Raw genomic sequence first — 57,671 nt, 5'->3', positions numbered from 1 at the left:
TCAATTCTAAATATAAGACTCATGAATTACCTGCTGAGGAACGTTTGAAATGTAAAGATTTCCACTTTGGGAAATATAAATATGAGAGTCCGGCTTATAGCGAAACTATAATAAATAGAAGAAAGCATCGGCAAATAGAAAAAGGTGGTTCAGGCGGTAGACAAGTCTATAAAATAAAATGGACCGAAAATCATAAATATGAACTAGAAACTATTAAAATGCCTTTAGAAAAAGATAAACACAAAGAAGGTAATCTTATTTCTGTTGAAATTATAGAAATTCTAAATGATAAAACATATTTATATAAAGCTCAAATCACAAAAGAAGATACAAATATTGTATTTGGGTTGATTACAAAATTGTAAGGCGTAATTCTATTTTATATAATAAAAGCACTTAGATAAATCATTGACACAATTAACTTGACATAATTACTATCGATATAAGTCTGCTGCAATTATGTCAAATATCACGAAAAGCGCTATTTCGTTAATTGTTATAAATGTTCTATAATGTTCTCGCGTTATGTAACTTTGCTTTGGTAAAAAGCTTTTATCAGAACTAATCTTCTTTAATTTTTTTCTTCCTAAAAGTTTCTTTTAAAATGTAATGGAATACTCTTTGCCCGAAGCGACGATAGGAGTGAAGTGGTAATGTGTATGGAATGGGATTATATGCCTATTTGTCAGAAGCTTGCAGTTTATTCTGATATATTCTGTCAGATTTCTTAAAATAATTATTTGGTACAGCTATTGACATGGTTATGTACAATATAATCATAAGAACATATGAGCAAATATTACAAAATCACTTTTCTATTTACAGGATTATTAATACTGTTTTATAAGCCTATAAAAGAACTATATGATGATATAATAATTAACCCTATTTTAAGTAAAATAGAATCCAATATAGCAATAGATTTAATTTTTATTATTACTGTATTTTTTATTATTAGAAAGATTTATTTGAATTTTATAAATAGAAGTTACATCTCTAAACATCAATGGTTATTTAGTATTATAGTTATTTCTTTCTATTGTTACATTCGTTTTTATCAAAATTACGATTTCTTCGGATTTACTTTTTTTAATTCTTTTAAATACTTTGATGTATTATTATTCTATTTTTTAATTTCTCCATTAAATTCAATTTTATCTGCTTTTTATAAAAAGAAAATAATAATAGAAAATACAGACCATCTTTTCGATGATTCCCCTATAAAGTCAGAAAACGAAGATGCCCTTGATAGAAATTATAAAGCTCAACGTATATCGGATGAAATTTTTCAATCGAAAACAAATGAAGCGATTGGATTCGGAATAACAGGAGAGTGGGGAAGTGGAAAAACATCATTCCTAAATCTACTTAAAAGAGAAATCGACAATAAAAATTCAGAAAAAGACTTTATTATCATAGACTTTAATCCTTGGCTTAATTTAGGTGTTGAATCTATTATTCAAGATTTCTTTGACACTATTCAACAATCTTTAAGACCATATAGTGAGGATGTATATCGCGAAATTAAGGAGTATTCAAACTCGTTATTGAATATTAGTAAATCTAATGTAGCAGATAGTTTAAAAGATATTTTAGGCTTTAGTCTAAAAAAGAATATTTCATCTGATTTTAAATCTCTAAACTCCCTTTTAAAAAGTCTTAATAAGAGGATAATAATATTTATTGATGATTTTGACAGGCTTCAAAGTAATGAAATCTTTGAAATTTTAAAACTCATTAGAAATACTGCTGGTTTTGATAACTTTGTTTATGTTGTTGCCTTTGATAAGACGTATCTTAATGAGTCTTTAAAGAATTTAAATATCCCAAATCCTAAAAGCTTTTCAGAGAAAATATTCTTAAAAGAGGAGCATTTAATTCCTGTTACTCAATCCCAAATCAAAGAGTTTATTAAGGCTACATTAATTTCAAAAATAGAGAGTAAAAAAGAAGAAATTGAATCTTATTTCGGGGATAATTATTCAATTTTTAGAACAGAAAGCAATGATATTCCACTGAATCATTTACGAGACGCTAAAAGGTTTTTGAATTCTTTTGTTAATGATTATTTACAGATAAAAGATGAAGTTATTTTCGAAGATTTCTTTTTACTTAAGCTATTAAAATTCAAGTTCTATGATATTTATATTTTATTGTTTTTACATAAAGACAAGTTTTTAAATAATAGAGGACAATATTATGGCAATGGAGGTTCTCGTTATCACTTGAAAAATAGATATGAAAACGATAATAATTCAAATTTTAGGATAAGATTTAGGGAATATAAAAACTCTACACTTGGCAAATTTATGCTTGACCAACTAAATTATAATGAGGAAAATGTCTTAAAGGTTGGAAAAATAATGAATACGTTGTTTGAAATAAATGATTATCAAAGAAGAAATCATTTATCAATAGTTTTCGAAAAAAATTATCATAAATACTTCAAGGATAATTTGAAAATTGAGGACTTATCGGAAGTTGAATTTAATACGGCTTTAAGCTCTGATTTTGAAACCATCAAAAGTAAATTAGAAGAATGGAAAAATAAGAAAGTACTTGATTTAGTAAAATATCGTTTTTATGAATTAAATCTAGATGAGATAGACTCAAAAGAAGAATATGAGAAAATTGTAAAAGCTATATTTTATTTTTCGAATATAGAAGTTACAAGTTCTTTCTATGGATTTCATTTCATAGGTTATGATAATACTACTTTACAAAACTTTCTATCTAACAGAGATAATAAAGTAAGTGACAAGTTTTATAATAATACTCAAGAATTTAAAAATTTTATTTTATCAATTTTAAATAATTCTAAATCTCCATACTTGTTTGAGTCGGATTTTCTAAATCATGTTATTGATGGTAATTTTAATGCAGAAGATTTTATTTTATCAGAGGACGAAATAAAAGAATTATTAACTAAGTATTTAAGAGATTATCTAAATAGCTCAGATGAATTGTCAAATAAAGTTTGGGTATTATTCCATAATTGTAAAACAATTACAAGAGAATTAAACGCGCAACATCAAAGAGTTGACATATATAATTATTTTGATGGTGTTCAGGAATTGTTAATTGATTTCATGAAGAAAGATTTAGATAATTTCTTGCTAACTTTTATTGAAGGTATGCCATTTAGAGGAAGTAGTCAATATGATAATTTAGTTGGTGTTTCACACGGAATTAAAAATAATATTTTCGGAAGTTTTGACGCTTTTGAAGATTGGTTAAATGATATAAATGAAAATGATTTAGCAAAACCAACTTTATTTAAAGAAGAATTTTTAGAATTTTTTGTAAAGTGTAAGGGAGTAAATTTCAATAAAGTTGATTTTGAATTCAAATTCCAACCTGCAATTGATAAGTTAAAGTTACTTGAACGATAAAACTTTAAACAATGTTAATATCTAAAGAAATTGATAAGTTAAGATTGTCATTTATAGATTACCTCTAATCAAGATGTTTAATGACCCCAGTACTGCAGTTTATTGTGCTTTCAAGACTTTCTGGGATATTTTACATAATATGGAATTATAGCTTACAAATGGCATAACAACAAGGTATAATCGAAATATGATATTTGCACTATAATTTATATTATGTAAAATAGAATATTTTACAACTTTTATATATCCTCCCCATAACGGCTTAATTATGTTAAAAATATAATAAACGCCACGTATTTCTTTTACAGAATTAAAAAAGCAAGTATTTTAGCACGCCTTAAATTAAAGTCACCCATGAAACCCAAAGCAAAACCTAAAACAGAGAAAAAATCTCGTTTAAGTTTACTTCATCAGTATTACAGTTATACTGGTTTTTACAGTTTTGTTGGTAAAAGTGTTCTAAAAGCTTTACCATACATAATTGCTGTTGTGGTGGCTATTTTTGTGGTAAATCGTTTCTTTAATCTTAATGAAGCTTTAACCAGAGTTACTGAAACTCTTCCGGTTTACGGTGTTTTAATTTTCTTTTTTGTTTCAGAAACCTTACTTGGTTTAGTACCGCCAGAACTATTTATAGCTTGGGCTGGTAAATTAAATCAACCCTGGGTATACTTGGGTATTTTGGCGTTCTTGTCTTATTTCGGCGGTTTATTAACCTATTATATTGGTGTTTTTATTACTAAAATACCGCGTGTACACCGCTATTTAGAAGAAAAAATGCAAAAACAGCTAAAGAATTCTAAAAAATGGGGTGGTTTTTTAATTGTAGTTGGGGCACTGTTACCACTACCCTTTTCAATTTCCTGTTTAGCTGCGGGTATTATTAATTTTCCATTTAAAGGCGTAGTTGCTTACGGAAGTTTACGCTTGTTACGCTTTGTTATTTACGGCTTAGTCATTTTTAATGTGGTTTAACTGGTTTTAAAAACCTTAGTAATCCACTAGAACATCAATTTTAAGGGGTATGTAATACTTTACCAGTATAAGAAATAAAAGTTCTTTGGTTACTCGTAATTGAAATCGTTGTCTTTAAACTAGGAAATATATTTAATCTGATCTGAAACGCTTCAGAGTCTTTACTTATTTCAAAATAATAGTCGTGCGTTCCTTTTTTCGAATTAAAGGAATGTTCAAAAACACTTGGATCTCCATTAAAGGCTATACCTACGTTTTCCGTATTATACCCGCCTCCCATTTGCCGTTCTCCGTAGTAAGGTAAGTCTGCAGACAAGGTTTTTCCAATAATCTTAAAATAATTAGTATTACCCATTAAACTTATATTTCCGGAGTTATTACCTAATGGCAGCAACCCCGTATTAGCAATTAAGGTGGCGTTTTGCGGGTTGGCAAAATTAGACTCTATAGTGATAGTATCCATTTTCACAACAGCATTTACCTCCTCTAAATCCTCTGGATTAATAACGCGCGCTCCAGTTTTACAGTTTAAAAACGTAAGACCAAGCACCAATACAATTACAACTTTTATTTTCATGATTTCTATTGTTTTTCATTAAAACAATTAACATTGAAAGCTTACCAATACACAAAGAAGTCGTGGTGTTATTTACTTCAAATACACGCTTTTAACTCCTTTTTGTTCTTACATAAATTTAAGAAAAAAAGCTGTTATTACATAATAACAGCTTTTCAAACCAAAATTACTCTAATTTAAAGCGGTCTGTTACAACCATTCTCTAAAAAAGTCCATCATCTCTTCCTTAAGCTCATAATGCATTCTAATATAAGTTCGCATATCGTCTTTGAGCGTGTTTTGTTCATTTTGCAGTCTACCATCTATATTTTCATTATAGTCTGCATTATTTATGTTAGCCATTTTGTTTCTACAACGGTGCATTAACTTAGAAATGGCATCTTTTTCTATCATTATCCTGTTCTGAAAGTTTTCTAAAGGAATTGTTGCTTTTTTTCCAAATTCCCTACCTGCAATTTCTTCTAGTTTTTCTTCAAACGTATCCATTTCGTTAAAATGAAAACGTAACTCTCTTTTCCAGGTTTCTAGATTAAACCTTAAATCACTTAAATAATTAGCTTTTACTATCATGATGTTATCTTTTTAATTAGACTTCTGCTTTAATTAGTTCCTTTTGAATGTTGTTGGGCACAGGTTGGTAAGATGAGAACCTAGAACTAAAGGTGGCCTTACCTTGGGTAATGCTTCTTAAATCTGTAGAATACCCAAACAATTCGGCCGATGGTATTGTACATTTTAGTATCTGGTAATGGTCCAGGTTATCGAAGCCCTGAATAATGGAGCGTCTGGACTGTAAATCGGTCATAACGCCTCCAATCATCTCTTCGGGCACTTTTACCGTAAGTTCGTTAATAGGCTCTAAAAGCTTAGGATTTGCGTTTAAGAAGGCCTCTTTAAAGGCATGTGCCCCAGCAATTTTAAAAGAAATATCATTAGAGTCTACAGGATGCATTTTTCCGTCGTACAACAGCACTCTTACATCTCTAATAAAGGAACCTGTTAACGGACCTTCCTCCATAACTTCTAAAACCCCTTTCATAACAGACGGAATATATCGGGCATCTATAACACCACCAACAATACAATTATAGAATACCAATTTACCGCCCCAAGGCAACGCTACGTCTTCTTTACCTCTAATGTTAAACCCTTCAGGTTCTGGCATACCAGCTTGTAATGGCTCTATTTTAAGGTGCACTTGCGCAAATTGTCCGGAACCACCAGATTGTTTTTTATGCCTGTAATTGGCCGTAGACGACCTTTGTATGGTCTCTCTATACTTAATTTTAGGTTTGCTATATATGGGTTGCAGTTTGTAATCGTGTTTTAGCATCCAGTCTATAATTGCCAAATGAAGTTCTCCCTGACAGCTTAAAATTTGCTCCTTAGATTCTTTAGAATACCTTAACACTACAGTTGGGTCTTGCGAATGAATGCGTTTGAGAGCCTCACTTAGCTTTTCCTCGTCGGCTTTATTACCAACAGTTATGGCTCTATTAATTCTTGGCTCTGGATATATAATGGGCTTTATGGTTATTGGGGAATTTCCACTATACAGAGAATCATTAGTTTCGGTATGCTTTAACTTTAAGGTAGCGCCAATATCGCCAACCGTTAGCTTTTGAACCGCTTGCCTGATTCTACCATCCATTATAAACAGCTGATTTATGACCTCCTGCTCCCCTGTTCTGGCATTGGTTAGCTTATCATTTACGGTAACTTCTCCCGATTTTACTTTAAAAAAGTTAACCTGTCCCAAATTAGGCTGATACAAGGTTTTAAAAACAAATAAAGATGTTGGCGCCTCTACCTTTGGTACAATGGTGTCGCCTTCTACGCTTTGTTCAGGCTTTAAATCGGCCGCAGCCGGAGCTACATTATCTATAAAGCCCATTATACGTCCGCTACCCATATCATGTAAAGCAGAGACACAGAATACAGGGAATAAATCATGATTTAACATACCTGCTTTTATACCTTGGCGCATTTCATTTTCGTTTAAAGTGCCCTTCTCAAAATAAAGTTCCATAAGCGCTTCATCATTTTCGGCAGCTTTTTCTACGAGTTCATTATGCAATGCATCGGCTTTGATCTTTTCTTCTTTTGGAATGGATAATTTCTCGGGCTTCCCTCCTTCTGTACCAAACTTGTAGCATTTCATCTTTAAGACATCAATAATGCATTGTGCGCCGTCTATTTGTATTGGATATTGTACTTGTACCGTATTGTTACCCACAAGGTTTTTAATGCTCTTGTAGGCATCATCAAAACTACAATCCGGATGGTCTATTTGATTTACAATAAATAAGGTTGGCTTATTGTACTTATCTATATAATTCCAGATAATTTCTGTGCCAACCTCTACGCCATGTCTGCCGTTAATAACTGTAGCTATGGTGTCTCCAACTCTTATGGACGAAATTATTTCTCCAATAAAATCATCTAAACCAGGGGTATCTATAATGTTTATTTTGTAATTGCGCCATTCTGTATGAATTGGGGTTGCAAATACAGATGCTTGCCTTTCGTGTTCAATATCATGAAAATCGGAAACCGTGTTTTTATCCTCAATAGTGCCACGTCTGTTTAAAAGTCCAGCCTCAAACAACATGGTTTCTGCCAATGTAGTTTTACCGCTGTTATGAGCGCCTACAAAAACCACATTTTTTATGTGTTTATCATCAAATACTTTCATATGCTTATTGGTTTAATGTTGGTAGAATGTTAAGCCCAAGCGACTTAAATTTCCTTAAACTTAATTTCTTTATTGGTTAAAAAACATGATTTAAGTCAGGTAGGTATTTTTTGATAGCGTTTATGCACTAAAAATCTTCGTGCTTTTCTGTCTTAATTTATCTTTGTGCCTTATTTTTGTTTAAAACTTTTTTATGCTTTCCTTATTAAATATCTTTAGAGCTGTAGCCTTTTTAGAAGGTGTTTCGTATATCCTTTTACTGTTTATTGCAACCCCTATTAAATACTTTGCTGAAAATGACCAATACGTAAAAATGTTAGGAATGCCACATGGTATTTTGTTTATGTTATATGTAGTTTTAGCTTTTATGATGAGATCAGAATTAAAATGGAGCAATACCATATTTAGAAACGTTTTATTAGCGTCTATCATTCCATTTGGAACTTTTTATGTTGAAAAGAACTATTTAAAACCAACATCATGATTCAAGACCAGGTAAATACAGTGACTGAAAACGTTTCTGAAGTGGCAACAGAGGCTTTTGAGTTAAAATCCTTCCTATATGACAAGCTTATTGCTAATGGTTTTAGTGAGGATCCTGCACGATACTTAAACATGATTGCTTTGCTCATAAGTCTGGTAATCCTAGTGTTTATGGTAGATTTCATAGTGCGCAAAATTTTGCTCAACATGTTCACAAAATTTGCACAGGTCTCTAAATCTAATTTTGACGACTTATTGGTTAAAAATAAAGTCCCTAAAAATATTGCTCACATTTTACCTCTATTATTGGCGCTACATTTTATTCCAGATGTCTTTTTTCACTTTGATAGTTTTGAAATTATAGTAGAAAAAGGGCTTCAGGTTTTTGCTATTGTTTTAGCACTTTGGATTGTTAGAAGTTTGTTGCATACCGTAAAAGACTTTTTAAAAACCTTACCTAGGTTAAAAGATAAACCTATTGAAAGTTACATTCAGGTGTTTATGATTTTTGCTTGGGTGGCTGGAATTATGTCTGCCATTGCTGTAATAACCAACACACCTTTTCTACAGTTTTTAACAGGACTAGGAGCCATATCTGCCATTATTATTTTGGTATTTAAAGACACCATTTTAGGTTTTGTTGCCAGTATTCAAGTCTCTATAAATGATATGGTACGTATTGGCGATTGGGTAACTTTTGAAAAGTTTGGTGCCGACGGTGATGTTATTGAAATTACATTGGCCACAGTTAAGGTGCAGAATTTTGATAAAACCATTACCACCATACCTACCTATGCCTTAATTTCTGAATCTTTTAAGAACTGGCGAGGTATGTCTAGCTCCGAAGGACGTAGAATTAAGCGTTCTGTGAACATTAAAACAGAAAGCGTTAAGTATTTGTCTCCAGATGATGTTACGCGCTTAAAAGGCATTCAAATCATTTCTGATTACTTAACGAACAGACAAACCAAAATTGATGATTACAATACTTCTAACAATATTGATAAGTCTTTGGCTCTAAACGGACGTAACCTTACCAATATTGGGGTTTTTAGAAAGTATGTACAGACGTATATTGAAAATCATTCTGCTATAAATAAAGACATGACCATTATGGTGCGCCAATTAGCACCAACAACTCAAGGTTTACCGCTAGAGATATATGCCTTTAGTAGTGATAAGCGTTGGGAAAACTATGAGTCTATTATGGGTGATATTTTTGACCATGTTATTGCAGCAATTCCGTATTTTGATTTGGAGGTGTTTGAACTACCGAGTAACTCTAGTTTTTCTAATTTAAATTAAAAAGTTAACTTTGTATTAATCAAAAAGATAGATTTATACTTTTTGTAAACCCAAATCAAACCAAAAGTATCTAATTTAACTTATCCCTCTTCAGCTTATTAGATACCATAATTGTTGCTATTATTTATAATACCTGCTTATGAGATTATTATACGTTATAATTATCGTTACAGCCCTCTCTTTCAATGCTGAAGCCCAAGACAATCAATTTGTTTTTAGTAAAGACTTTAATGCCTTAATGGTTCAAAAAGAAGGCAGTTCTCCTTATGTTTATGAGATTTTACATGAAAATGCTACCACAACCATAAGAAAACCCAGAGAAAAGCGTTTAACCAGCTATTATAAAAAAGCCTTATACCTTTCTAAAAAAGCCAAAACGGATAGTTCTAAAATAGCTACTCTAAAGCAACAAGGTAAATCGCTTGAGGATATTAATAAGGTTATTAACGTTAAGGATGTATACGATAGATTAAAAATGACTAAAAGGGTTCTTAAATCTGCTAAAAAGTATGAAATAGTGCCAAGTAAAGTCATTGTAGAGAAGAAAGATAAGTTCAAAATGAGAAGAACAATCTTTAAACCTCAAAATGTTATTATTGGTACGTTTGAAGGTGTGGGCGCTTATTATGTTGTTAAAAAGACCGACGTCTACAATCAAGGTGAATTGATTTCTATTGCCGAAGCCAAGCAAAATAACCTATCTGAAGACAGCTTTTTGTTTGCTAATGTTTTTGAACTGATTAAAAATGTTGATACAGGAGACGTTTATATGGTGTATCCTAATTTCTTGAAAAACTACCCTATTAACAAGGCTAAATCCAAGAGTACATTTGGTAGTACTATTGATAAAAAAATTAATGCTTCGATATTGGCTTATCATAAAAAAAGGATTGTTCATTAAGGCTTCATACATTTCACGACTTTAATTTTAAACTTTAACGCCTTCTCTAACAGTTTTTAACACCCTCCTACTTTTATTTAAAACTATTTAAGTTTTGTTTACATATACTTTAACAGTTATACGGTAGTTATTAAAATAGTTTAGCTACCTCATTTATAACTAAAGTATTATGAAAGGAAAACTACTCCTATTTATTCCTAGTGTTTTATTAGGGCAAATTCTTATGAGTCAAAATGCTCGTGGCTCCGATGACACATTATCAAAGTCATTTCTTGAAAGAACCGAATTTAAAATAGCCTATTCAGGTTCTGTATTCTGGAATAACGGCTTAAACTTAGGCGCAGAGTACCTGCTTAAAGAACATTCTAAAATTAAATTTAGAAGAGGTAAAGAACGAACCAATACACATGAATTTCTTTTAAATGGGAATTTAGGTTTTACTACAAACTTCGCTACATCTACAGACACCGGTATTTTTACCAACTACGGAATTACCTGGAGACGCACCAATAAAAAGGGCAAACAGTTTATGATAGAACTAAACCCACTGGGGTATTACAGATCCTTTTTACCAGAAACCTATAAAGTTGACGATAATGGCGTAAACAAAGTGTCTCTCCCAGGAAGAGGTTATTATGCACCTTCAATTTCTGTAGGTATTGGTAAACAACGAAAAGATAAAAAAATAACAGGACGGTATTTCAATGTGAATTTTATGCTAAGAACACCATACAATGCAGGTGCTCTCCCCTCATTTAGTTTACAATATGGTTATCGTTTTAATTTTAAAAAGAAAAATAAACATGCAAAAAGCAATTAAACATAACTCTTTAAGGCTTGTACTAATCGTATTTCTAAGTACATTATTTTCTTGCTCCAATGATGATAGCCTTAGTAATTTAAACGAGACCATTTTTGTGCGACATAAAAATGCAGATATGCCTGCCTATATTCATGGTAATGCTTCAGAAAAGGTATTTCTTATTATTCTTCATGGTGGTCCTGGAGGTTTTGGATTGGCTTATAGAAATGCTACCATTAAAAGCGACATAGAAAAAGAAGTAGCCGTAGTTTACTTTGATCAACGTGGGTCTGGAATGGCACAAGGTAATTACTCCAAAGACGGTATTACCATTGATATTATGGCCGAAGACGTTTTGGCGCTTGCTAAAGTAATTAAGCATAAATACGGTGATGACTCTAAGCTTTTTTTAATGGGACACAGTTGGGGAGGTACTTTAGGGCCGGCAACATTGTTAAAGGATCAAAGTCCGTTTTTAGGGTGGATTAATGTAGATGGTTCTGGCAATACTAAAGGTTTGTATGAGGCTTATATTGCCAATTTTAGAAGGGTAGCTAACGAACAAATTGCAGCTGAAAACAATGTTAATTACTGGGAATCTGTTATTGATTTTGTAGATGGTTTAAGTCCTGTTTATACAAATATTGACGATATGTACGATTTAAATATAGAGGCTTTTAACGCTGAAAGAAAGCTTGAAGATTTAGGACTTATTAATAAAGAAAAAAATCAGAATAGTGAAGTACTTTACAAATACACGCCATTAACGCTTATTTGGAACCAATTAAACACCCAATCTATATTAGACGAAGATTTATTTGAGAATATTGATTTTACGGATAGATTTCCCGAGATTACCATTCCTTCTTTGGTATTATGGGGAAGACATGACATGGTAGTGCCTATAACATTTGCAGATGAAGCCTATGATAACTTAGGGTCTAGCCAAAAGGAAGTTTTTATTTTTGAAAGATCTGGTCATTCGCCAATGTTTTCAGAACCCGATTTATTTGCTGAAAAGGTCATGGCCTTTATCAATGCACATAAGTAAAATAAAAAGACCTATCAGTTTTTGATAGGTCTTTTAGTTTTAGTTAGTTATGTATAGAAAGTTAAATGTTTTCTGCTAACCAGTCACCTACTTCATTTGTGCCATAAGCTTTATCGCCATCGGCTAAATCTTCAGTAACTACACCTTCAGCTAAAGCTTTGTTAACTGCTTCTCTAATAACCTTTCCTTCTTCAGCTAAGCCAAAGTTTTCAAACATCATTGCAGCAGATAATACTGTAGCCATAGGGTTTGCTATATTCTTTCCAGCAGCTTGTGGGTAAGAACCATGAATTGGCTCAAATAAACCAATATCAGATCCTAAAGATGCAGAAGGCATTAATCCCATAGAACCAGAAATTACAGAAGCTTCATCAGTTAAGATATCACCAAATAAATTTTCAGTAATTAACACATCATAATCAGATGGCCATTGTACCAAACGCATAGCAACAGCATCAACAAACTCATAAGATACAGTTACTTCTGGGTATTCAGCTTCTAAACCTTGAACAGTTTCTCTCCATAAACGAGACGTTTCAAGAACGTTTGCTTTATCTACACAACATAAACGTTTTGAACGTGTCATTGCTAATTCAAAACCTTTACGTGCTAAACGTGTAACTTCTTCTTTAGTATAAACACAGTTATCAAAAGCTGTATCTCTACCATCTCTTCTACCTTTTTCTCCAAAGTAAATACCACCTGTTAATTCACGTAAGAACACTAAATCGGTTCCTTCTATACGCTCTTTCTTTAAAGGTGATTTATCTAACAATGAAGGAAATACAAATGTTGGTCTAACATTAGCAAATAATCCAAGTGCTTTACGCATTTTTAATAATCCTTGCTCTGGACGTACAGTTGCAGTTGGATCATTATCAAATTTTGGATCACCAATAGCTCCAAATAATACAGCATCTGAAGATTTACAGATGTCATGAGTTTCATCTGGATAAGGTTCTCCTACAGCATCAATAGCTGCAGCACCAGTTAAAGCTGGTTTCCAATTAATCTCGTGTCCAAATTTCTTAGCAACGGCATCACTTACTTTCACTGCTTGGTCAATTACCTCAGGTCCTATTCCGTCACCTGCTAAAAGGGCTATGTTTAATTTCATTTGTATATATTAAAATTTTATAATCTTCTTAATTCGTAACTATATTGAGCATTTTCTCTGTAGCTTTTATGGCTGAAACCGTTTGGTCTGAGTCTAATCCTCTTGTTTTAAACTCGTTATCCTTGTTTTTCCAGGTTATTACGGTTTCACATAAGGCGTCTGAACGACTTCCTGGTGGTATTCTTACAACATAATCTGTTAAGTCTGGAAGCGTTAAGTTTTTCTTCTTGAAAATCTTTCTAATCGCATTCATAAAGGCATCAAACTGCCCATCTCCTTGCGCATTCTCTTCAAACTTTTCATCAATTATAGTAAGCGCCACTGTAGTAGACGGTTTTAAACCTTTGGAGTGTGTTAACACATAGGAGTCTACCTTTACCTTTTCCTCATAAGAACCACTATCTAATACATCTGAAATGATATAAGGTAAATCTTCTCTAGTAACCACTTGTTTCTTATCACCTAATTCAATGATACGTTGGGTTACTTTTTTAATTTCTTCATCATTTAACTGAAGTCCAAGTTCCTGTAAATTCTTTTGAATATTAGCCTTTCCTGAAGCTTTACCCAAAGCATATTGTCTTGTTCTTCCAAAACGTTCTGGAGACAACTCACTAAAGTAGAGGTTGTTCTTGTTATCTCCATCTGCATGAATACCAGCGGTTTGCGTAAAAACATTAGCACCAATTACTGGTTTGTTAGCAGGTATCATGACTCCAGAAAAGTTTTCAACCAGTTTACTTACCGTATACAGCACTTTTTCATTTACATCAATAGTAACCTCTGGCATAAAATCATTAATAACAGCAATTGTACTTGCCATTGGTGCATTACCTGCACGTTCTCCCATACCATTAACAGTAAGATGCAAAGCATCTGCTCCTGCTTTTAGAGCTTCCATTGCATTAGAAACACCTAAATCATAATCGTTATGCGAATGAAAATCAAAATGTAAGTTTGGATACTTTTGTTTGATCTCATAAATGAAATCATAGGATTCTTTAGGCGTTAAAATACCTAAAGTATCAGGCAACATTATACGTTTAACTGGCTGTGTAGAAAGGAATTCTAAAAACTGCATGACATAGTCCTTAGAATTACGCATACCGTTACTCCAATCTTCAAGATAAACATTGGTAGCAACACCATGTTCAGCCGCTAGTTTTATAACTCCAGCTATTTCTTCAAAATGTTGTTCTGGTGTTTTTTTAAGCTGATGTGTTAGATGGTTTAATGACCCTTTAGTCAATAAGTTCTGAACTCTTGCCCCAGCCTTAACAATCCAATCTATAGACGTTCCATTATCTACAAAGGATAATACCTCTACAGCATTTAAATAGCCATTTTCTCTAGCCCATTCCGTAATTTCTTTAACAGCTTGAAATTCACCATCTGATACACGAGCAGAAGCTACTTCAATTCTATTTACTTTGAGTTCTTCTAGTAAAAGTTTGGCTATGGTTAGTTTTTCGGAAGCAGAAAACGATACGCTTGAGGTTTGTTCCCCATCACGTAGCGTTGTATCCATAATTTCTATGTGCCTCTTACTCATTGGAATATAGAGAAATTATGATTTATTGTCATTCTGAACTTGTCTCGGAACCTATTTCAATGAAAAAAGAGAACCTGAACCAAGTTCAGGTTGACAAATAAATCGTATTTATATTATTTAAAATGGTCTTGTTTCTGCAAATGATTTTACCTCTTCCTTCATGTTTTGAAGGTAGTCAATATCATCAAAACCATTAAGCATATTACCTTTTTTGTAACCATTAATATCGAAAGATTCAGATGCTCCAGTAGCTACCAAAGTAACTGTTTGGTTAGGTAAATCTACTTTTATCTCCGTTTTAGGATCGGCATCAATTGCATCAAACAACTTTTGAGCAAATTCTGCAGATACTTGTACTGGTAGTACACCAATATTTAAACAGTTATTTCTGAAAATGTCTGCAAAGAAAGATGATATTACACAACGCAAACCAAAATCGTACACAGACCAAGCGGCGTGCTCTCTTGAAGACCCAGAACCAAAGTTCTTTCCTCCAACTAATATTTTAGAACCTGCATATTTTGCATCGTTTAAAGGGAAATCTGCAATAGGATTTCCTTCTGAATCATATCTCCAATCTCTAAAGAAATTATCACCAAATCCTTTACGCTCTGTTGCTTTTAAGAAACGAGCAGGAATAATTTGGTCTGTATCTACATTTTCTATTGGTAACGGATACGCTGTACTTGTTAATACTTCAAATTTATCGTAAGCCATAATATTTTAGTATTCAGTCTGCCAGTATTAAGTAGGCAGTATTATTGTTATTACATGTAATTTTATAAAGCTATTGTACCGCAAACTACTTACTGTACGCTGCTTACTTCTAATAATGTTCTTGGATCTGTAACCACACCTTCAACAGCTGTAGCAGCTGCTACTAATGGCGAAGCTAATAAGGTTCTTGATCCTGGTCCTTGTCTTCCTTCAAAGTTTCTATTAGATGTAGATACCGCCAATTTACCAGCAGGTACTTTATCATCATTCATTGCTAAACAAGCAGAACAACCTGGTTCTCTCAATACAAAACCAGCAGCTTCTAATATCTTGTCTAATCCTTCTTCCTTTATTTGATCTACTACTTTATGAGACCCTGGTACTAACCAAGCCGTAATATTATCTGCTTTTTGTCTACCTTCAATAATAGAACAGAAGGCTCTAAAATCTTCTATACGTCCGTTTGTACATGATCCTAAGAATACATAATCAACTGTTTTACCAATCATATCTTCTCCCTCAGCAAATTGCATATAGCCAAGAGACTTTTTATATGTTGCTTCTCCTCCCTCAACTTCATTGGCATTAGGAATAGACTGCGTTACACCAATACCCATACCTGGATTAGTTCCATAAGTAATCATTGGTTCTATATCTGCAGCATCATAAGTAAATTCTGCATCAAACTCAGCACCTTCTTCTGTGTAAAGTGTTTGCCAGTATTCCATAGCTTTATCCCAATCTGCACCAGCAGGTGTGTGCTTTCTTCCTTTTATATATTCAAAAGTCTTTTCATCTGGAGCAATCATACCACCACGTGCACCCATTTCAATAGAAAGGTTACAAACAGTCATACGACCTTCCATAGTCATGTCTTCAAAAACATCACCTGCATACTCTACAAAGTATCCTGTAGCACCAGAAGTAGTTTGCTTAGAAATGATATAAAGCGCAACATCCTTAGGGGTTACACCAAAACCTAATTTACCATTAACGTTAATACGCATTTTTTTAGGCTTAGGCTGCATGATACATTGTGTAGATAATACCATTTCTACCTCAGAAGTACCAATACCAAAGGCTATAGCACCAAAAGCACCATGAGTAGATGTATGAGAGTCACCACATACAATAGTAGAACCTGGAAGGGTAATACCATTTTCTGGACCTACAATATGTACAATACCATTGTTTCTGTGTCCTAACCCCCAGTGAGAAATACCGTGCTCAGCAGCATTGTTAGCTAAAGCTTCTAATTGATTAGCAGATAAAGGATCTGCAACAGGCAAATGCTGATTCCATGTTGGTGTATTGTGATCTGCAGTTGCAAACGTCTTTTCTGGATACATAACACCAATTCCACGACTTTTCAAACCAACAAAGGCAACAGGACTTGTAACTTCGTGAATAAAATGACGGTCTATAAAAAATACATCTGGACCATCTTCTATTTTCCTAACAACATGTGAGTCCCACACTTTGTCAAATAATGTCTTACTCATAAAAATTTATAATAAATAGGTTTACTTTTAAACTCAAAAAGCATTGAATGCTCTATATCTTGACAAAGTTAGTCTTAATTGCAAATTTTTAAAAGTTTATCCTTATTTGTTATTTCATTTTTATAAAATATCTAAATGACATGGCTTTCTTTGTTTTTTTTGTAATGAAAAGGAAGGATTGCTTAAAAATTCAAACTAAAATAGGTTAGGTTCTAATTCTAGATTTTAGTATTTGCCTTATATTTTGAAAATTTGGACGGTTTAAGCATTCTCTTATATTTTGTTTTTAGCTACAGTTTCATAAATACCTGTAATTTTATTGAACCTAGAGGTTAAGTCATTCGTTGTTTTAAAGACGTCAACTAGATTAAATTTGGTGTTTAAGAAATCATGTTTATTATTAACATAATTCTCCCAAATATTCATTATTTCTCCAATCTCTTCCTCAGATTCTGTTGTATTATAACTGTTAATTAACAAATATCCTATAGCATCATTAAACTCTGTGTACGTTTCCTGTAGTACTTGCTTATATTCAGATGTATTTTTAGGAAAGAGTGTACAGGCCGTATAGTACAAGCATAAACGTTGCGACAACATACGTTGTTTACCAGACTTGTTAATGATGGTTACTAATTCCTGATCGTAGTTGTTAAAAAACTTACTACTGTAACCAGACATAGATTCAATTTGCTGAACAATAGCGTGACAAGACTTTAATAAATCTGTATTTAAATTCAATACCCTTTTTGCATTTTGTAAATTAGGTTCTGCTTCAATTAAATATTTAAATTCTTGCCAGATTTTTTCAGTTTTCTTGACTAGGAGTTTAATAACAGAAGCGTTTTTTCCATTTTCCTTGATAATTTCTAGTTGTTTTTGAAAAATGAATTTACTAGACGTAAGTTCCCGCTTAATATCTCCATTATTTGCCCCGTAAGCAAGAAGTAAAAATGATTTGGACATCTTTTGGGATAACATTCTTTGTTTGCCCGATATGTTTACTGCTTTATTATATGATATTGAACCATAATTTTGCGACTGCGCAAATAGACTAAATGTAACAAGATATAAGCCAATGCCAATTATATAGCTTCTTTTTAAATAGCTCATAAGTAATTTTGGTTAAGGTTAATAAATTTAGGTTGGATAAAGCTATCCAATTCACAAACCTTATGAAAATACTACCTTAAGTTGCGTTTTACGGCATTATTAAAAATACCGTCCTAAAACCTAGGCTTTTTCTCAAATCAACAATATCCATATATGAAGTTTACCAAATTAAGAATTAGAAGCCTCAAAGATTTTTTTTTGGTAAAAATGACTTAACTACATTTTTGTGAATACCATAAAATTAGAATTCATATTTTATTTGAAATTCAAAATAACCACATGATTTTTAGATAATTGCCACCTAATATTCAACGAATAGACATGTGAAAAAGTGGGTGTTTTGTCTTATAAGAGCGTTTGTTGTGCTTCCTCATTGGGTATCTTTAAAGAACAACCCAGAGTAGTATTAAGCTTTTTAACAAAGTAAGCTGATAAAAGTGGTGATTCCTTTTCTATGTTTTGGTGTATAAAAAAGTCAATTTCTTTAATGCCTTGATCTTGCCATACTTGCAGGCGTTCAACCCAATCATCTAACCGTGTATAATCGGTCTCATGATTGGCACCAACATAACGCACAAATGCTGTTGAATTTGTTAAACGCATGTGCATTAAGTCTCTTCTTCCTGCGGTATCAACAATAACGTTAGAAATGTTATTTTCCTCTAATAAACTATACAATTCGTTTGCCACAGCGGGATCATTATACCAATCTGTATGTCTAAACTCTACAGCTAAAGGGATCTCTTTGGGCCACGATTCTACGAATGCCACTACTCTATCAAAATCTTTCGGTGCAAAATTATTATGCATCTGTAAAAAGATAGTTCCTAATTTTTCTTTTAAGTTAGATGCATTATAAAGATAGTCTTCTACAACAGCTTTAGTCTCGTTTAAACGTTTCCAGTGACTAATTTCTTGGTTTAACTTTGGAAAGAACTTGAAATTTGAAGGCGTTTTGTCATACCATTTGGCAAATTGTTCCGCTGGAAATATACGGTAAAAGGTTGCATTTAACTCTATAGCATTAAACTGCTTTGAGTAATAAGCAAGTTCGTCTTTAGTACCTCTTGGATAAAACCCTTTTAAATCTGCCCTATTCCATTTGGCACATCCTACAAATATATCGGGCACATTATCGTCCTTTACCTTATTAAGAACTTCCTTGGTTTTCGGGTGATCTGCGGGTAAGGTAAAATCAATATCTTGAGGATTATCTACACTTCCAAATTTCATAGCTTAAAACAGTTTTTTCAAAAATAACTAAATTTTAACATTAGGGTTTCAAATTAATTTTTAATTTTGAAACGAACATTTCAAATAAAATGCCAAAAGTAGAAACATTCGACAAAGAATTGGTCATTAGTCAAGTTACTAATGTCTTTCATGACAAAGGGTTTAATGCCACGTCAATGCAAGACATTGTTGATGCTACAGGTTTAAACAGATCTAGTATCTACAATTCATTTGGTAGTAAGCACGCCCTTTTCTTGCAATGTTTGCAGGCGTATCAAAATAAATACAACTCTTTATTTTCTGTGGAGTTGTTAAAGGCAGCTAATCCTCTTGAAGCTATAAATTTTATATTCGATTTGTATTTAAAAGAGATACTGAAAAGCAATAAAGACAAGGGCTGTATGATTGTTAATTGTACTTCGGAAATGGCCTATCATGATAATGCTATCACAACATTTTTAGAAAACAATAAGAACAAAATGGTTGGTATGCTTGAAGATTTGGTGAATAAAGGACAAGAAGACGGCTATATTAATACAGAAAAAACCTTTGAAGACTATGCCCTTTACTTATTTAGTGCCATACAGGGATTTAGAATGACAGGTATTTTAGTTTCTGATAGAGATAAATTGAAAAACATAATACATACAACATTACAAACATTAACTTAATTTTTTTTTAAATCAATTTGAAACGATTGTTTCAAATAAAATCTAAAACACATGAATAAATTAGAAAACAAAGTTGCAGTAATTACAGGCGCAAACAGCGGTATTGGTCTTGCCACTGCAAAATTATACTTAGAAGAAGGTGCTAAAGTAGTAGTCTCTGGTCGCAGACAGGAAGCTTTAGATGAAGTGGCGAAAGACCTTAAAGGTGATTTTATAACGGTACTTGCAGATGTAAGTAAACCTGAGGATAATTTAAGATTAATACAGGAAGCCACTAATCATTATGGCAAAATTGATATTCTATTCCTAAACGCAGGTGTAGCTCCCGTTTTACCCGTCTCAGATGTAACCGAAGCCCATTATGATGAAATCTTTAATATTAATACAAAAGGGCCCATTTTAGCAATAAAAGAAGCGTTACCACACATTAATGATGGCGGTTCTATTCTATTCACGAACTCTATTGTTCACCAAAAAGGGTTTGATGGTTTGGGCGTATATTCAGCTAGTAAAGGCGCCCTAAGAGCGTATGCAAGGGTATTGACTTCTGAAGTTAAATCTAGAGGGATAAGGGTGAACTCCATTGCCCCAGGTCCTATAGAAACACCATTATATGGAAAAATGGGACTACCAGAAGATGTAGTTGATGAAATGGGTAAAGGTTTTGCTGCTGCTGTGCCATTAGGCCGTTTTGGTAAATCGGAAGAGATAGCGAACGCCGCATTATTTTTGACATCAGAAGAGGCCGCTTTTATTAACGGTGTTGAATTAGAAATTGATGGTGGATTGAGCCAAATTTAATCTAATAGAAGCATAAACTAAAAAGCACCAAATAATTGGTGCTTTTTTTATGGTTCCAAATTAACTCTTATTTCAGTATAAAATCTTCTTTAGTAAAACCATTATCAAATTTTATGTCACTAAAGGTATATTGTCCGTTTAAACTGTACTCCCCTTTTTCGTTAGGCGCAAAAGACTTTCTAACTGTTGAAATGTACATACCATCTATAACCTCATATTCTAGGGTCATTTTTAAAATTGGATCATTGATACCCCAATCTGGTAAGGAGAAAAAGAAAAAATCAACTAAATGAGTTTTAGGATTAAAATATAAAATATAGGCATCGTTTTTTTCTTTCTTAGTAATGCCAGAATTATATGTTAAGCTTACTTTATCGTATGTTATACCATTTGTTGTTTCTGTTCCTAAATATTCATAAATGGTTCCTGGATCTTGTAGTTTATACATCATTGTAAACCAATAAAAGTTTACTTTCCTTAAGAATACCGTACCTCCTAAGGCTTTTTCATCTGTAATTTGTTTACCGTTTAAAGTTAAATTAGGTTTCCCATCTATTAATGATTGTAAGGCCAAACCTTTCTGTTTCGGTAACACATTTCTTTGGTGAATATCGTAGGATCCCCAAGAATGCTCTCCATTAAAGATGTGTTTTTCTAGCGATACGTCTTTTCCTTTGTCAAAATTATCATAGACGTATTTAAATTGAACGTCCTTTTTAGAGGCTAATTTTTCATAACCACCATTAACTTCGGCCAAAGTGTTTAATAGTTCCTTAGATTTTTGATCTGCTACCATTTGGGCATTGGCATATACGCCAAAAGCTATAAATAATGATAGGATACTTGTTTTAAATTTGGTTGTATTTGTCATTGTAATTGTTTTTGTCTTGGTCGATTAGAAACTTAAAACTTACACAAGCCCAACACAGCTAATTGTTAATAAACTAGTTGAAAACTATATGTACATGAAAGTTTTTAGGGTGTTTTAATTATCTAATTTTATTAAAACCAATAGAATGAATTCAAGAGAAATTAACCTCAAAAGCATTCGTCCGGAGTTATCTTCTGCTCTCATAAAAGACAATATGAGTAGTGACGAAAAATTTCAAAATTTAGTTTTACGCCCCATTATTAAGCTACAACATGATCTGTTAATTGCTGTTTTTAGAAATTACATTGTTAAGCATAAATCTGTATTTTATGATTTAACCTTAGATAAACGCATAGATTATATTGAAAATGCTATTCATAAGGACATGAAATTCCGAAACTCATTAAAAGGAATGGTCATTGGAATGTTTACTGTTGAAGAATATGAAATGTATATTCAAAATTCTTCTGCATTGAATAAAAGAATGATGAATATTGTTAAGGAAAGACTCCTAAGCCATATTCAATTGTTTGAAAAACCGGAATACTTAACCGCAATCTAAAACTTATTATTTTTCCTTCTAAAAATACATTTAATCCTAATTATTTGTATTTCATCCAAAAAATATGTGTGTTTTATCGAGAAACGCCCTAATTTAACATAAGTTAATTTTGGTTTTCTCGAAATTTACAGTGCCTAAAGTTTTGTACAAGATTTATTGAAATAGTATAGATCTTGATTGATTATTTACTTAAGTAGAACGCCCTAAAACTACTAATATGAAAGCAACAATACTCTTTGCACTACTCTTTTGTGTATCAATACACAATGCTCAAACAACTTATACCTATACAGGTTCTGGAAACTGGAATGTAACATCTAATTGGACACCAAGTTATCCTGGTACATCAATAGCGCATTTAGATGAAGTTATTATACCTAATGGATCTAATGTTACTGTAAATAGTACAACAACAATTTACGGAAAGCTTACAGTTAATGGTTCTTTAGAAAGTATCTCTATTTTTAATGTTGTTGGCGAATTCATTGCTAATGGTTCTTTTACAAACAAATCCTTTTTTACCAATTTTGGTACTTCCACTCTTAATGCTTCGGCATCTAGTAATTCTATATTTAAGAATGAAGGTACATTAACTATTAAGTCTACCTTTAGCAGCAGTTCCACATTTACTACAGATAATGGAGGTATTACTGTGAGCCAATCAACGTTTACCAATACATCTTCATTTAAAGTTGAATTTGGTGGTAGTTTTAAAAATACAGGAACCCTTAATAGCACAGGAACCATAACAAACAACGGTACCTTTACCAACGAAAACAACATTACGTCAAACACCTTTATAAACAACAACAGCTTAGTTAATGACCTTGGCAGTATTAGTTTTAACAGTAGTGTGTATTATCTTATGGGTAACAATGTATCCCATACGGGTAACCACAGTATTTCTAATAGAATAGCACCTAGAACTTCGGTTGATAATGATTACAATCCTATATCGCCAGCTAATCCAATAGGGGTTTACGCCTTTGATGATAATATTACATTTATGAGCTCTGCTAGAATTGAGGCCGATTTAAAATCGGATGTCTTATTTGACAAAATTACTATTGGTGGTACGGCTTCGCTTTCTGGAATTCTCCAGGTAAATCTAGTTGACTCTTATGATCCTGCAGTTGGTACTAAAATTGAAATTTTACAAGCTACTAGCGGTATTTCTGGAACATTTAGTTCTGTAATATTACCAGATCTGGGAGCTACCAAAGAATTTCAAGTTAATTACAATGCCAACATTATCGAACTAGAAGTAGTTAGTAGCGCTTTATCCCTTCATGACACTGATACAACTAAATTTAAAGCGTTTCCTAACCCAGTTAAAGATGCATTACATGTTAGAGGCTTGCTCAATAATGAAAAAGTAATGATTTCATCAATTACTGGTAAGAAGTTAATAGAAACAAACGTTTCACTTCACAATAATACAATACAGGTAGACAACTTAACACCTGGAATTTATATTGTGACCATAGCCAACAGCAGTTTTAAAATATCAAAAATTTAATAGTTTATTATTCAATTAAAGAGACACCGTTTAAATCTGTGGTAAGTACTTCGCTCATATAATCAAAATATGGGCGAACTGCTTTAAAAGAAGCACCTACATCCTCTAAAAATCCCGAAGCTAACACTTCTTTATCTGTATATTTTTTAGTGAATATGTATTGTTTCTTTTTAATTAAATCTATGGCCTTATGCGCTTTGTTAAACCCTTTAGGTGCAGTTTTAACTTCGTCTCCTATAAATGTATCTCCCCAAATAGTATTAAAGTCTTTATTTGATAGAATCTCTCTAATCTCAGAATCATCCATTTCAAATTCTTTTCTAATACGTAAAAGGTCTGCTGGATTGGGTTCCCAAAATCCAGTAGCAATAAAACTTTCATTATTAGGTTGAATGTGAAGATAGTATCCTCCTCTTAATTTGGGTTTTGTTCTATGAAATGATCCTCCAAAATGTGTTTTGTAGGGTAATTTATTTTTTGAAAAACGCACATCACGATATATTCTAAATAGTTTCAATTTATCAATATCATCATGCGTATTTAGCGTATCAAAAATAGAGTTATAGACTTGTTTTACTTCAGCTTCAATAGATTTAAACTCTTTTTTGCGTTCATTAAACCAGTCTCTATTATTATTCTTTTCTAATTTCTTAAAAAAATCAAAGGCAGCTTTAGGTACCGTTACACTCATTTTAGTTCGTTTTGATTATGATTTTATTTCTCGTTTTTCAGAATTTGAAAATTACAAAAACCATTTTGTTAATCAAACTCTACCTTGTTAAGAATTAATCCCGAAGCAGGAGCTATATAATTCATTTTCACAAAAACATTAGGTTGTAGACTTTGTTTAATATCTTCTAAACTTAGAACACCTTTCCCTAAATCAATGAGCGTTCCCATCATTAAGCGTATTTGATTGCGCATAAACCCCTTTCCTCTAACTCTTAAGATATAAGATTTTTTAGGAAAATAATTTGCTGTATACATAGTGTTTTCAATCAATTCACAAGTATCAATAGTCCTTGTAAAAACGCCGTTATCTGAGGGCTTATAGCAGTAGGATTTCATGTAATGCTCACCTTCAAAGAGCTTTGCACCTTCTTTCATGATATCTATATCTAAATCATTCAGTATTGTTGTCATTATGGGTGCACAGAATGGATGACACTTTTCACCATAAGTAAACAGATATAAATATTCCTTCGTTTTGGGATGGTTAATGATATTAAATTTTTCATCAACTTCTTTAATTGCTAAAGCGCGAATATCTTGGGGAAGATTGTAATTAAACAATTCAAGAAAAGCATTCAAATCTTCAATTTCATGTTGTAAAAACAATTCAAATGTTGCATTTTCAGCAGATACCATAGCATCGGTTCTTCCTGATACTAAGGTTTTAAAATATTTACCTTCCAATATATAATTTAGGGTTCTATCTACCATTAAATGTAACGTCTTTACATTAGGTTGTTTTTGCCAACCATGAAAGCGGTAGCCTAAATATTGAAAATTAACTAAGTAGTAGTACTTTTTAGGTTGAAATTGCATTTGGCAATATTAACACTTTTAATTTGAAAAAAACGGAGGCTTTTCCAAGATTCCTATGAGCTAACCATACTAGATGAAAACCAAAATCTAACTAATAAATTTCAAGTAATGAGTTAATCTATCCAACACCCATTCCATGGGGCGTTTTGTTGCAAGGGAATATCTATTAAAGTACCATTATAATTGTTACCATCTGCTGTACCGGACACTTGCCTAAACCTATATGCCCAACATTCATCTGGATGCTCAACACTGTTGTTTTCTAAAATTAAATTATCCATTTCTGAAAACGCTAGATGCCCTTCAAGCATAATATTATTTCTAACAGACAAATCGGCACCATTATACATATACATACCGCATTTGTTTAAAGTATTATTATGAACAAAGGTGGTATCTGGATTAGTCTTTGGGGAGCTATTTGAATACATAATGATACCATTCCAGTTATTAACCGATTGGGTACGCATGGTTATGTTATTGTTTCTTATAGTCCAACTTGCATTTTTCCAATACACCAAAGGACCATCTATGTAAGTATTTGATTGACCTTGCAAAAGAATGTTGTTTTCTACTATAATATCGGTGCCATCGGTATTAACGATATCACCACCTTTATTATGATGGAAATAGTTGGTTCTAATTACAATACTATCATTTATTCTTCCAGCGCCTTCTATATCAATACCAAATTCCGGTGCGGTTCCATTCGTATGGTGAAATTCGTTGTTTTCAATTAAAATATGTCTTCCTCCAACTATAGATACACCTTGTCTCCTGTTATCGGAAAAATTGTTTCTATTAATATTAATATCGGTTAGCATTTGATCCTGACCAACACCACTGCCTACAATTAAAACACCGTCGCCATTAGCCTTACCCAAGATCATATTTTCTACGGTAACATTCTGACTTTCACCTTCTATACAAATAAGATGGCCTTCGTCATGAGCTCTGGAACCATCATTTCGTGCTGTGTATTCATGATTATCTCTATCTCCAATTATCGTGCCCCCTGAAACAACCACATTAGATTGGTTATTAATTCTAATAGCGCAATAATTCCATCTATTATTAGGAGTCATTTCTATAACTGCATTTTGATCTAGCATAAGGGCAATATTACTACCCAATTCAATGCCGCCATAATAAATATCGCTTTGTTCTATACCAATTAAATAGTGGCCTTCTGGAACACAAATAATACCATAACCTTGATTAACAGCCCAATCTATAGCTGCTTGTAGATTTCTTGTTGTTTTTTCTGGTTCAGCCCTATTAATAGGAATATCCCATTCTTCTACATCAATACAATACTGATTATTGTTAATTTCTGGATAAGGAATTCTGTCTATAGGCGGTTGAGGTCCATTAAAAGGAAATGGATTATTAGGATCGGTATCACTTAAGACTATTCTATTAAAAGAAGGGTTATCATCTGAATCATAAGCACATGAATAAACAACAATGCTTAAAATTAAAAACAATACAAGCTTTTTGAAAGTACAGTAGGTTGCCATTAACTTGGGGTTTAATGTGGTGCCTAATATACGATTAAAAATAGAATTAAGACTATATATTCTATTTATGTCTACCTTTTAATTCAGCCTCAATGTCTTTGAGCGTGAATCCTTTAGCTTGAAGTAACATTAAGTAATGGAATAACAAATCTGCAGATTCATATAAGAACAATTCATCATTATTATCCATGGCTTCTATAACGGTTTCAACAGCCTCCTCTCCCACTTTCTGAGCTACTTTGTTTATTCCTTTGGAAAACAATTTTGCTACATAAGAATTGGAAGTATCTTTATTAGCAACACGTTCAGCGATAATATCTTCTAGAGTAGAAAAGAAACCAAAATTTGAAGTATTTTCTTCACTCCAACAGGTATCAGTACCTGTATGACAGGTAGGCCCAACTGGGTTAACCTGTATTATTAAAGTATCGTTATCACAATCGTTTTTAATACTTACTAAGTTTAAAAAGTTTCCACTTTCTTCACCTTTAGTCCATAAACGTTGTTTGCTTCTACTAAAAAACGTTACTTTTTTAATCTCGAGCGTTTTTTGGTAAGCTTCTTCATTCATGTACCCAAGCATCAACACATTTTTTGTTGTGGCATCTTGAATAATTGCAGGTACTAATCCGTTTGAGTCGTATTTTATCTCCATATCTTAAAGTCGTACTTCAATATTATTTTCTTTTAGTTCTTTTTTTAATTCTGGAATTGGAATTTCACCAAAGTGAAATACACTGGCGGCTAAAGCGGCATCAGACTTACCCTCTTTAAAGGTATCAATAAAATGCTGCACATTACCTGCACCTCCAGAAGCAATAATAGGAATGTTTAGTTCATCAGAAAGCTTTGCTAAGGCTTTATTAGCAAAACCAGCTTTTGTACCATCATGATCCATAGACGTGAATAAAATTTCTCCGGCACCGCGTTCTTCAACTTCTTTGGCCCATTCGAATAAATCGATATCGGTTGGAATGGTACCTCCTGCTAAATGTACTTTCCAAGTAGCTCCTACTTGTTTGGCATCTATAGCAACCACTACACACTGGCTTCCGAATTTATCTGCTAATTCATTAACCAATTCAGGACGTTTTACGGCTGAAGAATTAATAGAAACTTTATCTGCACCGCATTTTAACAAGGCATCAACATGTTCTACTGAAGAAATTCCACCGCCTACCGTAAAAGGTATGTTTACCTGTTCTGCAACGTGAGTTACCATTTCTAAAGTAGTTCCTCTATTTTCTAGTGTAGCAGCAATGTCCAAAAAAACAAGTTCATCGGCTCCTACTTCGGCATATTGTTTTGCAAGTTCAACAGGGTCTCCAGCATCCCGTAAATCAACAAAGTTAACACCTTTTACGGTGCGTCCGTTTTTTATATCTAAACAAGGAATAATTCTTTTTGTAAGCATTATTAATCTTGGTTTTTAATGTTTAAATCTAACCCTGAATAAAATCCAAGATCTTTATTTTTAAGTGTTTTAGTTAAATATGCAATTTGTCCAGTATGATAAGAGTAATGCTCAGTTACATGAATTGCTATTCCTATACCAGAAAAGTTAAACCCTTGTACATTTCTTTTTCTAAGAAATTCTGATTCAGAAAGCTCGTTAATTACAGCTTTTACAGTTTCAACGGTATGCATTAACTTTTCCAAAAGCTGCACCTTACTTAATCCCCCAGAAATAGAAAATTCTTCGTCTCTATTACGCTTATCCTCTTTATTACCTAATGAAGCAATGGCATATTGCGTCATATTACCACAAAGATGCACTATTAAATTACCTACACTATTTGTTGAGTCGTTAACCTTTTTCCAAATATCGTCTTCTGATAATTGTTCTAAACTTAAAGAAACCATTCGTGTACTTTCATCTAGCCTATAACTAATTTGTTCTTTAAAATCGGTTAAAAGATTCATTTCTAATTACTGATTATAAAATTTTCTAATTGCTTTAAGCTAATCTTATTTTCATAGATAGCCTTACCAATAATAGTCCCTTCGCAACCTAATTCTGCCAGCTTTGGTAATTCTTCAAATTTTGATATACCGCCAGAAGCAATTAGTTTTAAAGATGCTTCGCTGCCCTCTGAATGACATTGTTCAATCATTTTTTCATACAAATCAAACGAAGGTCCCTGTAACATACCATCTTTGGCGATATCTGTACAAATCACGTAGCTTACACCTTTGCTCATATAATTTTTCACAAAAGGTATTAACTCCTCATCTGATTCTTCTAACCACCCACTAATGGCAATTTTTTCGTTGTTTGCATCTGCACCAAGAATAATTTTATCATTCCCAAACTTAGACAACCAACTTTCAAAAACCTCTGGTTTTTTTACTGCAATACTTCCACCAGTAATTTGCCCCGCACCAGATTCAAAAGCTATTTTTAAATCTTCATCCGTTTTAAGTCCGCCACCAAAATCAATTTTTAAATTAGTTTTAGTTGCAATCTGCTCCAAAACCTTATGATTCACAATATGGCTTGCCTTTGCTCCATCTAAATCTACCAAATGTAAATACTCAATACCATGATCCTGGTATTGTTTTGCTATTTCTAATGGATTTTCGTTATATATTTTCTTTGTGCTATAATCTCCTTTAGATAATCTTACACATTTGCCTTCAATGATATCTATAGCTGGTATTATTCTCATTTATAAGTATATATTTGTCTATATGAATATAATTAAAAATATAATTATTAGAATCTTTATTTCAGTTGCTGTTGCTCAAGCTGTTGCTCGAGAATTCCCTAAATATGAAGACTTTCTATTATTATCATTAACTATACTTTTATTAGCCCTTTTGTCTTATTTATCAAAAAAATTTTAATTACAACTCTAAAAAGTTTTTTAATATTTTAGCACCTTCTTTTCCGCTCTTCTCAGGGTGAAACTGCGTACCATAAAAATTTTCGTGTTGTAAAGCCGAGGCATAATTAATCTCATAATCAGTAGCCGCTATGGTTTCATTGCAATGCTCGGCATAATAACTATGCACTAAATACATGTACTCGTTTTCCTTTATACCTTTAAACAAATCAGATTTTAAGTCTTTAATGACATTCCATCCCATTTGAGGCACTTTTACGTCATTTGAAAATCGCTTTACATGGGTCTGGAAAATTCCTAACCCCTTGGTATTTCCTTCTTCAGTTGACAAACACATTAATTGCATTCCTAAACAAATGCCCAAGACAGGTTGTTTTAGCTTTGGAATTAATGTGTCTAATCCACTTTCTTTTAGCATTTTCATAGCCGAACTTGCTTCTCCAACACCCGGAAAAATAACTTTATCCGCTGCTTTTATTTCTTCCGGATCTTTAGACAAAACCGCATCGTATCCTAAACGGTTAAAAGCAAATTGAATGCTTTTTATGTTTCCTGCTCCGTAATCTATAATTACAAGAGAAGCCCCATCTAGCTTCCCCGAAGGGGCAGAACTCATACTCTTATCTATTACTTTACTCATTTTTTATATTTAAAGTTTTAACTCCTTCCCTTTGGGAAGGCTGGGATGGGCTTCTTAAAGCATTCCTTTTGTACTTGGTAAAAACATTTTGTTAGCATCTCGTTTTACAGCCATTTTCATAGCTTTAGCAAAAGCTTTGAATATGCCTTCAATCTTATGATGTTCGTTTACGCCTTCAGCTTTTACATTCAAATTACATCTAGCACCATCTGTAAATGATTTAAAAAGATGAAAAAACATTTCTGTAGGCATATCACCAATTTTTTCCCTTTTAAACTCGGCATCCCATTCTAACCAATTTCTACCACCAAAATCTACAGCCACTTGTGCTAAACAATCATCCATTGGTAAACAAAAACCGTAACGTTCAATACCTAATTTATTTCCCAGTGCTTTATTGAATAATTCGCCTAAGGCTATCATGGTATCTTCGATAGTATGATGTTCATCCACTTCTAAATCGCCATCAACTTTAATGGTTAAATCCATGGCACCATGACGACCAATTTGGTCTAACATGTGATCAAAGAAAGATAAGCCTGTTTGGATATCGTTCTTTCCAGAACCATCAAGATTTAATTTTATATATATCTGAGTTTCATTAGTGTTACGAGTAATTTCTGCAACTCTATCTTTAAGTTTTAAAAACTCATAAATTTCCTTCCAGTCTGTGCTTGTTAAAGCAATACAGTCAATAATTTCTTGTTTAGAAGCCTCAATTTCATCGGCTCCAAGCTCGGGGTCTTCTGATAAATAAATGCCCTTTGCTCCAAGATTTTTTGCCAATTCCATGTCCGTAATTCTATCACCTAAAACAAAAGAGTTTTGTAAATCGTAATCTTCAGAAAAATACTGTGTTAATAAACCTGTTCTTGGTTTTCGTGTATCGGCATTTTCATGTGGAAAGGTTTTATCAATATGAACTTCCGAAAACTCAACACCTTCCTTCTTAAAAGCATCAATAATTTTATTTTGTGCAGGCCAAAACGTATCTTCTGGAAACGCATCTGTTCCTAACCCATCTTGATTGGTTACCATAACCAGCTCAAAATCTAGCTCAGTAGCTATTTTAGCCATGTATTGGAACACTTTTGGGTAAAACTCAAGCTTTTCCAAACTATCTAATTGATAATCTACTGGTGGCTCTAATACTAATGTTCCGTCTCTATCTATAAATAATACTTTCTTCATTAGATTAACTTTAAAGTATTTATTAAAACTTTATTTTCTTTGGGTGTCCCTACAGTAAAGCGCAAGCAATTTTCACAAAGTGGTTGTGTGGTTCTGTTTCTAATAACAACCCCTTTACTAATCAACTCATCATATCGTCTTGTAGCATCATCTACCTTTGCTAAGACAAAATTTGCATCAGAAGGATATATCTCTGAAACAAATGAAATACCTTTCAATTCTTCAATCAAAGCAGTTCTTTCATCTAAAATTGATTGAATTTGTTCTTTAATCTTAGCTTCATCTTTTAATTGCTCAATGGCGCGCTGTTGTGTTAGTTCATTGACGTTATACGGAGGTTTAATGTTGTTTAAAACCTGAATAATTTCTTTAGAAGCATAACTTACACCTAATCTTATTCCTGCCATTCCATAGGCTTTTGATAAGGTTTGGGTAACGATTAAGTTCGGAAATTCATTTAATCTTTCAATCCAACTAGGGGTATCGGCAAAATCAATATAAGCTTCATCAATAACCACCACTCCTTTAAATTCGGTTAACAATTTTTCAATTAATTCTGAAGAAAAACTATTACCTGTTGGGTTATTTGGTGAACATAGAAACAATAATTTACTGTTACTATCGGCTATATCTAAAATTTTATCAACTTGAGGTTGAAAATCCTCTGATAATAATACCTTTTTAATTGATACTGCATTTATATTAGCCAAAACACTATACATACCATAGGTTGGCGGTAATGTGATGATATTATCTATATTAGGCTCGCAAAAAGCACGATAAATAAGATCTAACACTTCATCACTTCCATTGCCTAACAACATATTTTCAACGGGAATGCCCTTTAATTTTGAAAGCAACCCTTTTACTGTAGTTTGCTGTGGGTCAGGATACCTATTCACACCATTTTCAAAAGGATTTTCATTGGCGTCTAAAAACACCATATCCTTGGGCACACCTTTAAATTCATCTCTTGCAGATGAATATGGTTTTAATGCTTTTATGCTTGGTCTTACTAAATCTAAAACGTTCATTTTGATGTTGTTTGTCATTCCGAACATAGTGAGGAATCTCATTATAGATTCTTCGCTCCGCTTGGACTCCGTTCTGAATGACAGTTATTTTAAATCCTTTAATCTTATACTAACAGCATTCTTATGTGCCTGCAATCCTTCTGCTTCTGCCATTAATTCAATGGTTTCTCCAATATTCAGTATACCTTCTCTAGATATTTTTTGAAAGGTCATACTTTTGGTAAAACTATCAAGATTTACTCCAGAATAAGCTTTACTAAATCCATTGGTGGGCAAAGTGTGGTTTGTTCCCGATGCATAATCTCCTGCACTTTCTGGAGTGTAATCGCCAATAAACACAGAACCAGCATTTCTGATGCCATCAACATAATACTCTTCATTTTCTGAACAAATGATAAAATGTTCTGGACCATACTGATTAATTAAGTCTAAAGCTGTAGCATCATCATCAACCAAAATTGATTTAGAATTTGCTATTGCTTTTTCAGCAATTGCTTTTCTTGGTAACACTTGCAATTGTGCTTCAACTTCCTCAGAGACCTTATTGATCAATTCTTTTGATGTTGCCACTAAAATCACCTGACTATCAACACCATGCTCCGCCTGACTTAGTAAATCTGAAGCTATATAACTGGCGTTAGCGCTTTTATCTGCTACTACCAATAACTCACTTGGTCCAGCGGGCATATCTATTGCTACCCCATATTTTGTTGCTAATTGTTTAGCAACGGTTACAAACTGATTTCCTGGGCCGAATATCTTATAAACCTGAGGAATTGTTTGAGTCCCGAAAGTTAATCCAGCTATAGCTTGAATTCCTCCTACTTTAAATATTTTTGTAACTCCACAAAGTTGAGCAGCATATAAAATTTCTGGAGCTAATTTTCCTTCTTTGTTTGGTGGAGAACACAAGACGATTTCATTGCAACCAGCTATTTGAGCCGGAGCCGCTAACATTAACACAGTAGAAAATAATGGTGCAGTTCCTCCAGGAATGTATAATCCCACACTTTCAATAGGCCTTTTTTCCTGCCAACACTGTACGCCATTAGTTGTTTCTAAACTAACTTTATTAGTTTTTTGTGCTGCATGAAATGCCTCAATATTTTCTTTTGCTTTAGAAATAGCATCACGCAATTTTTGCGGAATTGTGGCAACTGCTGTTTCTATTTCTTGCGTGGTAACCAAATTATTCTCCAGAACTACTTTATCAAATCGCTCGGTATATTGTTGAATGGCTTTATCGCCATTTGCAAGTACATCCTTAAATACTTCGCTAACAATACCTTCAATATCATTAACAGTTTGTGTGGGTCTTTTTAAAATATCAGACCATGATGCTCTATTGGGATTGTCTATTATTTGCATACTAATTCTTCTTTTAATGAAATTCTGAAACGCGTTCAGAATAACAAAAATTTAAAGCACCATTTTTTCGATTGGACAAACCAAAATACCCTCTGCTCCATTGTCTTTTAGAGCATCAATAACATCCCAAAATTCGTTCTTACTTATAACTGAGTGTACAGAGCTCCAGCCTTCTTGTGCTAAGGGTAATACCGTAGGACTCTTCATGCCTGGTAGTAAACTTATAATTTTATCTAATTTATCATTAGGCGCATTTAAAAGCACATATTTTGAGTTTTTTCCTTTTAAAACTGATTTAATTCTGAACAAAAGTGTATCCAGAATCTGTTGTTTTTCTTCAGACAAATTAGGTGTAGATGTTAATACTGCTTCACTTTTAAAGAGTACTTCAGCCTCTTTTAAATTGTTCTTAAATAAAGTACTTCCACTAGAAACAATATCAACTATAGCATTAGCTAAACCAATGTTTGGTGCGATTTCAACAGAACCATTAATAATGTGTATATCTGCCTTTTCTCCTTTTTGTTCAAAATATTGATTTACTGTATTTGGGTATGAGGTTGCAATTTTTTTACCTCTTAAATCCTCAATTGAGTTATACTCCACATCTTTTGGAACTGCTATAGAGACTTTACATTTAGAAAAACCTAAACGCTCTACAATTGGTAAATCGTTACCTTTTTCTATTAATGTGTTTTCACCTAAAATGGCTATATCTACAACACCATCGCGTAAATACTGCGGAATATCACCGTTACGTAAATACAATACTTCTAATGGAAAATTTCTAGCGGCTGCTTTTAATTGATCTTTACCATTATCAATTGAAATACCACAATTTTTTAATAATTCTAATGATTCCTGGTTTAGCCTACCAGATTTTTGAACTGCAATTTTTAACGTACTCATTTTGTTTTTGTTATGAGTTTGAAACAATCTAGTTGATTTTAGAAATGAAAAACCCGCTTGATTGTCTCAAACGGGTTTAAATATTTTGATTTTATTCAATACATTTTCACTTCGCTTGAGCGCAAATATGAAAATGATGATGTGTTTGAATAAAAGTCATGTCTTAATTTCTTTGTACAAATATCTATAAAACTTTAATAAAATTCCAAATAATATAATTGAATTTTTAATTTTTAAGCATTCAACAGTTAACTATATTATTTGTTGTTTAAAATTTAAAATAAATGACAAAAAACTGATATTTTTAATTATTGATTACCTAATATTACTGGTAAGCCACTATCTCCCGAACCTATTACAATAACTTTACTATTTGACGATTCAGCTAATTTTGTTGTAGCTTCAATCCCCTTGTCTTGTAAAATTTTATCTGTTAAAGAAGCACTTAAGATTTTATTAGCATCTGCTTTACCTTGAGCTTCAATACGCTGTTTTTCTGCTTCTTTTTGAGCGGTAACTAGTCTAAACTCGTATTCTAAAGATTCTTGTTCCTGCTTTAATTTACGTTCAATAGCTTCCTTAATTGTTGGTGGCAATGTTACATCTCTAATTAAGATGCTATTTAATTGAATGTATTGGCTAGAAACAATCTTTTTAGTTTCCATAAAGATTTCTTCCTGAATAGCATCACGCTTACTAGAGTATAATTGCTCTGGCGTATATCTACCTACTACACTTCTTGCGGCACTTCTAACAGCTGGTTGTAACACTCTACTTAAATAATTCTCTCCTTTTTCATTATGAAGTTTCCCTAAATTTTTAACGTCTGGTTCGTATAGCACAGAAGCATCAAGTTTAATATCAAGACCGTTAGATGATAATACCGACATTGCTTCTGGAACTTCTTGCTGACGTGTTTCATAATCAATAACACGATTCCAAGGTGCAATAATATGAAAACCAGGCCCTAAAGGTTCTTTATCTGAATCTACACCATTTCCTAAAGTTTCATATAGCACACCTGCATGTCCTGCATCTATTGTTACGGCAGATTTAGCCAATACAACAAAGATGATAACAACTGCCACAATTATTGGCAATCCAATTTTTGGTAATTTTTCCATTATGTTTTATTTAAATTAGTCCGTTATATTTTCTTAAAAACCATTCAACAGATAAGCTTAAAGCTATAATTGCTAAAAGGATTTTCCAGTCTATCAAAGGTATGATATTTTTATTGCTTTTTTGAACAGAAACGAATCTCTCATCATTGATTAAATCGTTAACTAACCTTGATGTATTATCAATAAAATAGCTATTTCCTCCACTATTTGTAGCTAACTGCTGCAACTTTGTTACATTGGCATTCAAAAATTGTTCTTCAACATTATATTCCAGAATAGTAAAACTACCTGATTTGCTAATGTTGGCGGAATTAGCCTTAACGGTGAAGTTATACTCACCCGCCTTTAGATTACTTAAATCAGCTTGAAAATTGTTAGTTTTTAAAACTAAAGGAAGTTCTAAACTTTCCTTGGTCAACGTATTGGTTAATGTAATTGTTAAATTTTCTCTATTGTCAAAAACATAGTTTTTATCAAAAATTTGAGCGTTTACAATGACATTACTATTACCAACATAAAATGATTCGTAATCTACGTTCAATCTGCTTCTTTGCTTTGCAGTAGCTAGATATTGTATGAGTTTACCAATAAAATTATCGAATTCATTAAACGATTTAGTGTTTAGAAAACTTTGAGCACGCCATTTCCAGATGTTCTCACCAAACAATACCGCTTCTCTTCTATTGTTTATTTCTAAAGTAGACAACAACGGTTCTTGGGTAGAAACACTACCAATACGCTTTGTTAGAATATTTTGAAACCCAGAATTAAATGTTATTGAACCATAATTAGCATTAAGAGGAGGAAAAGACTCAAAATCAATGTTTTCTATTTGAAATGGAGAATAATTCAAATTGAAATCTGCTTGATATTCCTCTGTTTGTTGCAAGTTCTCATGAGTGAAATTTGATGATATACCATTAACAAAATTAAGGTCTGTTTTGGTTCCAATAATCTGTAAGTAATTCTTTTTTAACTCTTGTAATTTCTCAAATAAACCTTTAAACTTGATATTAGGCTGATTTAATATGAATAATTGAAAGTCATCAATTTTAGCAATAGCTTCTGAGGTATTTAAAACTGATACCGAACGTTGCTCATTGGTTTCTATACTTTTCTTTAAAGCACCTATATCTGGGTGCACAATATCTGATACAATTGCTATTTTAGTTTTTTGATCAATAACTTCTATAGCAAAGTTTTTTGTATTGTTGATTTTGTTTTTTTCAGTTTGAAGCGCCGTTAAACTTGCTCTGTAAACATTTGTTCCTATGCGACTTGCTGGTAATGTGAAATTTACAATTTTGGAATTACTAGCTTTCGAAAAAGCTACTTTCTCCGTATAAACTAAGGCATTACCCTTATACACCTTAAGTTCTGAGTTTACATTGCTATTACCAGTATAAACAAGAATTACCTCTACAGGAAACCTGTTCTTTAAATACGCATATTTATTGGCATTTAATTGCTGAATTTTTAAATCAGTATGAACAACGGTATCTCCTAAAATCACAGGATATATAGGCTGTTTTAAATCATTTGCAGCAAACTGATAATCTGTGCCGAATGTTTGATTGCCATCAGTAATAATTACAGTTGGAGCTATTGATGTATGAATCTCGGAAATTTGACTTAAAGCCTTATTTATATTAGTTTCCTTAAGATCGAATGTTAAGGAATCCATTGCACTTATGGCATTTCCAAAAACGTAAGAGGTAACCTGAAACTTGGAATTTAAAGCACTATTAGTTGTTAAAGCAGTCACTAAATCCTTTGCTTGAGCATCTTGCCCCAAATGTTTTATAGAATTGGTGTTATCTACAGCAAGTATAAGCTCTGGCTTTTCTGTATAGTACTTTATTTTATCGAACTTAGGATTAACTAACAATAAAAGAATTCCGAAAACAGATATAAATCTTAAAAAAGCAAAAACAGAAACAAGCCTAATACTTTTAGACTTTGCCCTATATTTATACTGAAAAAGCGCTATTCCTAGCGCTATTATTCCTGATAATATTATATAAAGCAATGTAGTTGTTTCCAAATAATTAGGATCTTATATTAATTAGCTCAAAGGAATTAAAGAACCTATCTATATCTGTATTATCTTGATTTTGTTCCGTTGAAATAGTTTGTAAAATATAAACTTTATAACCTACTAAGAAGCATTTCAAATTAATAATATAATTAGCGCCACCAGAAGTAATTATTATTCTAGCTTTTTTTCCGCTGTAACCATTTAGACTAATATCTTTTGAATACTGTAAAACGCCCTTAACGTTAGAAACTGCACCATCAACACATCCTTTTAAAACGTTATTTTCTTTCTCTGGCGTATTTAGCCCCTCAGGGAACCACGACTCAGGATAATCTGAAGTCGCAGTCATATAAATGAAATTTTTTGTAGTTTCCTTTTCGTCATTAACTGTATAAGAGTACATGGTAATATCTCCCTTTGCTGTAGGTACATTTGTTTCCTGAGCTACAGGTTCAAAAGGAAAATACACTCTATAGGCGTGCTTGGTATCTTTTTTCAAAATCCATTTTCCATTTTGAGCAAAAGAGACTAAACTACAATTAAGCAGTAGCACAAAAAATAAAACCAAGCACTTCTTCATAAGTTAATTAGGTTAACATTCCTCCATCTACGTTTAACGTTTGTCCTGTTACATAGGCAGATAAATCACTAGCTAAGAACACACATGCATTGGCAACATCTTCTGGAGAACCACCTCTTTTTAAAGGAATACCTGCTCTCCACCCCTTTACAACTTCTTCATCTAATTTAGCAGTCATTTCAGTTTCAATAAAACCAGGAGCAATAACATTACTTCTAATATTTCTAGAACCTAACTCTAGAGCAACAGATTTAGAAAACCCAATTATTCCTGCTTTAGATGCAGCATAATTTGTCTGACCGGCATTACCTTTTACGCCTACAACAGAACTCATATTAATAATTGAACCTTTTCGTTGTTTCAACATGGTACGCTGAACCGCTTTGGTCATATTGAAAACAGATTTTAGGTTTACTTCTATTACTTTATCAAAATCTTCCTCAGAAATTCTCATTAATAAGTTGTCTTTTGTAATTCCTGCGTTGTTAACCAGAACATCTATACTTCCAAATTCTTTAACAACTTCAGCAGCTAATTCTTGAGCTTGATCAAAACTAGCCGCATTACTTTGGTATCCTTTAGCTTTAACTCCTAAACCATTTAACTCTTCCTCTAAAGCCTTAGCAGCATCAACAGATGAACTATACGTAAACGCTACATTAGCTCCTTGTTGTGCAAAAACTTGTGCAATTCCTTTTCCTATTCCTCTACTAGCACCAGTAATGATAGCAGTTTTTCCTTCTAATAATTTCATAAATGAATGTTAGTTATATTGTCAATTTCATTATTATTTCAAATATAGCAAATACAACTAATTATAAAATAAAAAAGTCCCACAATTACTTGCGGGACTCTATATTAATTAAGATATGTTATAACTTAAGCGCTTTAGGTTTTTCATAATTAAATAAATAATCTACATCTAATTCTTTTACTTCACCTAATTTAGATAGTTCTTTAAAATTAACATCTTTTTTATTACCAATAACTAACACATTATAAGATTGTCCCTTAATATTTTCGTTGAAAAACATTTTCAAATCAGCAAGTGACATGTCCTTTATTGTATTGTACATTTCCTTTCTGTTGTCCTCGGTAATACCGCGCTTTTTTAAACCTTCATAAGTCCAAAATATATCAGACTTAGTAATTCTTTCTGCTGCAATCTGTTTTAAAGTAGCTTCTTTTGCTTGATTAAACATTTCCTGAGCTTCTGGCATATTAGTCATTAAGTCTAACATAGCATCTATAGCTTGAGGCATTTTGTTAACTTGAGTACCGATATACGCGTATACATAATTATGTTTGTCTTTTTCTGAAGCATTACTATAACTAGAAAATGCTGAGTACGCCAGGGATTTCGATTCTCTAATTTCCTGAAAAACAATCGATGACAAACCAGACCCAAAGTATGTATTAAACAGATTAGAGGCGGCCAGTTTGGCTGGATCAAATTCCGATCCTTTTGCCAAAAAGATAATCTCACTCTGCACCATATCGTAGTCAACAAAATAAACACTACCTCCAGTGTCTTTCTGAATGTAATTTGTTTTTGAAGGATAGTCACTTAGGGCATTATTTAACTTATGATTTTTATCTATTGCAGCAATAGCGTTATCTATCTCCTTTCCATAGTAAAATATGCGTTGTTTATAATTTTTAAGCCCCTTTATTTTATTGACAAGATCTTGAGGGTTAATAGCCTTTAGTTCTTCTAAATTTAAAATATTCCGTAGTCTTGAATTCTCACCATACATGCCGTAGTTAAATAATCCGTTCCATAAAATATTACCTTTTTCGACCTTACCGTCTTCTCTTCCTTTAATGATTTTATCAACGTATTTGTTATAAGCCTCTTGATTCGGCACAGCATTCTCCCAAAGATTTTCTAAAAGGACTAACCCCGCATCTAAGTTTTCTTTTAATCCAGAAAGCCCTATATACGTTTTATCTGAAGACGAACTTATTGAGTACTCAATACCAAGCTTATAAAACTCTTTTTTAACATCTTCTGGAGACAATTGGTCAGTTCCTAAATAATCAAAATAACCCGCAGCAATAGGCAATAACTTATCATGATCTTTACCTAGATCAAAAATTACATTGAGGTCGAACAAATCATTGGTGTTATTTTCAATATAAGAAACCTCTAAACCGTTAGCGGTATTACTCGTTTTAATAGCCGTGCTATAATCTATATATTGAGGTTCAATTTTTGGCGATTCAATTTTTTTAAATGCACTAAGAAAAGAAGACTCTTTATCCCTATTTAGCTCAATAGGCGTAATTCCAGGGTTTTTAACTTTCATTGTATTTTTATCTTCCCCCTTAAGTTTATGTACTTCTACATAATTGTTTGCGTAATGTTTATTAGCAAAATCAATAATATCCTGTTTTGTAACTTTCTTCATTTCATCAAAAATGGTAAGTCGATCTTTCCAATCTGCAAAATGAATAAAGGCGTCTAAGTACTCATACGCTGTGGAAGAGGCATCTCCAAAACTTTTTGTTCTAGAAAGTTTTAGGTCATTAATAACCGCATCTATAATCCAATCATCAAAATTACCACTCTTTACATTCTCTATTTCAGCAAGAAGAAGGTCTCGAACATCATCTAAAGATTGTCCCGCTTTTGGCATTCCTATTAAAACATGCATTCCGTAGTCATTATTAAAACTTGTGAAAGAAGATCCATACTGCACAGCTTGTTTTTGGTTTAAATTTAAATCCATTAACCCTGCTTGAGAATTTGCCAAAATGTAATCTACAAGTTTTACTAACATTGCCTCTTTCGTACCGTAACCATCTGTTCTAAAGGCTACGAAAATTGATTCGGCAGTTGGACCAAAAACTTCTTTTTTAATTGGCGAAGTAATTGGGGCTTCCTTGGGTAATTCTGGATGAACAACATCTTTTCTTTCATAACTCCCAAACGCATCATTTACTTTTTGAATTGTAGTATCAAAATCTAAATCACCAACCAGTACTACTGCCATATTATTAGGAACATAATACTTATCAAAATAAGCATGAATTGCCTCCATTGAAGGGTTTTTCAAATGCTCTCCCTTCCCTATCGTTGTTTGGGTACCGTATGGATGCGTTGGAAAAACACCTTCTAACATTGTATAATATTGTTTTCTCCTATCGCTATCTTGTCCCATATTAAATTCTTCATATACGGCTTCTAATTCCGTATGAAATAATCTTAATACTAATTGACTAAATCTTTCCCCTTCAACTTTCAACCATTTATCTAACTCATTAGACGGTATTTTGTTTACATATACCGTTTGTTCATTTGAGGTAAATGCATTTGTTCCCTCAGCACCTAGCATAGTTGTTAACTTGTCATATTCATTAGCAACACATAATTTTGACGCTTCGTAAGAAAGCTTATCTATTTCCTTATAGATTTCCTTTTTCTTATCAGGGTCAGATTCTGCTTTGTGTTTTTCATATAAGTCTGATATCTGTTTTAGTATTTTATGCTCAGCTTCGAAGTCCAAAGCACCTATCTCATCAGTACCTTTAAATACCATATGTTCTAAATAATGAGCTAACCCCGTATTATCAGCTGGATCATAAGAGGACCCCGCTCTTACACCTATTAGTGTTTGTATTTTAGGTTCTTCTTCATTTTTACCCAAATACACTTTTAAACCATTATCTAAAGTATATAGTCTTAGGCCAGTAGGGTCATTAGTTACTGTTTCGTACTTAAAACCATTTGAATCGGAATGCTGCTCAATGCTAACAACATCTGCATTCGATGAATTTTTGCAATTATTCAGGAAAAGTGTAACGAATAAAAGGGAAAGAATTTTGAATGTTCTCATTAATGATTGATTTGTATTAGTTTGCTTATGAAATTAAACTAATAATATCACTTCAGGTAATATTTATCAACATTTAACAAAATTTAAGGCATAAAAAAACCTCTTGATTTGTATCAAGAGGTTTTTTATAAATCTTTGCGATATTTTAAAGAACTTCCGCCACTTTTTCTCCAATTTTAGCAGGAGAATCAACAACATGAATTCCACAAGCTCTCATAATTTTCTTTTTTGCTTGAGCCGTATCATCACTTCCTCCAACAATAGCACCTGCGTGCCCCATTGTTCTTCCGGCAGGAGCTGTTTCTCCAGCAATAAATCCAATAACTGGTTTTTTACTTCCACTCTCCTTGTACCAATTTGCAGCATCAGCCTCTAACTGACCTCCAATCTCCCCGATCATTACCACAGCTTCGGTCTCTGGGTCATTAATTAATAATTCCACTGCCTCTTTGGTTGTAGTTCCAATAATAGGATCACCACCAATACCGATTGCAGTTGTAATACCTAAACCTTGCTTTACAACTTGGTCTGCAGCTTCATAAGTTAATGTTCCTGATTTAGAAACAATACCAACTTTTCCTTTTTTGAAAACAAAACCTGGCATAATTCCAACTTTTGCTTCACCTGGTGTAATAACACCTGGACAGTTAGGACCAATTAAACGGCACTCTTTGTCTTTTATATAATCTGCTGCCTTAATCATATCAGCTACAGGTATACCTTCAGTAATTGTAATAATAACTTTAATTCCTGCATCTGCAGCTTCCATAATGGCATCTGCGGCAAATGCTGGTGGAACAAATATAATTGTTGTATCTGCTCCAACTTCTTTTACAGCTTCTTCAACTGTATTAAAAACTGGTTTATCTAAGTGTGTTTGGCCACCTTTACCTGGTGTAACACCACCAACTACGTTGGTTCCATATTCAATCATTTGACTAGCGTGAAATGTACCTTCACTACCTGTAAAACCTTGAACAATAATTTTTGAATCTTTATTTACTAAAACACTCATACGTGACTAATTGAAGTTATTGAATAAATACGAGCAAATGTAATTTTTTTGAATTAATTTCTTAACGTATTATTCAATTTATTTTGAAAAAATTAAACCTTAAATTGACTCTTTAACAAATCTAAAATTTCTGGGATTTTTTTAATGGATGCTATCTCTTTATACTTACTTCTAAAATCTGCTGCAGGTACACCAAAATAGCTTTTACCTCCTTCTAGCGATTTACTTACTCCGGATTTGGCAGAAATAATAGCCTTTGCACCAATAGTAATCCCACTTGTAACGCCAACTTGCCCCCACATTGTAACTTCATCTTCTACTATTACACAACCAGCAATACCCACATGAGATGCTAAAAGACATTTTCTTCCAATAACCGTATCATGCCCAATTTGCACGATGTTATCTATTTTAGTCCCTTCTTTTATAGTCGTATCTCCCGTAACACCTTTATCTATTGTGCAATTAGAACCTATATCTACATTATCCTCAATTACAACTCTTCCACAAGATAAAAGTCTATCAAAACCTTCTGGTCTCTTTTTATAATAGAATGCATTACCGCCCAATACTGTTCCTGCATGGATGGTAACATTATCTCCAATAACAGCATCATCATAAATACTTACGTTAGAGTGAATAACACAATTCTTTCCTATTACTACATTATTTCCTATAAATGTATTTGGTTGAATTATAGTGCCTTCGCCTATTTTAGCAGAATCTGATATTTGCTTATTAGAAGCTTGAAATGGTCTAAAATGGTTAGATAATTTATTGAAGTCCCTAAAAGGATCATCGCTTACTAAGAGCGCTTTACCTTTAGGGCATTCCACTTCTTTATTAATTAAAACAATGGTTGCTGCAGACTCTAACGCCTTATCATAGTACTTGGGATGATCTACAAAAACAATATCTCCAGGCTCAACAACATGAATTTCATTCATTCCCAAAACGGGAAAGTCCGCATCTCCCACATAACTACAATTAATTAATTGAGAGATTTCTAGTAAGGTTTTTGGCTGTGGAAACTTCAAGAGAAATTATTCTTTAATACGTTCTTTATAAGTACCTTTTTCGGTTTCAACTTTTATTTTATCACCTTCATTAATAAATAAAGGCACATTAACAGTTGCCCCAGTTTCTACAGTTGCAGGTTTAGTTGCATTTGTAGCTGTATTACCTTTTACACCTGGTTCGGTGTGTGTTACTTCTAAAATAACACTTGCTGGCATATCTACAGAAAGTGGCATACTATCTTCAGAGTTAATAAGAACGGTAACAACTTCACCCTCTTTCATTAAACCTGGATTATCCAAAACAGCTTTCTGTAATTCAATTTGAGAATAATCTTCTGTATTCATAAAGTGATATGTGTCTCCTTCATTATATAAGAACTGAAATTTATGTGTTTCAACTCTAACATCCTCCAATTTATGACCAGCAGAAAACGTATTATCAATTACTTTTCCTGTGGTTACACTTTTAAGCTTAGTTCTAACAAAAGCAGGTCCTTTACCTGGTTTTACATGTAAAAACTCAACTATTTTATAAATATCATGATTATATCTAATACATAATCCGTTTCTAATATCACTTGTAGTTGCCATATAATTAATTTGATTTAAAATATCCTTTCATAATACCTCGGTGCGAATTCTTAATGAATTGAAGAATTTCATCACGTTCTGGTGTTGCCTGCATTTCGGCCTCAATAATGCTTGAGGCTTGAGTATTGTTATAATTCTTTTGATATAAAATCCTATATATATCTTGAATCTCTCTAATTTTTTCTGTTGAAAAACCTCGTCTTCTTAATCCAACTGAGTTAATCCCAACGTAAGACAATGGTTCCCTAGCCGCCTTAACAAAAGGAGGAACATCTTTTCTAACCAATGAACCACCGGTAACAAAGGCATGATTACCAACAGAAACAAACTGATGAACAGCTGTCATACCTGCCAAAACCACATAATCACCAACATTAATATGCCCAGCTAAAGTACTGTTATTAGAGAAAATACAGTTGTTACCAACTATACAATCATGTGCAATATGACAATACGCCATAATTAAACAATTGTTACCCACAACGGTTTTCATTCTATCTGATGTACCTCTATTTATTGTAACACATTCTCTAATGGTTACATTATCTCCAATTTCAACAGTTGTATCTTCTCCATCATACTTCAAGTCTTGAGGAATGGCTGAAATTACAGATCCTGGGAAAATACTACAGTTTTTACCAATTCTGGCCCCTTCCATAATGGTAACGTTACTACCAATCCATGTACCTTCACCAATAACAACATTATTATGAATAGTTGTGAACGGTTCAATTACAACATTTTTGGCAATCTTTGCTCCTGGATGTACGTATGCTAATGGTTGATTCATTTCTTATTTTACTTTTGAGATTTGGGCCATTAATTCTGCTTCTGCACATAATTTACCATTTGCATAGGCATAACCTTGCATATGGCAAATACCACGTCTAATAGGCGTAATTAATGAACATTTAAATATTAGCGTATCTCCAGGAACCACTTTTTGTTTGAATTTAACGTTATCCATTTTCATGAAAAATGTTAAATAATTCTCGGGATCCGGAACTGTATTTAAAACTAAGATACCACCAGTTTGCGCCATGGCTTCAACAATTAAAACACCTGGCATAACTGGAGCACCTGGGAAATGACCTTTAAAGAACTCCTCATTCATAGTGACGTTCTTAGTAGCCGTTACATAACTCTCAGTTAATTCAAAAACCTTATCTATTAATAAGAAAGGTTGTCTATGCGGTAGCATTGCCATTATTTGTGTAATATCCATTAATGGCGGTTGGTTCAAATCTATATTAGGAACGTTATTTCTACGTTCGTTTTTAATAATTTTTGCTAGTTTTTTTGCAAATTGGGTATTTACATAATGCCCTGGTTTATTTGCGATAACTTTACCTCTTATTCTGGTCCTAACCAAAGCTAAATCGCCTAAAACATCTAGTAATTTATGTCTAGCAGCTTCATTAGGGTGATGAAGTGTTAAATTATCTAAAATACCATTTGGCTTAACAGCTATTGAATCTTTATTAAAAGCAGTTTTTAGCTTTTCAATAGTTTCTGGAGATATTTCTTTATCAACATACACAATGGCATTATTTAAATCACCTCCTTTAATAAGGCCATGCTCTAGTAACATTTCAAGCTCATGCAAGAAACTAAATGTTCTAGAATCGGCAAAGTCTGTTTTAAACTCAGACAATGTCTTTAAATTCGCATTTTGAGTACCCAAAACCTTAGTTCCAAAATCCACCATGGTTGTTATTTGATACTCTTTTGCTGGCATTACCAGAATTTCGCTACCAGATTCTTCATCTGTATAAGACACTATTTCCGTAACTTCAAATTCTTCTCTAAACGCATCTAACTCTACAATTCCTGCTTTTTCAATAGCTTCAACAAAGAATTTCGAAGATCCATCCATTATTGGTGGTTCAGAAGCATCTAATTCTATAATAGCATTATCAATATCTAAACCAACTAAGGCCGCTAAAACATGCTCAGATGTCTGTATGGCAACGCCATTTTTTTCAATGCGTGTACCTCTTTGTGTATTGGTTACATAATTTGCATCTGCCTCAATAACAGGCGCTCCTTCTAAATCTACTCTCTTAAAAGCTAGTCCAAAATTAGCTGGGGCTGGTGTAAATGTTAAAGTTACATTTTTACCAGTGTGTAAGCCTACGCCAGTTAATGAAACTTCTTTTTCAATAGTTTTTTGTTTGATGTCAGTGTTTATAATTCCCATTATTTCTTTTCTAATGCGTTTATACTTTTAACAATCTTGGGTAGATTTTTAAAATGAACATATGATTTATTGTAGTCTGAATAAGGTAAAGCTGGAGATCCTTGAAGGACTTCATTATCCTTTACATTTCTTCCTATACCTGATTGCGCTTGAATTTTAACGTTGTTACCTATGGTTATGTGACCAACAATACCTACTTGACCACCAATTTGACAGTTTTCGCCAATTTTAGTGGAACCTGCAATTCCTGTTTGGGCAGCTATGACGGTGTTCTTGCCAATTTCAACGTTATGCGCTATTTGAATTTGGTTATCTAATTTAACCCCTCTTCTGATAATTGTTGATCCAAGAGTTGCTCTATCAATAGTAGTAGCAGCACCAACATCTACAAAATCTTCCAATATAACATTACCAATTTGTGGTACCTTTTTATATTCTCCATTTTCATTTGGAGCAAAACCAAATCCATCGGCACCTATAATTACTCCAGAATTAATAACACAGTTATTACCAATTACACATTCAGAATATATTTTAGCACCAGCAAATACTACCGAATTATCTCCTATAACCACATTATCACCTATGTATACATTCGGAAATATTTTTACATTATCTCCTATTTTTACATTTTCACCCAAATAGGAAAATGCTCCGAGATAAATATTCTCTCCATAACTTGCAGAATCTGCTTTATAATGAGGTTGCTCAATGCCTACCTTATTATTTTTTACTTGATTATAATATTCTAAAAGCTTAGAAAATGCTTTATAAGCATCATCAACTTTAATAAGTGTAGTGCTAATATCGTTTTCTGGTTCAAAACTCTTATTTACGATTGCTACAGTGGCCTTGGTAGAATATATATGAGCGGTATATTTAGGATTTGCCAAAAAGGTAAGAGAGCCTTCTGTTCCTTCTTCTATTTTTGATAGTTTGGATACTTCTGCATCTGGATTTCCTACTACATCACCTTCTAGTATCCCTGCAATTTGTTGTGCTGTAAATTTCAACTTAAATAAAGATTGTTTTTTTAATTAGTTCAGTTGCGCAAAAATAGGAAAAATGTGCTAAAGTCTATTATACACTATTTCTTATTATTTGTTATTTAAATACGTAGATTCCTTCGGATAGCATAAATAGTACTTAGTCACTGGTTTAGAAAGTGTCTTAAGGTTTAAATGATCTGAAGCTTTTACGATATCCGATATTTTTCCAGACTTGTACAGTATATTAATACTTTTATGTTTTAACTGATAGGCTTGATTAGAGATACTTCCTTTAAAAACAAAATATTCTGCTTCTTCTCTCTTTATATTATATGTAGTAATTAAGTCTTGAATATGTTCCTCTAGATCATTTTCTTTTATTTGCTTTTTCTTTAGTTTAATTTTAAGCAAGTTTCTGTTTATAATCATCTGACTTAAACGACTTAACACAAAATCATCGTGGTATTGCCACGCCTTCATTGCCGAAATAATATCATAATCATCTAACTGCGCAAATACCTCTAAGGTTTCGGTTGTAAAGTTTTCTATAGATATTTTGTTGTCTAGAAAATACATTAATGGCTTACTGGCATAAAGTTGAATTCCTGTATTATAAAGTTCTTTAGCTCTTTTAAGCATTCTAATCAACAACTGCTCTGCTACTAAACTTGTTTTGTGTAAGTATACTTGCCAATACATTAAACGTCTGGCAACAATAAACTTTTCCACGCTATAAATGCCTTTTTCTTCTACAACTAATTCATCGTCAACCACATTTAACATGGTAATTAAACGCTCGCTATTAATATTTCCTTCTGCAACACCGGTATAAAAACTATCACGTTTTAAATAATCTGCCCTATCCATGTCCAATTGTCCAGAAATAAGCTGACATAAAAAGTTTCGTGGATATTCACCTTTAAATATTTTTATGGCAAGCGTTAAAGTTCCGTTAAATTCATCGTTTAATTTCTCCATAAACAATAACGAAATCTCTTCATGAGACACATTGTTTACAATACTATGTTCCATAGCATGAGAGAAAGGCCCGTGCCCGATATCATGTAAAAGTATAGCCACATATAAAGCATTTTCCTCCGCTTCAGAAATGTTAACTCCTTTAAAACGAAGCACATTTACGGCTTGTTGCATTAAATGCATACAACCAATGGCATGATGAAACCTTGTGTGATGCGCTCCGGGATAAACTAAATGAGACATCCCCATTTGCGTTATTCGCCTTAGTCTTTGAAAGTATTTATGTTGAATTAAATCAAAAATTAACGAATTTGGAATAGTAATAAATCCGTAAATTGGGTCGTTTAATATTTTAAGTTTATTCAAACTTTTGGGATTAAGATTATTTTCCAACAAATATAATTATTACAATAACAATTAATAAGCCGCATTTAATGAATACGATACAAATTCTTTGGGTTGATGATGAAGTAGATTTATTAAAACCTCATATTCTATTTTTAGAACAACGTAATTACAAAGTAACTACATGTTTAAGCGGCACTGAGGCACTGGATATACTGGAATCTGAAAGTTTCGACATTGTTTTTTTAGATGAAAACATGCCAGGACTAACAGGATTAGATACTTTAAATGAAATTAAAGAAAAGCAGGATAACCTTCCTGTGGTTATGATTACTAAAAGTGAGGAGGAATATATTATGGAAGAGGCTATTGGTAATAAAATAGCCGATTATTTAATAAAACCTGTGAATCCGAACCAGATACTTTTAAGTTTAAAAAAGAACTTAGATCACTCAAGATTAGTTTCAGAAAAAACTACTTCTAATTATCAGCAAGAGTTTAGAAAAATAGCCATGGATTTGGCTATGGTAAACACTTATGAAGAATGGGTGGAGCTATATCAAAAGCTAATTTATTGGGAAATACAATTGGAAGATATTGAAGACACAGGGATGTTTGAGATTTTAGAATCACAAAAAGTAGAAGCTAACATTCAATTTGGCAAGTTCATAGAAAAAAATTATCCCAATTGGTTTAAACCACACACAGACGCTCCTGTAATGTCTCATACACTTTTTAAAGACTGTGTAGTGCCCGAAGTAACCAAGCAACAACCAACACTTCTTGTGGTTATAGACAACCTAAGGTATGACCAATGGAAAGTATTTGAACCAATAATTAACAATTATTACAAAAAGGAGAAAGAAGAAGCGTTTTTTAGCATACTTCCCTCGGCTACACAATACGCCAGAAATGCCATTTTTTCTGGTTTAATGCCAAGTGATATGGAAAAACTATTTCCGCAATTCTGGAAAAATGATACCGATGAAGGTGGTAAAAACTTGCATGAAGCAGACTTTTTAGAAGCACAAATGAAACGTTTAGGACTTAACAACCTAAACTACGAGTACCACAAGATTACGAATTTAAAAACAGGCAAAAAGTTAGCTGGTAACTTTAAATCCCTTAAAAATAATGATCTCACAGTGGTTGTTTACAACTTTGTGGACATGTTATCGCACTCTAAAACTGAAATGGAAGTTGTTAAGGAACTTGCTTCTAATGATAAAGCATACAGATCGTTAACCTTAAGTTGGTTTAAAAATTCTCCATTGCTAGACATGATACAGCAGGCGCAGCAATTAGGTTTTAAGCTTATTTTAACCACAGATCACGGCACTATTAATGTTAAAAATCCTTCTAAAGTAATTGGAGACCGCGACACCAGTTTAAACTTAAGATATAAAACTGGACGTAGCCTAACCTATGATAACAAAGATGTATTGGCTTCTAAAAATCCTAAAGAACTACACCTCCCTTCTATCTCCATGAGTAGCTCTTTTATTTTTGCTAAGAGTGACTTGTTCTTTGCCTACCCCAATAACTATAACCACTACGTAAGTTATTACAGAAACACTTACCAACACGGTGGTGTGTCTTTGGAAGAAATGGTGATTCCATTTGCAGTTTTCTTACCCAAATAATCTATGTAATGCATAATTTAACGACGAAATACACTTTTTTCTAGGATTTCTTAAAATATATTTCTATTATTGCATTAAAAATTGTTCAATTTGAAAATTAGTTATACGCTAGAAAACATTGATGCTGTTGCAAAAGAAATCATTAAAAACCTGAAAACTAAAACCATATTTCTTTATGGCGATATGGGAGCTGGCAAAACAACACTTATTAAAATGTTAGCAAAGCAGTTAGGTAGTAATGATGCTGTAAGTAGCCCAACATTTTCAATTGTGAACGAATATGAAGCGGAACAACATGTAATTTACCACTTTGATTTATACAGAATCAAAGATATTGAGGAAGCTTATAATTTTGGAATAGAAGATTATTTGTTTTCAAATAATTGGGTAATTGTTGAGTGGCCGCAGTTAATTGAACAATTAGCGCCCAATCAATATGATAGAATTGATATTACAATTAAGGATAACAATTCTAGAACGTTGAAATTAAATTTTAAGCCCGAATTAACCTAAAACAACCTGCTATTTTATGCTAAAATCCAAATAAAAAACCACCTGTTTTTAAAGTTTTACGGTAAAACCACATAGATGATTTTACAAAACAGACGTTTTTAACATTTCTTTAACATTTTGACGATTACCACACCTTAGTTCTTATTTACTTTTGGAGTAATTAATTAATTAAATCCCTTATAAAATGAAAACTAAAAAGTATTTAATCGCGATAGCATTACTAGGAGGAATGTTATTTTTAGCACAAGCAGCTACTGAGTTCAACACAGATGGAGAACAAACAGCAATCAGAAAGAAAGATATCAAAGTTCCAGGACAACACAGATAGAAAAAGTCTTGTCTTAGGAAGTGTTGTTGCTACACTCATTGCAATAACACCTTACTTATTCTACTTACATGAAAGTGTTCCAAATGTTAAATCATGGGACACTTTTTTTGGCTTATATGAAAGCAACTATTATGAGAGCGTATTTGTTTTAGCATGGACTTTAACAAGTAAATTAATTCCTCTTTTTTTATTATTCGTTTGGATTTTCACATGTAAACATTGGTGGTATCATACTTTACTAGTTCCAATTGCAATGTATTTTTACCAAATAATTGTAGTTTTGAATGATGATTTAAGCTTTGCTGACAGCAATCAAATGCTATATTTAATTCCTGTTATGGCAATAGTAATTCCCACCATATATCTGGTTCGAGCACGCATTTTTAATAGAATTAATGAAGCCAATAAGTCTATGGAAGAATTAGAAGAAGAATTAATGATATCTCCTAAAAACTTTTGGGGTAAAGTTAAAGACTACTTTTAAAGGTCGCTTCTTTCCAATCGATCTCTTTCATTTAAATCTATAGATTTTTTATTAGATTTCAATTTCGTATTGCCAAACTTATAGTTAAAAGCAACCGTAAACTGCCTATTTTCCATCCTAGATTGCATTAGAATGTCTTGATTTAGATATTTAGTACTTTGATTGAAATTTTGAGTATTAAAAATATCTGTAACTCCAATACTTAAAGAAGCTTTGTTTTTGAGGAAAGTTTTCCTTAAACTGATATCCAACCCAAATCTGTCGCTCACAATAGATGGTCCATCAGCTAAAGGTGAGATGTATTGTAAAGACACATCTGCAGTTAAACTATTATCTTTTAAAAAGGTAAAATAGTTGGCTATTTGAGCGTATACAGACCATTTATCGGTATTGTTTATTTGGTTTCCACTTTCTAAGCTCACATACTTATTGTCGTAGTAAAACAAAGAGGTTAAAGCATAAAGGTTCCAACCTTTTGCAATAGCGGTGTAAGTCATAAAATCAAAACCATAAGAGATACTTCTGTTTATGTTAGTATTTACATATTTTAAGATGTTCTCTTCATTATCTTGAAATGCTATTTCTATTGCAGGATCATTTTCGTATCTGTAATACAGCTCAAAAGTGTACGTATCATTAAGTGTATACCCCAACGTAAACACATCATCTACCTGCGGAACTAATCTAGGGTCTCCTGTTATATAAGAATTATCATTTAAAAAGAATTTAAAAGGGTTTAATTGGTTATATCTTGGCCTGTAAATACGTTTGTTGTAATTAAAATACAACTCATGCTTATCATTTACTGTTTTAGAAACATGTACAGATGGAAATATTTTAAAATAATTGTTTTCACTCTTTTCGTTTTCCGAAACAGAAGTTCCAGTAGTCTCTGTATATTCAGTACGAACACCCACTTTAAGGCTTAACTTCTCCCAATCTTTTGCTAAACTTACATAGGCTGCATAATTTTCTTCATCATAGAAAAAATTATCAGAGTTATCTATATCTTCAATTCGCTCCTCTTCTTCAAAATTATACTGGGTTAAAACACTTTCTGAATCAATATGAGAAGTTTTTATCCCTGCTTCAAAAGACGTTGATTCATTAATTGGCAATTCATAATCTAATTGACTTGTGTTTAACTTAATAACCTGACTAGAAAAGGTTTGAAATCTATTTTCTCTTATTAAACTATTATTGGGAAACAAATAATCAGTATCTACATTTTGAAAATTAGAATAGTCGTAATTTGTATGATGAAGACTTACCAATAGCTGCTCTCCTTCTCTACTAAACTTATGAACATAATCAAGAGTAAAAGCCATATTAAATGACTCTAAAACGGACTCATTAAATGTGTTAAAAGTAGAATCTAAAACTTTATTAGCTCCAAACACTTTAGTACTAGATTTTACATCGGTTTGCGAATTCCTTCGAGGAGCAATTAACATATTCGTAGTAAGACCAATGGAATTCTTTTCATCAAAATCATAATCTATATTAGCGTTTATTGAATTATATCTTGATTCCCTATCTCTGTTATAATCTGTTTCCCAACTTGAGGTATTCGTATTGTTTTCTATAAAATTAACAAACTCGTCTTTTTCTCTATAATCCTTTCTTGGGCTAATATTATAGTTTATGTAAGTGCTGAGTTTTTTAGTTTTAAAAAAATGACTCGTGCCAATAGAGTACTTTGGAAACTCAAACCCCTGTTTATAACTACCAAATACACTCCCATGATAACCTGCAACGATATTCTTACTCGTTACAATATTTAAAACAGCACCGCCCTCTGCTTCATATTTAGCCGGTGGGTTGGTTATTACTTCTATAGATTTTATGTTTTCGGCAGGTGTAGACTCTAGTAACTGAAGGACTTCATCTGCAGATAAGTGAACACGTCTGTCATTAATATAAACCGTGGGAGCAGAATTTTTTACTGTTATTGAGCCATCATGTACCAAAACACCTGGCGTATGCTTTAAAACATCTAATACATTATTATTGGATAGGGTTGAATTTTCAACATTAAACACTAACCTATCTACCAAACGTTTTACCGTTGGTCTTTTAGCAACAACTGTTACACCCTCTAAGGCTTCTGCATTTTCCCTGAGTAACAATGTACCCAAATCAATATTTCCAATAAGTTCAATCTCCTTCTCAAAAGTTTGGAAACCTAAATAGCTAATTTTAATCTTGTAAGTGTTTGTTTTTAAACTTTCAAAAGAGAATACTCCACTTTCATTTGATGTTGTTCCATCAATAATTTCATTATCTAAAAGCAGTACAATATTAGAAAAGGCTATAGGCGTATTAGCTTCATCTTTAACCACACCTTTTAAACTAAAGTTTTGACCAAATGAAACATAAAACAAAAAAAGGAAAGAGAGTAATAATAATCTTTTTATCATGCAGATATTATAAAAACAAAAGTATAACAATTAAATAACAATAGTTTGAGGTAAAACCACACCAAAAGTAATTAAAATTCTCACTTATAAAAGCTCTAACACTTATAATCTGTAATTATATTTCATTTTTTCTAAGAGCAATATAAATTTAATTTGTAATTTCAATTTTATTAACTATCCAACATATGTCCAAACCACTTTCTCCATTTACCAAACAACAGTTATTACCTCAGGAAGAGAAGCTTGAGATTTTTAAACGTAAAGGCGAATTATTTATTGGAATTCCAAAAGAAACAGCTTTCCAAGAACAACGTATTTGTTTAACTCCGGATGCAGTGTTTGCTTTAGTTAATAATGGACATAGAGTGCTTTTGGAAGCTGGTGCTGGTGAAGGTGCTAGTTTTAGTGATAGAGATTATAGTGAGGCGGGAGCTGAAATTACCAAAGACACCGCTAAAGTATTTGGCTGCCCAATGATTTTAAAGGTAGAACCCCCTACTTTAGAACAGATTAAACTCATTAACCCTCAAAGTATTTTAATTTCTGCATTGCAGCTTAAAACGCAAACCAAGAAGTATTTTGAAACACTTGCTGCAAAACGAATTACTGCACTTGCTTTTGAATTTATTAGAGATGCAGATGGTACCTACCCTGCCGTGAGATCATTAAGCGAAATAGCAGGAACAGCTTCGGTTTTAATTGCTTCTCAATTGTTAGCTGACACAAAAGATGGCAACGGTTTAATGTTTGGAAACATTAGCGGGGTACCACCAATTGAAGTTGTTATTTTAGGTGCGGGTACGGTTGGTGAATTTGCGGCAAGAGGTTCTATTGGACTTGGTGCAAACATTAAAGTTTTTGATAACTCTATCACTAAACTAAGATGTATACAAACCAATTTAGGACGCCCTTTCTTTACGTCTACAATACAACCGAAAAATTTAACCAAAGCTTTAAGACGATGTGATGTTGTCATTGGAGCTGTTAGAGGTAAAAATAGAGCACCGATTGTCGTTACAGATGATCTAGTTCAGAAAATGAAAAAAGGCTCTATCATTATTGATGTAAGTATAGACATGGGCGGATGTTTTGAGACAAGTGAAGTAACATCTCATTTAAAACCTACTTTTGTGAAACATGGTGTTATACACTATTGTGTGCCAAATATACCCGCTAGATACCCAAGAACAGCCTCGGTATCAATAAGTAATATATTCACACCGTATTTAATGCAAATAGCAGAAGATGGTGGATTAGAAAATTCTTTAAGAATTGATAGAGGTTTACGAAATGGGTTGTACTTTTACCACGGAATTTTAACAAGTAAACCTGTTGGTGAATGGTTTGATTTAAGTTATAGTGATGCTAACCTATTAATATTTTAATCAGCCACAATTAATTATTTTAAATGAAATTAGTACATAGAGTTGGATATTACCTTGGAGGGTTTTCAATTGGATTAATAGTACTTATGTTTTTTTTAAGTGGAAAAAAAGTATCCTGCGATTACGGACCTGAAGCTAGGGTCTTAAAAAATATAAGAACAAAACGCATTAATTACACACAAACTTTTATAACAGATTCTGCTACCATTAACAAGGTTTTAAAATATGGAAATGTAGATTTTTCCAAAAGCGAACCACATAAAGAACCTTGTGCCACGTACTTAATTGAAAGTAGTAATAATGACTACATTTATACGTTAACTATTGAAAACTGTGACAGTATAGCTAATGTTATAGACTTTAAGGAATCTCCATAATATGATAAAAAGAAGTTTTGATATTCTTCTCTCAATTATCGGATTAATAATTACAGCCCCGTTTCTTATTCTAATTTCCGTTTTAATACGATTAGACTCAAAAGGCTCTATATTGTTTATTCAAGAGCGTGTTGGTAGACATAATAAAAACTTCAATATCTACAAATTCAGAACAATGAAGGCCCTGTCTGAAAAAGACGGTTTATTAACCCTAGGAAATAAGGATTCAAGAATAACGAAAATTGGATACTTCTTAAGGCGTTATAAAATAGACGAATTCCCTCAATTAATTAACATACTTATTGGGGATATGAGTTTTGTTGGCCCTAGACCCGAATTAAGGTACTACGTTGATTTTTATTCTAAAGAAGATTTACAGATACTATCTGTTAGACCAGGTATTACGGGACTTGCTTCATTAAAATACCGAAATGAAGTGGAGCTTTTAAAAGCAGCCACCAATCCTGAAGATTATTACATAAACACTATTATTCCAGATAAATTAAAATACAACAAGGAATACATAAAAAAGAACAATTTCTTTTTTGACCTTAAACTAATCTTTCTTACGGTAATAAAAGTTATTACTAAATAAAAGCTACAGGGCTTTCCTGCGTTTTTTCTCTTGTGTAATAAGTTTAAGCTCTCTTCCTGTTTGTCCCGCCACAGAGGTATTCTCTTCTGCCCTTCTTATTAAATACGGCATTACATCTTTTACAGGTCCAAAAGGCATGTATTTCGCAACATTATATCCTTTTTCAGATAAATTAAAACTAATATGATCACTCATACCATATAATTGCCCAAACCAAATTCTATTATCGTTATTTTCAAGTCCTTTCTCCTTCATTAAATTCATAAGCAGATAAGAACTTTCTTCATTATGTGTTCCTGCAAATAAAGAAATC

Annotated in this window: 54 protein-coding genes (2 of these 54 running past the window's edge); 18 read left to right on the top strand and 36 right to left on the bottom strand. The window is 32.7% G+C overall.

The annotated features are described in order from the left end of the window. From FUA24_RS20525 to FUA24_RS20515, 3 genes are all read left to right on the top strand, one after another. Positions 1 to 365, top strand: partial view of a hypothetical protein gene (locus tag FUA24_RS20525; RefSeq protein WP_148544921.1) — the 3' portion only. It extends 271 nt beyond the left edge of the window; the window shows 365 of its 636 coding nt (coding positions 272-636); its start codon lies off the left edge, out of view; the stop codon is at positions 363 to 365. Positions 366 to 788: 423 nt separating this feature from the next. Beyond that, entirely contained in the window at positions 789 to 3,392 is a 2,604-nt protein-coding gene (locus tag FUA24_RS20520; RefSeq protein ID WP_148544920.1) for a KAP family P-loop NTPase fold protein, read from the top strand. Between the two features lie 354 nt (positions 3,393 to 3,746). After that, a complete protein-coding gene (locus FUA24_RS20515) occupies positions 3,747 to 4,367 on the top strand; it encodes a YqaA family protein (RefSeq protein WP_148544919.1) in 621 nt (206 codons plus the stop codon). A 40-nt stretch (positions 4,368 to 4,407) separates the two neighbouring features. Here the strand turns inward: FUA24_RS20515 and FUA24_RS20510 are convergent, their stop codons facing one another. The 3 genes from FUA24_RS20510 to FUA24_RS20500 form a co-directional block, all read right to left on the bottom strand. After that, positions 4,408 to 4,944, bottom strand: a complete 537-nt coding sequence (locus FUA24_RS20510) for a DUF4251 domain-containing protein (RefSeq protein ID WP_148544918.1) — start codon at positions 4,942 to 4,944, stop codon at positions 4,408 to 4,410. Positions 4,945 to 5,133: 189 nt separating this feature from the next. Next, on the bottom strand, positions 5,134 to 5,514 hold the full coding sequence (locus FUA24_RS20505; protein WP_148544917.1) for a hypothetical protein: 381 nt from the start codon (positions 5,512 to 5,514) through the stop codon (positions 5,134 to 5,136). Between the two features lie 16 nt (positions 5,515 to 5,530). After that, positions 5,531 to 7,639 carry an elongation factor G gene (locus tag FUA24_RS20500; RefSeq protein WP_148544916.1) on the bottom strand — a complete coding sequence of 703 codons (2,109 nt, stop codon included), beginning with the start codon at positions 7,637 to 7,639 and terminating at the stop codon, positions 5,531 to 5,533. A 193-nt stretch (positions 7,640 to 7,832) separates the two neighbouring features. Here FUA24_RS20500 and FUA24_RS20495 point away from each other — a divergent pair, with 193 nt between their 5' ends. The 5 genes from FUA24_RS20495 to FUA24_RS20475 all read left to right on the top strand — a co-directional run bounded on the left by FUA24_RS20495 (position 7,833) and on the right by FUA24_RS20475 (position 12,181). Then, on the top strand, positions 7,833 to 8,123 hold the full coding sequence (locus FUA24_RS20495) for a DUF3817 domain-containing protein (protein ID WP_148544915.1): 291 nt from the start codon (positions 7,833 to 7,835) through the stop codon (positions 8,121 to 8,123). After that, entirely contained in the window at positions 8,120 to 9,427 is a 1,308-nt protein-coding gene (locus FUA24_RS20490; RefSeq protein ID WP_148544914.1) for a mechanosensitive ion channel family protein, read from the top strand. Before FUA24_RS20495 ends, FUA24_RS20490 begins: the two co-directional genes overlap by 4 nt. A 139-nt stretch (positions 9,428 to 9,566) precedes the next feature. Beyond that, on the top strand, positions 9,567 to 10,328 hold the full coding sequence (locus FUA24_RS20485; protein WP_148544913.1) for a hypothetical protein: 762 nt from the start codon (positions 9,567 to 9,569) through the stop codon (positions 10,326 to 10,328). Positions 10,329 to 10,497: 169 nt separating this feature from the next. After that, positions 10,498 to 11,148, top strand: coding sequence for a hypothetical protein (locus FUA24_RS20480; RefSeq protein WP_148544912.1), 651 nt, complete (start codon positions 10,498 to 10,500; stop codon positions 11,146 to 11,148). Further along, positions 11,132 to 12,181: an alpha/beta fold hydrolase gene (locus FUA24_RS20475; protein WP_187388341.1), complete on the top strand. Its 1,050-nt coding sequence runs from the start codon at positions 11,132 to 11,134 to the stop codon at positions 12,179 to 12,181. The genes FUA24_RS20480 and FUA24_RS20475 overlap by 17 nt, the downstream gene beginning before the upstream one ends. Before the next feature lie 61 nt (positions 12,182 to 12,242). Here FUA24_RS20475 and leuB read toward each other — a convergent pair whose 3' ends face one another. From leuB to FUA24_RS20445, 6 genes are all read right to left on the bottom strand, one after another. After that, positions 12,243 to 13,298, bottom strand: coding sequence for a 3-isopropylmalate dehydrogenase (leuB, locus tag FUA24_RS20470; RefSeq protein ID WP_148544910.1), 1,056 nt, complete (start codon positions 13,296 to 13,298; stop codon positions 12,243 to 12,245). A gap of 28 nt (positions 13,299 to 13,326) precedes the next feature. Further along, positions 13,327 to 14,850, bottom strand: coding sequence for an alpha-isopropylmalate synthase regulatory domain-containing protein (locus FUA24_RS20465; RefSeq protein ID WP_148544909.1), 1,524 nt, complete (start codon positions 14,848 to 14,850; stop codon positions 13,327 to 13,329). Between the two features lie 117 nt (positions 14,851 to 14,967). Beyond that, entirely contained in the window at positions 14,968 to 15,567 is a 600-nt protein-coding gene (gene leuD / locus FUA24_RS20460; RefSeq protein WP_148544908.1) for a 3-isopropylmalate dehydratase small subunit, read from the bottom strand. 89 nt (positions 15,568 to 15,656) lie between these two features. Continuing rightward, complete coding sequence (gene leuC / locus FUA24_RS20455; protein WP_148544907.1) at positions 15,657 to 17,069, bottom strand: 3-isopropylmalate dehydratase large subunit; 1,413 nt, start codon at positions 17,067 to 17,069, stop codon at positions 15,657 to 15,659. Between the two features lie 273 nt (positions 17,070 to 17,342). Further along, a complete protein-coding gene (locus tag FUA24_RS20450; protein ID WP_148544906.1) occupies positions 17,343 to 18,182 on the bottom strand; it encodes a type IV pili methyl-accepting chemotaxis transducer N-terminal domain-containing protein in 840 nt (279 codons plus the stop codon). A 345-nt stretch (positions 18,183 to 18,527) separates the two neighbouring features. Continuing rightward, a complete protein-coding gene (locus FUA24_RS20445; RefSeq protein WP_148544905.1) occupies positions 18,528 to 19,415 on the bottom strand; it encodes a DUF72 domain-containing protein in 888 nt (295 codons plus the stop codon). An 89-nt stretch (positions 19,416 to 19,504) separates the two neighbouring features. Between FUA24_RS20445 and FUA24_RS20440 the strand changes: the two genes are divergently transcribed. Beyond that, on the top strand, positions 19,505 to 20,086 hold the full coding sequence (locus tag FUA24_RS20440; RefSeq protein ID WP_148544904.1) for a TetR/AcrR family transcriptional regulator: 582 nt from the start codon (positions 19,505 to 19,507) through the stop codon (positions 20,084 to 20,086). 51 nt (positions 20,087 to 20,137) lie between these two features. Further along, on the top strand, positions 20,138 to 20,887 hold the full coding sequence (locus FUA24_RS20435; RefSeq protein WP_148544903.1) for an SDR family NAD(P)-dependent oxidoreductase: 750 nt from the start codon (positions 20,138 to 20,140) through the stop codon (positions 20,885 to 20,887). 67 nt (positions 20,888 to 20,954) lie between these two features. On the opposite strand, the gene FUA24_RS20430 is transcribed toward FUA24_RS20435, so the two are convergent. Next, positions 20,955 to 21,758 (bottom strand): DUF6503 family protein, encoded by an 804-nt coding sequence (locus FUA24_RS20430; protein ID WP_187388340.1) that lies wholly within the window; start codon positions 21,756 to 21,758, stop codon positions 20,955 to 20,957. Positions 21,759 to 21,903: 145 nt separating this feature from the next. Here FUA24_RS20430 and FUA24_RS20425 point away from each other — a divergent pair, with 145 nt between their 5' ends. Together FUA24_RS20425 and FUA24_RS20420 are read left to right on the top strand one after the other, a co-directional pair. After that, positions 21,904 to 22,320, top strand: coding sequence for a glyoxalase (locus FUA24_RS20425; RefSeq protein WP_148544902.1), 417 nt, complete (start codon positions 21,904 to 21,906; stop codon positions 22,318 to 22,320). 217 nt (positions 22,321 to 22,537) lie between these two features. Continuing rightward, a complete protein-coding gene (locus FUA24_RS20420) occupies positions 22,538 to 23,839 on the top strand; it encodes a T9SS type A sorting domain-containing protein (protein WP_148544901.1) in 1,302 nt (433 codons plus the stop codon). 7 nt (positions 23,840 to 23,846) lie between these two features. Here the strand turns inward: FUA24_RS20420 and FUA24_RS20415 are convergent, their stop codons facing one another. The 24 genes from FUA24_RS20415 to FUA24_RS20300 form a co-directional block, all read right to left on the bottom strand. After that, on the bottom strand, positions 23,847 to 24,530 hold the full coding sequence (locus FUA24_RS20415) for a DUF2461 domain-containing protein (protein ID WP_148544900.1): 684 nt from the start codon (positions 24,528 to 24,530) through the stop codon (positions 23,847 to 23,849). A gap of 68 nt (positions 24,531 to 24,598) precedes the next feature. Beyond that, positions 24,599 to 25,387: a tRNA pseudouridine synthase A gene (locus FUA24_RS20410; protein ID WP_148544899.1), complete on the bottom strand. Its 789-nt coding sequence runs from the start codon at positions 25,385 to 25,387 to the stop codon at positions 24,599 to 24,601. Between the two features lie 113 nt (positions 25,388 to 25,500). Then, on the bottom strand, positions 25,501 to 26,907 hold the full coding sequence (locus tag FUA24_RS20405) for a right-handed parallel beta-helix repeat-containing protein (RefSeq protein WP_148544898.1): 1,407 nt from the start codon (positions 26,905 to 26,907) through the stop codon (positions 25,501 to 25,503). 61 nt (positions 26,908 to 26,968) lie between these two features. After that, the gene (gene hisIE / locus FUA24_RS20400; protein WP_148544897.1) at positions 26,969 to 27,562 is read right to left on the bottom strand and encodes a bifunctional phosphoribosyl-AMP cyclohydrolase/phosphoribosyl-ATP diphosphatase HisIE; all 594 of its coding nucleotides are present in this window, start codon (positions 27,560 to 27,562) and stop codon (positions 26,969 to 26,971) included. 3 nt (positions 27,563 to 27,565) lie between these two features. Next, positions 27,566 to 28,321 carry an imidazole glycerol phosphate synthase subunit HisF gene (hisF, locus tag FUA24_RS20395; protein WP_148544896.1) on the bottom strand — a complete coding sequence of 252 codons (756 nt, stop codon included), beginning with the start codon at positions 28,319 to 28,321 and terminating at the stop codon, positions 27,566 to 27,568. A gap of 2 nt (positions 28,322 to 28,323) precedes the next feature. Continuing rightward, positions 28,324 to 28,830: a DUF1572 family protein gene (locus FUA24_RS20390; RefSeq protein WP_148544895.1), complete on the bottom strand. Its 507-nt coding sequence runs from the start codon at positions 28,828 to 28,830 to the stop codon at positions 28,324 to 28,326. 2 nt (positions 28,831 to 28,832) lie between these two features. Next, a complete protein-coding gene (gene hisA, locus FUA24_RS20385) occupies positions 28,833 to 29,576 on the bottom strand; it encodes a 1-(5-phosphoribosyl)-5-[(5-phosphoribosylamino)methylideneamino]imidazole-4-carboxamide isomerase (RefSeq protein ID WP_148544894.1) in 744 nt (247 codons plus the stop codon). Between the two features lie 178 nt (positions 29,577 to 29,754). Further along, positions 29,755 to 30,369: an imidazole glycerol phosphate synthase subunit HisH gene (gene hisH / locus FUA24_RS20380; protein ID WP_148545037.1), complete on the bottom strand. Its 615-nt coding sequence runs from the start codon at positions 30,367 to 30,369 to the stop codon at positions 29,755 to 29,757. Positions 30,370 to 30,447: 78 nt separating this feature from the next. Beyond that, positions 30,448 to 31,584, bottom strand: a complete 1,137-nt coding sequence (gene hisB, locus FUA24_RS20375) for a bifunctional histidinol-phosphatase/imidazoleglycerol-phosphate dehydratase HisB (protein WP_148544893.1) — start codon at positions 31,582 to 31,584, stop codon at positions 30,448 to 30,450. Then, complete coding sequence (hisC, locus tag FUA24_RS20370) at positions 31,584 to 32,618, bottom strand: histidinol-phosphate transaminase (RefSeq protein ID WP_148545036.1); 1,035 nt, start codon at positions 32,616 to 32,618, stop codon at positions 31,584 to 31,586. The genes hisB and hisC overlap by 1 nt, the downstream gene beginning before the upstream one ends. Before the next feature lie 84 nt (positions 32,619 to 32,702). After that, complete coding sequence (gene hisD / locus FUA24_RS20365) at positions 32,703 to 33,986, bottom strand: histidinol dehydrogenase (protein WP_148544892.1); 1,284 nt, start codon at positions 33,984 to 33,986, stop codon at positions 32,703 to 32,705. Between the two features lie 51 nt (positions 33,987 to 34,037). Then, positions 34,038 to 34,895 (bottom strand): ATP phosphoribosyltransferase, encoded by an 858-nt coding sequence (hisG, locus tag FUA24_RS20360; protein WP_148544891.1) that lies wholly within the window; start codon positions 34,893 to 34,895, stop codon positions 34,038 to 34,040. Positions 34,896 to 35,203: 308 nt separating this feature from the next. Next, positions 35,204 to 36,019, bottom strand: coding sequence for a prohibitin family protein (locus FUA24_RS20355; protein WP_148544890.1), 816 nt, complete (start codon positions 36,017 to 36,019; stop codon positions 35,204 to 35,206). Positions 36,020 to 36,029: 10 nt separating this feature from the next. Beyond that, positions 36,030 to 38,063 (bottom strand): VWA domain-containing protein, encoded by a 2,034-nt coding sequence (locus tag FUA24_RS20350; protein ID WP_148544889.1) that lies wholly within the window; start codon positions 38,061 to 38,063, stop codon positions 36,030 to 36,032. Between the two features lie 4 nt (positions 38,064 to 38,067). Beyond that, entirely contained in the window at positions 38,068 to 38,637 is a 570-nt protein-coding gene (locus FUA24_RS20345) for a hypothetical protein (RefSeq protein WP_148544888.1), read from the bottom strand. A gap of 7 nt (positions 38,638 to 38,644) precedes the next feature. Then, complete coding sequence (gene fabG / locus FUA24_RS20340) at positions 38,645 to 39,391, bottom strand: 3-oxoacyl-[acyl-carrier-protein] reductase (RefSeq protein WP_148544887.1); 747 nt, start codon at positions 39,389 to 39,391, stop codon at positions 38,645 to 38,647. A gap of 118 nt (positions 39,392 to 39,509) precedes the next feature. Continuing rightward, entirely contained in the window at positions 39,510 to 42,476 is a 2,967-nt protein-coding gene (locus FUA24_RS20335; protein ID WP_148544886.1) for a M16 family metallopeptidase, read from the bottom strand. 145 nt (positions 42,477 to 42,621) lie between these two features. After that, positions 42,622 to 43,491 carry a succinate--CoA ligase subunit alpha gene (gene sucD, locus FUA24_RS20330; protein WP_148544885.1) on the bottom strand — a complete coding sequence of 290 codons (870 nt, stop codon included), beginning with the start codon at positions 43,489 to 43,491 and terminating at the stop codon, positions 42,622 to 42,624. A 92-nt stretch (positions 43,492 to 43,583) separates the two neighbouring features. Further along, a complete protein-coding gene (locus FUA24_RS20325) occupies positions 43,584 to 44,528 on the bottom strand; it encodes a UDP-3-O-(3-hydroxymyristoyl)glucosamine N-acyltransferase (RefSeq protein ID WP_148544884.1) in 945 nt (314 codons plus the stop codon). Positions 44,529 to 44,534: 6 nt separating this feature from the next. Continuing rightward, positions 44,535 to 45,101: an elongation factor P gene (gene efp, locus FUA24_RS20320; RefSeq protein WP_148544883.1), complete on the bottom strand. Its 567-nt coding sequence runs from the start codon at positions 45,099 to 45,101 to the stop codon at positions 44,535 to 44,537. A gap of 4 nt (positions 45,102 to 45,105) precedes the next feature. Beyond that, positions 45,106 to 45,891, bottom strand: coding sequence for an acyl-ACP--UDP-N-acetylglucosamine O-acyltransferase (lpxA, locus tag FUA24_RS20315; protein WP_148544882.1), 786 nt, complete (start codon positions 45,889 to 45,891; stop codon positions 45,106 to 45,108). A 3-nt stretch (positions 45,892 to 45,894) separates the two neighbouring features. Then, positions 45,895 to 47,301, bottom strand: coding sequence for a bifunctional UDP-3-O-[3-hydroxymyristoyl] N-acetylglucosamine deacetylase/3-hydroxyacyl-ACP dehydratase (locus FUA24_RS20310; protein WP_148544881.1), 1,407 nt, complete (start codon positions 47,299 to 47,301; stop codon positions 45,895 to 45,897). Then, positions 47,301 to 48,314, bottom strand: coding sequence for a UDP-3-O-(3-hydroxymyristoyl)glucosamine N-acyltransferase (gene lpxD / locus FUA24_RS20305; protein WP_148544880.1), 1,014 nt, complete (start codon positions 48,312 to 48,314; stop codon positions 47,301 to 47,303). Before lpxD ends, FUA24_RS20310 begins: the two co-directional genes overlap by 1 nt. Positions 48,315 to 48,398: 84 nt before the next feature. After that, positions 48,399 to 49,634 carry an HD domain-containing protein gene (locus FUA24_RS20300; protein WP_148544879.1) on the bottom strand — a complete coding sequence of 412 codons (1,236 nt, stop codon included), beginning with the start codon at positions 49,632 to 49,634 and terminating at the stop codon, positions 48,399 to 48,401. A 68-nt stretch (positions 49,635 to 49,702) separates the two neighbouring features. On the opposite strand from FUA24_RS20300, the gene porX reads away from it, so the two are divergent. From porX to FUA24_RS20285, 3 genes are all read left to right on the top strand, one after another. Beyond that, on the top strand, positions 49,703 to 51,256 hold the full coding sequence (gene porX / locus FUA24_RS20295) for a T9SS response regulator signal transducer PorX (RefSeq protein ID WP_148544878.1): 1,554 nt from the start codon (positions 49,703 to 49,705) through the stop codon (positions 51,254 to 51,256). A gap of 90 nt (positions 51,257 to 51,346) precedes the next feature. After that, positions 51,347 to 51,769: a tRNA (adenosine(37)-N6)-threonylcarbamoyltransferase complex ATPase subunit type 1 TsaE gene (gene tsaE / locus FUA24_RS20290; protein ID WP_148544877.1), complete on the top strand. Its 423-nt coding sequence runs from the start codon at positions 51,347 to 51,349 to the stop codon at positions 51,767 to 51,769. 269 nt (positions 51,770 to 52,038) lie between these two features. Further along, positions 52,039 to 52,581 carry a hypothetical protein gene (locus tag FUA24_RS20285; RefSeq protein WP_148544876.1) on the top strand — a complete coding sequence of 181 codons (543 nt, stop codon included), beginning with the start codon at positions 52,039 to 52,041 and terminating at the stop codon, positions 52,579 to 52,581. Here FUA24_RS20285 and FUA24_RS20280 read toward each other — a convergent pair. Next, positions 52,578 to 55,001: an outer membrane beta-barrel protein gene (locus FUA24_RS20280; RefSeq protein ID WP_148544875.1), complete on the bottom strand. Its 2,424-nt coding sequence runs from the start codon at positions 54,999 to 55,001 to the stop codon at positions 52,578 to 52,580. The two genes, FUA24_RS20285 and FUA24_RS20280, sit on opposite strands and share 4 nt — an antisense overlap. Before the next feature lie 185 nt (positions 55,002 to 55,186). Between FUA24_RS20280 and FUA24_RS20275 the strand changes: the two genes are divergently transcribed. Genes FUA24_RS20275 through FUA24_RS20265 form a run of 3 tightly spaced genes read left to right on the top strand, consistent with a single transcriptional unit; the run spans position 55,187 to position 57,358 of the window. Then, positions 55,187 to 56,386, top strand: coding sequence for an alanine dehydrogenase (locus FUA24_RS20275; RefSeq protein ID WP_148544874.1), 1,200 nt, complete (start codon positions 55,187 to 55,189; stop codon positions 56,384 to 56,386). Between the two features lie 23 nt (positions 56,387 to 56,409). Then, positions 56,410 to 56,763: a hypothetical protein gene (locus tag FUA24_RS20270; RefSeq protein ID WP_148544873.1), complete on the top strand. Its 354-nt coding sequence runs from the start codon at positions 56,410 to 56,412 to the stop codon at positions 56,761 to 56,763. A 1-nt stretch (position 56,764) separates the two neighbouring features. Then, positions 56,765 to 57,358 (top strand): sugar transferase, encoded by a 594-nt coding sequence (locus FUA24_RS20265; RefSeq protein WP_148544872.1) that lies wholly within the window; start codon positions 56,765 to 56,767, stop codon positions 57,356 to 57,358. Positions 57,359 to 57,361: 3 nt separating this feature from the next. Here FUA24_RS20265 and FUA24_RS20260 read toward each other — a convergent pair whose 3' ends face one another. Next, positions 57,362 to 57,671 carry the final stretch of a proline dehydrogenase family protein gene (locus tag FUA24_RS20260; RefSeq protein ID WP_148544871.1) on the bottom strand. It continues 869 nt past the right edge of the window, so 310 of the gene's 1,179 nt are visible here — the last part of the coding sequence; its start codon lies off the right edge, out of view — the gene reads right to left on this strand; the stop codon is at positions 57,362 to 57,364.

Source organism: Seonamhaeicola marinus, assembly GCF_008085455.1.
This window is presented reverse-complemented; position numbering and strand designations above follow the sequence as displayed.

Bases quoted from the DNA above. Each gene is read 5' to 3' on its own strand.
- FUA24_RS20520 (WP_148544920.1), top strand. From the start codon at position 789: ATGAGCAAATATTACAAAATCACTTTTCTATTTACAGGATTATTAATA.
- FUA24_RS20515 (WP_148544919.1), top strand. From the start codon at position 3,747: ATGAAACCCAAAGCAAAACCTAAAACAGAGAAAAAATCTCGTTTAAGT.
- FUA24_RS20510 (WP_148544918.1), bottom strand. From the start codon at position 4,944: ATGAAAATAAAAGTTGTAATTGTATTGGTGCTTGGTCTTACGTTTTTA.
- FUA24_RS20505 (WP_148544917.1), bottom strand. From the start codon at position 5,514: ATGATAGTAAAAGCTAATTATTTAAGTGATTTAAGGTTTAATCTAGAA.
- FUA24_RS20500 (WP_148544916.1), bottom strand. From the start codon at position 7,639: ATGAAAGTATTTGATGATAAACACATAAAAAATGTGGTTTTTGTAGGC.
- FUA24_RS20495 (WP_148544915.1), top strand. From the start codon at position 7,833: ATGCTTTCCTTATTAAATATCTTTAGAGCTGTAGCCTTTTTAGAAGGT.
- FUA24_RS20490 (WP_148544914.1), top strand. From the start codon at position 8,120: ATGATTCAAGACCAGGTAAATACAGTGACTGAAAACGTTTCTGAAGTG.
- FUA24_RS20485 (WP_148544913.1), top strand. From the start codon at position 9,567: ATGAGATTATTATACGTTATAATTATCGTTACAGCCCTCTCTTTCAAT.
- FUA24_RS20480 (WP_148544912.1), top strand. From the start codon at position 10,498: ATGAAAGGAAAACTACTCCTATTTATTCCTAGTGTTTTATTAGGGCAA.
- FUA24_RS20475 (WP_187388341.1), top strand. From the start codon at position 11,132: ATGCAAAAAGCAATTAAACATAACTCTTTAAGGCTTGTACTAATCGTA.
- leuB (WP_148544910.1), bottom strand. From the start codon at position 13,298: ATGAAATTAAACATAGCCCTTTTAGCAGGTGACGGAATAGGACCTGAG.
- FUA24_RS20465 (WP_148544909.1), bottom strand. From the start codon at position 14,850: ATGAGTAAGAGGCACATAGAAATTATGGATACAACGCTACGTGATGGG.
- leuD (WP_148544908.1), bottom strand. From the start codon at position 15,567: ATGGCTTACGATAAATTTGAAGTATTAACAAGTACAGCGTATCCGTTA.
- leuC (WP_148544907.1), bottom strand. From the start codon at position 17,069: ATGAGTAAGACATTATTTGACAAAGTGTGGGACTCACATGTTGTTAGG.
- FUA24_RS20450 (WP_148544906.1), bottom strand. From the start codon at position 18,182: ATGAGCTATTTAAAAAGAAGCTATATAATTGGCATTGGCTTATATCTT.
- FUA24_RS20445 (WP_148544905.1), bottom strand. From the start codon at position 19,415: ATGAAATTTGGAAGTGTAGATAATCCTCAAGATATTGATTTTACCTTA.
- FUA24_RS20440 (WP_148544904.1), top strand. From the start codon at position 19,505: ATGCCAAAAGTAGAAACATTCGACAAAGAATTGGTCATTAGTCAAGTT.
- FUA24_RS20435 (WP_148544903.1), top strand. From the start codon at position 20,138: ATGAATAAATTAGAAAACAAAGTTGCAGTAATTACAGGCGCAAACAGC.
- FUA24_RS20430 (WP_187388340.1), bottom strand. From the start codon at position 21,758: ATGACAAATACAACCAAATTTAAAACAAGTATCCTATCATTATTTATA.
- FUA24_RS20425 (WP_148544902.1), top strand. From the start codon at position 21,904: ATGAATTCAAGAGAAATTAACCTCAAAAGCATTCGTCCGGAGTTATCT.
- FUA24_RS20420 (WP_148544901.1), top strand. From the start codon at position 22,538: ATGAAAGCAACAATACTCTTTGCACTACTCTTTTGTGTATCAATACAC.
- FUA24_RS20415 (WP_148544900.1), bottom strand. From the start codon at position 24,530: ATGAGTGTAACGGTACCTAAAGCTGCCTTTGATTTTTTTAAGAAATTA.
- FUA24_RS20410 (WP_148544899.1), bottom strand. From the start codon at position 25,387: ATGCAATTTCAACCTAAAAAGTACTACTACTTAGTTAATTTTCAATAT.
- FUA24_RS20405 (WP_148544898.1), bottom strand. From the start codon at position 26,907: ATGGCAACCTACTGTACTTTCAAAAAGCTTGTATTGTTTTTAATTTTA.
- hisIE (WP_148544897.1), bottom strand. From the start codon at position 27,562: ATGGAGATAAAATACGACTCAAACGGATTAGTACCTGCAATTATTCAA.
- hisF (WP_148544896.1), bottom strand. From the start codon at position 28,321: ATGCTTACAAAAAGAATTATTCCTTGTTTAGATATAAAAAACGGACGC.
- FUA24_RS20390 (WP_148544895.1), bottom strand. From the start codon at position 28,830: ATGAATCTTTTAACCGATTTTAAAGAACAAATTAGTTATAGGCTAGAT.
- hisA (WP_148544894.1), bottom strand. From the start codon at position 29,576: ATGAGAATAATACCAGCTATAGATATCATTGAAGGCAAATGTGTAAGA.
- hisH (WP_148545037.1), bottom strand. From the start codon at position 30,369: ATGAGTTCTGCCCCTTCGGGGAAGCTAGATGGGGCTTCTCTTGTAATT.
- hisB (WP_148544893.1), bottom strand. From the start codon at position 31,584: ATGAAGAAAGTATTATTTATAGATAGAGACGGAACATTAGTATTAGAG.
- hisC (WP_148545036.1), bottom strand. From the start codon at position 32,618: ATGAACGTTTTAGATTTAGTAAGACCAAGCATAAAAGCATTAAAACCA.
- hisD (WP_148544892.1), bottom strand. From the start codon at position 33,986: ATGCAAATAATAGACAATCCCAATAGAGCATCATGGTCTGATATTTTA.
- hisG (WP_148544891.1), bottom strand. From the start codon at position 34,895: ATGAGTACGTTAAAAATTGCAGTTCAAAAATCTGGTAGGCTAAACCAG.
- FUA24_RS20355 (WP_148544890.1), bottom strand. From the start codon at position 36,019: ATGGAAAAATTACCAAAAATTGGATTGCCAATAATTGTGGCAGTTGTT.
- FUA24_RS20345 (WP_148544888.1), bottom strand. From the start codon at position 38,637: ATGAAGAAGTGCTTGGTTTTATTTTTTGTGCTACTGCTTAATTGTAGT.
- fabG (WP_148544887.1), bottom strand. From the start codon at position 39,391: ATGAAATTATTAGAAGGAAAAACTGCTATCATTACTGGTGCTAGTAGA.
- FUA24_RS20335 (WP_148544886.1), bottom strand. From the start codon at position 42,476: ATGAGAACATTCAAAATTCTTTCCCTTTTATTCGTTACACTTTTCCTG.
- sucD (WP_148544885.1), bottom strand. From the start codon at position 43,491: ATGAGTGTTTTAGTAAATAAAGATTCAAAAATTATTGTTCAAGGTTTT.
- efp (WP_148544883.1), bottom strand. From the start codon at position 45,101: ATGGCAACTACAAGTGATATTAGAAACGGATTATGTATTAGATATAAT.
- lpxA (WP_148544882.1), bottom strand. From the start codon at position 45,891: ATGAATCAACCATTAGCATACGTACATCCAGGAGCAAAGATTGCCAAA.
- FUA24_RS20310 (WP_148544881.1), bottom strand. From the start codon at position 47,301: ATGGGAATTATAAACACTGACATCAAACAAAAAACTATTGAAAAAGAA.
- porX (WP_148544878.1), top strand. From the start codon at position 49,703: ATGAATACGATACAAATTCTTTGGGTTGATGATGAAGTAGATTTATTA.
- FUA24_RS20285 (WP_148544876.1), top strand. From the start codon at position 52,039: ATGGAGAACAAACAGCAATCAGAAAGAAAGATATCAAAGTTCCAGGAC.
- FUA24_RS20280 (WP_148544875.1), bottom strand. From the start codon at position 55,001: ATGATAAAAAGATTATTATTACTCTCTTTCCTTTTTTTGTTTTATGTT.
- FUA24_RS20275 (WP_148544874.1), top strand. From the start codon at position 55,187: ATGTCCAAACCACTTTCTCCATTTACCAAACAACAGTTATTACCTCAG.
- FUA24_RS20270 (WP_148544873.1), top strand. From the start codon at position 56,410: ATGAAATTAGTACATAGAGTTGGATATTACCTTGGAGGGTTTTCAATT.
- FUA24_RS20265 (WP_148544872.1), top strand. From the start codon at position 56,765: ATGATAAAAAGAAGTTTTGATATTCTTCTCTCAATTATCGGATTAATA.